Annotated in this window: 57 protein-coding genes (2 of these 57 cut by a window edge); 28 read left to right on the forward strand and 29 right to left on the reverse strand. The window is 65.1% G+C overall.

Annotated features, from left to right (window positions below; all coding sequences use genetic code 11):
* Together Q0105_RS19085 and otsB are read right to left on the reverse strand one after the other, a co-directional pair.
* Positions 1-1,664: the 5' portion of a glycoside hydrolase family 15 protein gene (locus tag Q0105_RS19085; RefSeq protein ID WP_298214022.1), read on the reverse strand. 142 nt of this gene lie to the left of the window's left edge; 1,664 of the gene's 1,806 nt are visible here — the first part of the coding sequence; it begins with the start codon at positions 1,662-1,664; its stop codon lies off the left edge, out of view.
* Positions 1,661-2,398, reverse strand: a complete 738-nt coding sequence (gene otsB / locus Q0105_RS19090) for a trehalose-phosphatase (RefSeq protein ID WP_298214024.1) — start codon at positions 2,396-2,398, stop codon at positions 1,661-1,663. The genes Q0105_RS19085 and otsB overlap by 4 nt, the downstream gene beginning before the upstream one ends.
* Before the next feature lie 157 nt (positions 2,399-2,555).
* On the opposite strand from otsB, the gene trxC reads away from it, so the two are divergent.
* Entirely contained in the window at positions 2,556-2,990 is a 435-nt protein-coding gene (gene trxC / locus Q0105_RS19095) for a thioredoxin TrxC (RefSeq protein WP_298214026.1), read from the forward strand.
* Between the two features lie 5 nt (positions 2,991-2,995).
* Here the strand turns inward: trxC and Q0105_RS19100 are convergent, their stop codons facing one another.
* From Q0105_RS19100 to Q0105_RS19115, 4 genes are read right to left on the reverse strand one after another with little or no spacing between them, the layout of a single operon-like run.
* Complete coding sequence (locus Q0105_RS19100; protein ID WP_298214028.1) at positions 2,996-3,472, reverse strand: DoxX family protein; 477 nt, start codon at positions 3,470-3,472, stop codon at positions 2,996-2,998.
* Complete coding sequence (locus Q0105_RS19105; RefSeq protein WP_298214030.1) at positions 3,469-4,251, reverse strand: putative DNA-binding domain-containing protein; 783 nt, start codon at positions 4,249-4,251, stop codon at positions 3,469-3,471. The genes Q0105_RS19100 and Q0105_RS19105 overlap by 4 nt, the downstream gene beginning before the upstream one ends.
* Positions 4,242-5,096 carry a DUF692 domain-containing protein gene (locus Q0105_RS19110; protein WP_298214032.1) on the reverse strand — a complete coding sequence of 285 codons (855 nt, stop codon included), beginning with the start codon at positions 5,094-5,096 and terminating at the stop codon, positions 4,242-4,244. Before Q0105_RS19110 ends, Q0105_RS19105 begins: the two co-directional genes overlap by 10 nt.
* A gap of 6 nt (positions 5,097-5,102) precedes the next feature.
* Positions 5,103-5,393 carry a DUF2282 domain-containing protein gene (locus Q0105_RS19115; protein WP_298214034.1) on the reverse strand — a complete coding sequence of 97 codons (291 nt, stop codon included), beginning with the start codon at positions 5,391-5,393 and terminating at the stop codon, positions 5,103-5,105.
* Between the two features lie 209 nt (positions 5,394-5,602).
* Here Q0105_RS19115 and Q0105_RS19120 point away from each other — a divergent pair, with 209 nt between their 5' ends.
* Positions 5,603-6,148 carry a sigma-70 family RNA polymerase sigma factor gene (locus Q0105_RS19120; protein WP_298214036.1) on the forward strand — a complete coding sequence of 182 codons (546 nt, stop codon included), beginning with the start codon at positions 5,603-5,605 and terminating at the stop codon, positions 6,146-6,148.
* Positions 6,145-6,786, forward strand: a complete 642-nt coding sequence (locus tag Q0105_RS19125) for a DUF1109 domain-containing protein (protein ID WP_298214038.1) — start codon at positions 6,145-6,147, stop codon at positions 6,784-6,786. The genes Q0105_RS19120 and Q0105_RS19125 overlap by 4 nt, the downstream gene beginning before the upstream one ends.
* A 37-nt stretch (positions 6,787-6,823) precedes the next feature.
* Here the strand turns inward: Q0105_RS19125 and Q0105_RS19130 are convergent, their stop codons facing one another.
* Positions 6,824-7,273 carry a GNAT family N-acetyltransferase gene (locus tag Q0105_RS19130; RefSeq protein ID WP_298214040.1) on the reverse strand — a complete coding sequence of 150 codons (450 nt, stop codon included), beginning with the start codon at positions 7,271-7,273 and terminating at the stop codon, positions 6,824-6,826.
* A gap of 105 nt (positions 7,274-7,378) precedes the next feature.
* The gene (locus tag Q0105_RS19135) at positions 7,379-8,629 is read right to left on the reverse strand and encodes a multifunctional CCA addition/repair protein (RefSeq protein ID WP_298214042.1); all 1,251 of its coding nucleotides are present in this window, start codon (positions 8,627-8,629) and stop codon (positions 7,379-7,381) included.
* Between the two features lie 40 nt (positions 8,630-8,669).
* On the opposite strand from Q0105_RS19135, the gene Q0105_RS19140 reads away from it, so the two are divergent.
* Positions 8,670-9,125 carry a hypothetical protein gene (locus Q0105_RS19140; protein ID WP_298214044.1) on the forward strand — a complete coding sequence of 152 codons (456 nt, stop codon included), beginning with the start codon at positions 8,670-8,672 and terminating at the stop codon, positions 9,123-9,125.
* Positions 9,126-9,171: 46 nt separating this feature from the next.
* Here the strand turns inward: Q0105_RS19140 and Q0105_RS19145 are convergent, their stop codons facing one another.
* The 3 genes from Q0105_RS19145 to Q0105_RS19155 all read right to left on the reverse strand — a co-directional run bounded on the left by Q0105_RS19145 (position 9,172) and on the right by Q0105_RS19155 (position 10,876).
* Positions 9,172-9,480 carry an NIPSNAP family protein gene (locus tag Q0105_RS19145; protein ID WP_298214046.1) on the reverse strand — a complete coding sequence of 103 codons (309 nt, stop codon included), beginning with the start codon at positions 9,478-9,480 and terminating at the stop codon, positions 9,172-9,174.
* 8 nt (positions 9,481-9,488) lie between these two features.
* Positions 9,489-10,181 (reverse strand): glutathione S-transferase family protein, encoded by a 693-nt coding sequence (locus tag Q0105_RS19150; protein ID WP_298214048.1) that lies wholly within the window; start codon positions 10,179-10,181, stop codon positions 9,489-9,491.
* 122 nt (positions 10,182-10,303) lie between these two features.
* Positions 10,304-10,876 (reverse strand): 5-formyltetrahydrofolate cyclo-ligase, encoded by a 573-nt coding sequence (locus tag Q0105_RS19155; protein WP_298214050.1) that lies wholly within the window; start codon positions 10,874-10,876, stop codon positions 10,304-10,306.
* A gap of 14 nt (positions 10,877-10,890) precedes the next feature.
* Here Q0105_RS19155 and Q0105_RS19160 point away from each other — a divergent pair, with 14 nt between their 5' ends.
* Together Q0105_RS19160 and Q0105_RS19165 are read left to right on the forward strand one after the other, a co-directional pair.
* Positions 10,891-12,876, forward strand: a complete 1,986-nt coding sequence (locus Q0105_RS19160) for a lytic transglycosylase domain-containing protein (protein WP_298214052.1) — start codon at positions 10,891-10,893, stop codon at positions 12,874-12,876.
* Positions 12,877-12,962: 86 nt separating this feature from the next.
* Positions 12,963-13,547: a DUF4124 domain-containing protein gene (locus tag Q0105_RS19165; protein WP_298214054.1), complete on the forward strand. Its 585-nt coding sequence runs from the start codon at positions 12,963-12,965 to the stop codon at positions 13,545-13,547.
* Positions 13,548-13,558: 11 nt separating this feature from the next.
* Here Q0105_RS19165 and Q0105_RS19170 read toward each other — a convergent pair whose 3' ends face one another.
* The 3 genes from Q0105_RS19170 to Q0105_RS19180 all read right to left on the reverse strand — a co-directional run bounded on the left by Q0105_RS19170 (position 13,559) and on the right by Q0105_RS19180 (position 17,033).
* Positions 13,559-14,494, reverse strand: coding sequence for an MBL fold metallo-hydrolase (locus tag Q0105_RS19170; protein ID WP_298214056.1), 936 nt, complete (start codon positions 14,492-14,494; stop codon positions 13,559-13,561).
* 15 nt (positions 14,495-14,509) lie between these two features.
* On the reverse strand, positions 14,510-16,198 hold the full coding sequence (locus tag Q0105_RS19175; RefSeq protein ID WP_298214058.1) for an AMP-binding protein: 1,689 nt from the start codon (positions 16,196-16,198) through the stop codon (positions 14,510-14,512).
* 79 nt (positions 16,199-16,277) lie between these two features.
* A complete protein-coding gene (locus Q0105_RS19180; RefSeq protein ID WP_298214060.1) occupies positions 16,278-17,033 on the reverse strand; it encodes a hypothetical protein in 756 nt (251 codons plus the stop codon).
* A gap of 64 nt (positions 17,034-17,097) precedes the next feature.
* Here Q0105_RS19180 and Q0105_RS19185 point away from each other — a divergent pair, with 64 nt between their 5' ends.
* Complete coding sequence (locus tag Q0105_RS19185; RefSeq protein ID WP_298214062.1) at positions 17,098-17,994, forward strand: alpha/beta fold hydrolase; 897 nt, start codon at positions 17,098-17,100, stop codon at positions 17,992-17,994.
* Positions 17,995-18,078: 84 nt separating this feature from the next.
* Here the strand turns inward: Q0105_RS19185 and Q0105_RS19190 are convergent, their stop codons facing one another.
* The 5 genes from Q0105_RS19190 to Q0105_RS19210 all read right to left on the reverse strand — a co-directional run bounded on the left by Q0105_RS19190 (position 18,079) and on the right by Q0105_RS19210 (position 23,165).
* The gene (locus Q0105_RS19190) at positions 18,079-18,798 is read right to left on the reverse strand and encodes a GntR family transcriptional regulator (RefSeq protein ID WP_298214064.1); all 720 of its coding nucleotides are present in this window, start codon (positions 18,796-18,798) and stop codon (positions 18,079-18,081) included.
* A gap of 27 nt (positions 18,799-18,825) precedes the next feature.
* A complete protein-coding gene (locus Q0105_RS19195; RefSeq protein ID WP_298214066.1) occupies positions 18,826-20,451 on the reverse strand; it encodes a GMC family oxidoreductase N-terminal domain-containing protein in 1,626 nt (541 codons plus the stop codon).
* On the reverse strand, positions 20,448-21,446 hold the full coding sequence (locus tag Q0105_RS19200) for an ABC transporter substrate-binding protein (RefSeq protein ID WP_298214068.1): 999 nt from the start codon (positions 21,444-21,446) through the stop codon (positions 20,448-20,450). The genes Q0105_RS19195 and Q0105_RS19200 overlap by 4 nt, the downstream gene beginning before the upstream one ends.
* 70 nt (positions 21,447-21,516) lie before the next feature.
* The gene (locus Q0105_RS19205; protein WP_298214070.1) at positions 21,517-22,380 is read right to left on the reverse strand and encodes an ABC transporter ATP-binding protein; all 864 of its coding nucleotides are present in this window, start codon (positions 22,378-22,380) and stop codon (positions 21,517-21,519) included.
* A 17-nt stretch (positions 22,381-22,397) separates the two neighbouring features.
* Complete coding sequence (locus Q0105_RS19210) at positions 22,398-23,165, reverse strand: ABC transporter permease (protein ID WP_298214072.1); 768 nt, start codon at positions 23,163-23,165, stop codon at positions 22,398-22,400.
* 90 nt (positions 23,166-23,255) lie between these two features.
* On the opposite strand from Q0105_RS19210, the gene Q0105_RS19215 reads away from it, so the two are divergent.
* Complete coding sequence (locus Q0105_RS19215) at positions 23,256-24,422, forward strand: mandelate racemase/muconate lactonizing enzyme family protein (protein WP_298214074.1); 1,167 nt, start codon at positions 23,256-23,258, stop codon at positions 24,420-24,422.
* A 23-nt stretch (positions 24,423-24,445) separates the two neighbouring features.
* Here the strand turns inward: Q0105_RS19215 and phhA are convergent, their stop codons facing one another.
* Positions 24,446-25,291: a phenylalanine 4-monooxygenase gene (phhA, locus tag Q0105_RS19220; RefSeq protein WP_298214076.1), complete on the reverse strand. Its 846-nt coding sequence runs from the start codon at positions 25,289-25,291 to the stop codon at positions 24,446-24,448.
* A 12-nt stretch (positions 25,292-25,303) separates the two neighbouring features.
* On the reverse strand, positions 25,304-26,425 hold the full coding sequence (gene hppD, locus Q0105_RS19225; RefSeq protein ID WP_298214078.1) for a 4-hydroxyphenylpyruvate dioxygenase: 1,122 nt from the start codon (positions 26,423-26,425) through the stop codon (positions 25,304-25,306).
* Between the two features lie 492 nt (positions 26,426-26,917).
* On the opposite strand from hppD, the gene Q0105_RS19230 reads away from it, so the two are divergent.
* From Q0105_RS19230 to Q0105_RS19240, 3 genes are all read left to right on the forward strand, one after another.
* Positions 26,918-27,205 (forward strand): DUF4148 domain-containing protein, encoded by a 288-nt coding sequence (locus tag Q0105_RS19230; RefSeq protein ID WP_298207743.1) that lies wholly within the window; start codon positions 26,918-26,920, stop codon positions 27,203-27,205.
* A gap of 64 nt (positions 27,206-27,269) precedes the next feature.
* Positions 27,270-27,566: a DUF4148 domain-containing protein gene (locus Q0105_RS19235; protein ID WP_298211681.1), complete on the forward strand. Its 297-nt coding sequence runs from the start codon at positions 27,270-27,272 to the stop codon at positions 27,564-27,566.
* A gap of 489 nt (positions 27,567-28,055) precedes the next feature.
* Positions 28,056-28,892, forward strand: a complete 837-nt coding sequence (locus Q0105_RS19240) for a pirin family protein (protein ID WP_298214080.1) — start codon at positions 28,056-28,058, stop codon at positions 28,890-28,892.
* Positions 28,893-29,101: 209 nt separating this feature from the next.
* Here the strand turns inward: Q0105_RS19240 and Q0105_RS19245 are convergent, their stop codons facing one another.
* A complete protein-coding gene (locus Q0105_RS19245) occupies positions 29,102-30,091 on the reverse strand; it encodes a lipase secretion chaperone (RefSeq protein ID WP_298214082.1) in 990 nt (329 codons plus the stop codon).
* Positions 30,092-30,094: 3 nt separating this feature from the next.
* Complete coding sequence (locus Q0105_RS19250; protein ID WP_298214084.1) at positions 30,095-31,036, reverse strand: triacylglycerol lipase; 942 nt, start codon at positions 31,034-31,036, stop codon at positions 30,095-30,097.
* Positions 31,037-31,233: 197 nt separating this feature from the next.
* Between Q0105_RS19250 and Q0105_RS19255 the strand changes: the two genes are divergently transcribed.
* The gene (locus Q0105_RS19255; protein WP_298214086.1) at positions 31,234-31,482 is read left to right on the forward strand and encodes a hypothetical protein; all 249 of its coding nucleotides are present in this window, start codon (positions 31,234-31,236) and stop codon (positions 31,480-31,482) included.
* A gap of 185 nt (positions 31,483-31,667) precedes the next feature.
* Here Q0105_RS19255 and Q0105_RS19260 read toward each other — a convergent pair whose 3' ends face one another.
* Together Q0105_RS19260 and Q0105_RS19265 are read right to left on the reverse strand one after the other, a co-directional pair.
* On the reverse strand, positions 31,668-32,675 hold the full coding sequence (locus Q0105_RS19260; protein ID WP_298214088.1) for a lipase secretion chaperone: 1,008 nt from the start codon (positions 32,673-32,675) through the stop codon (positions 31,668-31,670).
* Positions 32,676-32,678: 3 nt separating this feature from the next.
* Positions 32,679-33,617 carry a triacylglycerol lipase gene (locus Q0105_RS19265; protein ID WP_298214090.1) on the reverse strand — a complete coding sequence of 313 codons (939 nt, stop codon included), beginning with the start codon at positions 33,615-33,617 and terminating at the stop codon, positions 32,679-32,681.
* A 165-nt stretch (positions 33,618-33,782) separates the two neighbouring features.
* Between Q0105_RS19265 and Q0105_RS19270 the strand changes: the two genes are divergently transcribed.
* The 12 genes from Q0105_RS19270 to Q0105_RS19325 all read left to right on the forward strand — a co-directional run bounded on the left by Q0105_RS19270 (position 33,783) and on the right by Q0105_RS19325 (position 45,887).
* Entirely contained in the window at positions 33,783-34,265 is a 483-nt protein-coding gene (locus Q0105_RS19270) for an Lrp/AsnC family transcriptional regulator (protein ID WP_298214092.1), read from the forward strand.
* A 207-nt stretch (positions 34,266-34,472) separates the two neighbouring features.
* Entirely contained in the window at positions 34,473-35,213 is a 741-nt protein-coding gene (locus tag Q0105_RS19275) for a GNAT family N-acetyltransferase (protein WP_298214094.1), read from the forward strand.
* A 93-nt stretch (positions 35,214-35,306) separates the two neighbouring features.
* Positions 35,307-36,203 carry a transporter associated domain-containing protein gene (locus tag Q0105_RS19280; protein ID WP_298214096.1) on the forward strand — a complete coding sequence of 299 codons (897 nt, stop codon included), beginning with the start codon at positions 35,307-35,309 and terminating at the stop codon, positions 36,201-36,203.
* Positions 36,203-37,819, forward strand: a complete 1,617-nt coding sequence (lnt, locus tag Q0105_RS19285; RefSeq protein WP_298214098.1) for an apolipoprotein N-acyltransferase — start codon at positions 36,203-36,205, stop codon at positions 37,817-37,819. Before Q0105_RS19280 ends, lnt begins: the two co-directional genes overlap by 1 nt.
* Positions 37,820-37,978: 159 nt before the next feature.
* Positions 37,979-38,500, forward strand: a complete 522-nt coding sequence (fabA, locus tag Q0105_RS19290) for a 3-hydroxyacyl-[acyl-carrier-protein] dehydratase FabA (RefSeq protein ID WP_063459951.1) — start codon at positions 37,979-37,981, stop codon at positions 38,498-38,500.
* Entirely contained in the window at positions 38,497-39,723 is a 1,227-nt protein-coding gene (fabB, locus tag Q0105_RS19295; RefSeq protein ID WP_298214102.1) for a beta-ketoacyl-ACP synthase I, read from the forward strand. Before fabA ends, fabB begins: the two co-directional genes overlap by 4 nt.
* A gap of 186 nt (positions 39,724-39,909) precedes the next feature.
* The gene (glyQ, locus tag Q0105_RS19300; protein WP_010462637.1) at positions 39,910-40,815 is read left to right on the forward strand and encodes a glycine--tRNA ligase subunit alpha; all 906 of its coding nucleotides are present in this window, start codon (positions 39,910-39,912) and stop codon (positions 40,813-40,815) included.
* 11 nt (positions 40,816-40,826) lie between these two features.
* Positions 40,827-42,968, forward strand: coding sequence for a glycine--tRNA ligase subunit beta (glyS, locus tag Q0105_RS19305; RefSeq protein ID WP_298214104.1), 2,142 nt, complete (start codon positions 40,827-40,829; stop codon positions 42,966-42,968).
* A gap of 46 nt (positions 42,969-43,014) precedes the next feature.
* Positions 43,015-43,638 (forward strand): D-glycero-beta-D-manno-heptose 1,7-bisphosphate 7-phosphatase, encoded by a 624-nt coding sequence (gene gmhB, locus Q0105_RS19310; protein ID WP_298214106.1) that lies wholly within the window; start codon positions 43,015-43,017, stop codon positions 43,636-43,638.
* Positions 43,639-43,703: 65 nt separating this feature from the next.
* On the forward strand, positions 43,704-44,486 hold the full coding sequence (locus Q0105_RS19315; RefSeq protein WP_298214108.1) for a lysophospholipid acyltransferase family protein: 783 nt from the start codon (positions 43,704-43,706) through the stop codon (positions 44,484-44,486).
* An 11-nt stretch (positions 44,487-44,497) separates the two neighbouring features.
* Positions 44,498-45,457: a SprT family zinc-dependent metalloprotease gene (locus Q0105_RS19320; protein WP_298214110.1), complete on the forward strand. Its 960-nt coding sequence runs from the start codon at positions 44,498-44,500 to the stop codon at positions 45,455-45,457.
* 13 nt (positions 45,458-45,470) lie between these two features.
* Positions 45,471-45,887 carry a rhodanese-like domain-containing protein gene (locus tag Q0105_RS19325; protein ID WP_298214113.1) on the forward strand — a complete coding sequence of 139 codons (417 nt, stop codon included), beginning with the start codon at positions 45,471-45,473 and terminating at the stop codon, positions 45,885-45,887.
* Between the two features lie 207 nt (positions 45,888-46,094).
* Here Q0105_RS19325 and lysM read toward each other — a convergent pair whose 3' ends face one another.
* Positions 46,095-46,577 (reverse strand): peptidoglycan-binding protein LysM, encoded by a 483-nt coding sequence (gene lysM / locus Q0105_RS19330; protein ID WP_298214116.1) that lies wholly within the window; start codon positions 46,575-46,577, stop codon positions 46,095-46,097.
* Between the two features lie 175 nt (positions 46,578-46,752).
* Between lysM and Q0105_RS19335 the strand changes: the two genes are divergently transcribed.
* The gene (locus Q0105_RS19335; protein ID WP_298214118.1) at positions 46,753-47,520 is read left to right on the forward strand and encodes a type III pantothenate kinase; all 768 of its coding nucleotides are present in this window, start codon (positions 46,753-46,755) and stop codon (positions 47,518-47,520) included.
* Between the two features lie 133 nt (positions 47,521-47,653).
* Here the strand turns inward: Q0105_RS19335 and Q0105_RS19340 are convergent, their stop codons facing one another.
* The 3 genes from Q0105_RS19340 to Q0105_RS19350 form a co-directional block, all read right to left on the reverse strand.
* Positions 47,654-48,430 carry a hypothetical protein gene (locus tag Q0105_RS19340; RefSeq protein WP_298214121.1) on the reverse strand — a complete coding sequence of 259 codons (777 nt, stop codon included), beginning with the start codon at positions 48,428-48,430 and terminating at the stop codon, positions 47,654-47,656.
* An 86-nt stretch (positions 48,431-48,516) separates the two neighbouring features.
* Positions 48,517-49,182 carry a TetR/AcrR family transcriptional regulator gene (locus Q0105_RS19345; protein WP_298214123.1) on the reverse strand — a complete coding sequence of 222 codons (666 nt, stop codon included), beginning with the start codon at positions 49,180-49,182 and terminating at the stop codon, positions 48,517-48,519.
* 220 nt (positions 49,183-49,402) lie between these two features.
* On the reverse strand, positions 49,403-50,011 hold the full coding sequence (locus Q0105_RS19350) for a phasin family protein (protein WP_298214125.1): 609 nt from the start codon (positions 50,009-50,011) through the stop codon (positions 49,403-49,405).
* 227 nt (positions 50,012-50,238) lie between these two features.
* Here Q0105_RS19350 and Q0105_RS19355 point away from each other — a divergent pair, with 227 nt between their 5' ends.
* From Q0105_RS19355 to rfbD, 3 genes are all read left to right on the forward strand, one after another.
* Positions 50,239-52,224, forward strand: coding sequence for an SDR family oxidoreductase (locus Q0105_RS19355; protein WP_298214127.1), 1,986 nt, complete (start codon positions 50,239-50,241; stop codon positions 52,222-52,224).
* Positions 52,225-52,329: 105 nt separating this feature from the next.
* Complete coding sequence (gene rfbB / locus Q0105_RS19360; protein WP_298214129.1) at positions 52,330-53,418, forward strand: dTDP-glucose 4,6-dehydratase; 1,089 nt, start codon at positions 52,330-52,332, stop codon at positions 53,416-53,418.
* Positions 53,415-53,877: the 5' portion of a dTDP-4-dehydrorhamnose reductase gene (rfbD, locus tag Q0105_RS19365; protein ID WP_298214131.1), read on the forward strand. The gene runs 428 nt beyond the window's last position; only the first 463 of its 891 coding nucleotides appear in the window; the start codon lies at positions 53,415-53,417; its stop codon lies beyond the right edge, outside the window. The genes rfbB and rfbD overlap by 4 nt, the downstream gene beginning before the upstream one ends.

Genomic DNA, 53,877 nt, shown 5'->3' on the forward strand with positions numbered 1-53,877 from the left:
GCAGCCAGCATGGTTTCAAAAATCTCGCGGGCCTCGGCCTTGCGGCCGATGCGTGCGAGCGCGTCGATGCGCCAGAAGGTGCAGATGTTGAAGGCCGTCTCGGGCTTGCCGAAGTCGTCGGCGGCTTCGTAGCGGCGCATATAGGGGCCGTCGCAGAGGCTTTTTTCCATGGCCTCCACCGTGCTCACGAAGCGCGGGTCTTTGGGGTCGATCATGCCCACCTCGGCCATCAGCAGCACGCTCGCATCGAGCTCGTTGCCGCCAAAGCTCTCGGCAAAGGCCTGGCGGGATTCGCTCCACGACTTTTCGAGAATCTCGGCGCGCATGCGGTCGGCATGGCCGCCCCAGTAGGCCGCGCGGTCGGCCAGTTGCAGAGCGGCTGCGATCTTGGCCAGCCGGTCGCAGGCGGCCCAGCTCATGAGCGCGGACGAGGTGTGCACCCGGGCACGCGTGCGCAGCTCCCACATGCCAGCGTCGGGCTGGCCATATACGCGCACCGCGTTTTCGCCCACCCGCTCCAGCCGCATGAATTCGGCCTGGCCTGCGCGGTGCAGCAATCGGTGGTCGTGAAAGGCCTGCGCCGCGCCCAGCACGATGTTGCCGTACACGTCGTGCTGAAAATGCTCTGCCGCCTGGTTGCCCACGCGCACAGGCCCCATGCCTCGGTAGCCTGCGAGCTGCGGCACAAAGGACTCGGGCAGGTCTTTCTCCAGCCCGATGCCGTACAGCGGCTGGATGTGGCCGTCGCCGCCTTCCTCCACCACGTTGGCAAGCCAGCGCAGGTAGTCCTCCATGGTGCCCACTTCGGAGATGCTGTTGAGCGCACGCACCACAAAAAACGCATCGCGCAGCCAGCAGTAGCGGTAGTCCCAGTTGCGGCCGCTGTTCGCGGATTCGGGGATGCTGGTGGTCATGGCCGCGACGATCGCGCCTGTGTCCTCGTACAGCGACAGCTTGAGTGTGATGGCTGCGCGGATCACCGCGTCCTGCCAGTCCAGCGGCACGGCCAGGGCGCGGCTCCAGTTGCGCCAGTAGTGGGTGGTCTCCTGCTCGAACAGGCGCGCGGTGTCGGCGATGCCTTCGGTCAGGGTTTCGTCGGCGCCGAGCAGAAAGTTGTGTTCGCGCGTGAGCACGAACGACTGGCCCGAGAGCACGTGGGACACCGGTGCATCGGTGGACAGGCGCAGCGTCATGCCCTCGCCCACGTAGCGGATGTGGTTGCTGCCGCGCGTGATGTGCGGCGTGGTCTGCCCCCAGTCGTAGCGCACCTTGAGCGCCACGCGGATGCGCGGGGCGCCTTCGATGGGGCGCACGCGGCGCACCAGCGTCATGGGCCGAAAGAAGCGGGAGCGGCTGTGAAAGCGGGGCGCGAAGTCGGTGATCTCCACGCCATGTCCCGCCTTGTCGAACAACTGCGTGCGCAGGATGGCGGTGTTGGGCTCGTACCACTGGTGGGCCGAAGCCAGGTCTTCGATCTCGATCGCGAAATGGCTGCCTTCATCGCCCGGCTGCAGCAGGGCGTTGAACACCGGGTCGCCATCAAAGCGTGGCAGGCAGCACCAGACCATGCGGGCCTGGTTGTCGATCAGCGCGCTGATGGCGCAATTGCCGATCATTCCGAGGTTGAGCGAGCCCGCTTGCGGCTCGTTGGCGGCAGTGTTCATCGTTCGCGTTCCCGGTGGGTTCGTGCAGCGGACAGCCAGCCGCGCAGGGCGGCGGGCGTCATGCACCGGTGTTGTGCCAGTGTTGGGCCTTCGCCCACCTTGATGCCCCAGCCGCCCAGGGCCAGCACGGCGGCAAAACCTGCCTCGTCGGTGACGTCGTCACCCACAAAGACCGGAATGCGGCCCGCAAAGGGTGGTTGCGTCATGAAGTCCTTGATGGCCTGGCCTTTGTGGACGCCGCGTGGCTTCACTTCGAAAACACATTTCCCGCGCAGCAGCTCCACGCCATCCATGCCTTGCATGGCGCGCTCGATCGTTTCGAGGCAAAGGGCTTGCAGGTGCTGGGCCTGCCGGTAGTGCAGGGCGATGCTGGCGCGCTTGGTTTCTATCAGCAGCTCAGGGTGCTGCATGGCCAGGCCATTGACGGCCGCAAGCACATGGGACAGATCGGGCGGCGGCGTGGCGGGAAGAGAGGTGTCCGACAGGCGGTACTGGGCGCCATGTTCGCTGGCCAGTGGCAGGCGCAGGGGGGCGAGAAAACCGTCGATGTCGGACTCGGGGCGGCCTGTCACGATGGCCAGTGCGCCACCCAGGTGGGTGTGCAAGGCCAGCAAGGTCGGGACCAATCCAGACGCCACGCGCACTGCCTCTGGGCGCGGCGCCAGCTCGGTGAGCGTACCGTCGAAATCGAGAAAGAGTGCGTTGGCAGTTGTCAGTGTCGGGAGCAGCTGCATAGCCCTCGACCTTAGCAGATGCCATTTTGTTGACCCATGCGGAAGGATGTTGGGATGCTGGTATTCGGGCGCGCACGGCTTGAAAAGTTGCGCCTTGGCCGCACTGTGTAAAAACTATTCGCACTTCTTTCACCGTTGTCATCCAGCGGCCCGCCCTATGACCGAAGCCCTGCACATCGTCTGCCCCCACTGCCACACCACCAACCGCGTGCGCGCGGCAGATCTGGCCAGCGCGCCGGATTGCGGCAAGTGCCACCAGCCGCTTTTTGTGGGTGCGCCGCTGGAGCTGGACGCGCAATCGTTCGAGCGCCATGTGGGGCGCAGCCACATCCCCGTGCTGGTGGACTTTTGGGCGCCCTGGTGCGGCCCTTGTCGCCAGATGGCACCTGCGTTCGCTCAGGCCGCGCGCGAGCTGGAACCGCAGGTGCGCCTGGCCAAGCTCAACACCGAAGACCACCCGTCGATTGCGGGGCAGTTCGCGATCCGCAGCATCCCCACCATGGTTCTTTTCAAAGAGGGGCGCGAGGTGGCGCGCGTCTCAGGCGCCCTGGGTGCGGCAGACATCGTGCGCTGGGTGCGCACAGCGGGTTAAGAAGATCAGCGAATCCCCAGTGCCTGGTCCAGCGACACCTTGCCCGCACCACGCCCCACCAGGTACAGCGCCAACCCTGCCCAAGACAAGTGGGTGGGCCAGGCGTCGGGGTACACAAACACCTGGATGACCAGCGTCATGCCCAGCAGCGCCAGGGCCGAAAGGCGCGTGAAAAGGCCCAGCACCAGCAGGATGGGAAACACATGTTCGGCCACCGTGGCGAGCTGCGCCGCCAATTCGGGCGGCAACACGGGCAGCTTGTATTCCTCGCGGAACAGCATGTAGGCACTGTCGGACACGGTGAACCAGCCATCAACCTTGGTGCGCGCCGACAACCAAAAAATCCCGGCCAACGCCACGCGGTTCACCAGCGCCAGCAGGCTGTGCGGGGTGAGCCAGGCGGCGCCATCGGCCAGCCGCGCCAGCAGTGCTCGTGGGCCTGTAGATGGGGATTTGGTGGCAAGGGCGGTGGTGGTGTTCATGGGGCCTCCGGGGGCAAGGTAGTGGGTTGGGCGTGCGTCAGTGCGCCTGCATCCAGCAGGCTGGCAAGCAGCGCGGAGAAATCGGTGGCCGGGTCGGTGGCCAGGGCGTGGGTGGCGGCCGCCTCCAGCGGCTGACGGGTCGCGCAGGCGTCCAGAAACGCGCAGCCAGCGCGCGAGAGCGGGCGCCATACCACGGCGGCCTCGGGCCGGGTGAGCAGGCCGCCGTCGCCCGTCCAGGGAAGTGTGTCGGCCATGCCAAGGCCATCGCGGTGGCGTTGCCACAGTGCATAGGCTGGGTGGTCGTCGCACCAGGACCAGCGCGCGGCGGGGTGGGGGTGCAGGTGCAGCGTTGCCCAGGCCTCTGGCGGCTGCTGCGCCCACCAGATGCGGTCCACGGCGTGGGCATCGGCGGCCAGGTGGCACTCGGTCCAGCAGCGGTCCAGCCGGGCCACGGCGGCGAGGTAGGGTAGATCGGCTGCGGGTTCAAAGTGCTGTAAAAAATCACCAAAATCAGCGCCGTAGTCCACCAGCAAGCCATCGTGGGGTGGCTGTGCACGGGCGTACACGGCCGCTGCGGCGCGAAACCAGTCCTCGCCCACCAGTTGGCACACCGTGGGGTAGCTGGCCTGCAGGGCGTCGATACAGCCCTTGAGTACCGTGTTGCGGTACACCGCAAAGCCGGGCTGGTCGGCCAGGGCTGCGAGCCAGGGGGCGGGCGGCGTGTGGCCGGCGTGCAGCAACTCGGCCGAGAAGCCGTCCTGAAATTCGCTCAGGCGCATGGAGCGGCCTCCTTGGCCTCTGCTGCCGTGAGCGCGTGGTGCGCCTGGTTGCGTTCGTCCAGCAGTTCGCTGAAGTCGGGCAGGTTGTCGTCGCGCTCGATGAGGGTGGGGACGGGGCCGGTGTGTGCGATCACGTGCTCGTACAGCGCCCACACGGCGGGCGCCACCGGGGCGTCGTGGCTGTCGATAAGCAAGGCGTTGCCGTGAACCGGGTCGGCGTGGTGGCCCGCGAGGTGGATTTCGGCCACGGCGTGCAGGGGAAAGGCATCCAGGTAAGCCGGTGCACTGAAGCCCAGGTTGTTCGCGCTGACATGCACGTTGTTCACGTCCAGCAGCAGGGCGCAGCCGGTGCGGCGCACCAGCTCGGCCAGAAACTCGGTTTCGGCCCAGTCGTGGCCGTCGATGCGCAGGTAGTGCGTGGGGTTTTCGATGGCGATGGGGCGCTGCAGCGCATCCTGCGTGCGGCCGATGTTGCTGGCGATGCGCTGCAGCGCCGCCTGCGTGCGCGGAAACGGCAGCAAATCGGGCAGATACTGCCCACGCCAGGTGGACCAGGCGAGGTGCTCGGAGATGATGGCGGGCTCCACACGCCGCGCCAGGCTTGCCAGGCGGGCCAGGTGGGCTTCGTCGGGCGGCGCATCGGCCGCGAGGGACAGCGACACGCCGTGCAGCGCCACGGGGTGGCGTGCGCGGATGGCGTCCAGCCAGGCCAGGCGCGGGCCGCCAGCGGCCAGGTAGTTTTCAGGGTGCACCTCCCACCACAGGCCGGGGGCGGCGCAATGCAGCGCATCGCTGTAGTGCTGGGGCTTGAGGCCCAGACCGGCGGTGAGGAGGGGCAAGGTCATCGCGGCTTAGGACTTGACGGGCATCAGCGAGCCCATGCCTTTGGGCGTCTTGATGGAAGCGCAGGTGCCTGCGGGTACGAACTTCCAGGCGTTGGCCTGGTAGTCCATCTTGGACGAGCCTGCGCAGGTGGTGCCAGGGCCTGCGGCGCAGTCGTTTTTGCCAGCCATCGAGACGCCGTAGCATTTTTCCATGGCGGGCTTGGCGTTTTTTTCCATGGGGGCGGTTTGGGCCATGGTGGCGCCAGAGGCCAGGGCTGCAAGGGCAAGGGCGCCGAGGCTGAGGGTGCGTGAGGTCATGACAGTTTTCTCCAGAGGTTGAGGGTTGAAACCGACCGGGGGGCCGCGTTGTTGCGACGCCAAACTGCCCGATCTGCGTTGTAATTCGTGCAGTGCACTGGGCCGGTTACAGCACTGTTCCAAAAAATTGCGGAATTGGGTGATTTATTTTTTTGCTACATCTGTAACCGGCAGCCCCCTGACTCCGAATTTCCTGCAGGGAGACATTGATGGAGATTGTTGAGAAGCGCTTGCGCAGTTTGCTGCTGCAGGGGCTGGACGCTGATGCAGCCGCCTACCAGCGCTTTCTGAAAGAGCTGAGCGCGCACCTGCGCGCGTTTTTACGCCGCCGCCTTGCGCAGCGGCCCGATGAAGTGGAGGACCTGGTGCAGGAAACCCTGCTCGCTGTGCACAACCAGCGCCACACCTACCGGCCCGAGATGCCGGTGACGGCCTGGGTGCATGCGATTGCGCGCTACAAGCTGATCGACTGGCTGCGTTCGCACGCCGTGAAAGAGGGGCGCAACGACCCGCTGGACGATGCGGACGAGTTGTTTGCCAGCAGCGACAGCGAAGCCGCCGAGGCCCGGCGTGATCTGGGCCAATTGCTGCGGATGTTGCCTGACAAGCAGCGCCTGCCTATTGAGTACGTGAAATTGGAAGGTTTGTCGGTGGTCGAGACTGCGCGCCTCACGGGGCTGTCGGAATCGGCCGTCAAAGTCGGCGTGCACCGGGGGCTCAAGGCCCTGGCCGCCAAGATCAGGGGAATGGCATGAAAACCGATGAGTTGATCTACCTGCTGGCCGCCGATGACCGGCCGGTGCAAAGCGCGGCGATCGAGCAGCGTTTTGCCAAGGCCACGCTGGCGGGCATTGCAGGCGCCGGGTTGTTGATGCTGGCGATGTTCGGCCTGCGCCCCGGCCTGCTGGCCACCATGGCGCTGCCCATGTTCTGGGGCAAGCTGGTGTTTGCGGCGGCGCTGGCCGCTGCCGGGCTGGTGCTGCTGCTGCGCCTGGCCCGTCCCGGCATGGCGGTGGGCCAGGCTGCGCTGTGGCTGGCCGTGCCGCCGCTGGTGTTGTGGGCGTTGGCCGGGGTGGCGCTGTGGCAGGTGTCTCCCGACGAGCGCATGCCGCTCATTCTGGGCAGCACCTGGCGCACTTGCCCCATCAGCATCGCAGCGTTGTCGGTGCCAGCGTTTGTGGCGGGTTTCTGGGCGCTCAAGGGCGCGGCGCCCACACGCCTGGCCTGGGCAGGCGCGGGTGCGGGCCTGCTGGCGGGCGCACTGGGGGCGCTGGTGTATGCGTTGCATTGCCCCGAGATGGCGGCGCCGTTTCTGGCCGTCTGGTATCTGGCGGGCATGGCCATCCCGACAGCGCTGGGGGCCGTGCTGGGGCCGCGCCTGCTGCGCTGGTAGCTGCTGCTATCGGCGCAGAGGCGCGCTGGTGGTCAGATCAGGCCGCCACCCGCTTGTTGTAGGCGCGAAAAACCGTATCCAGCGTCCACCCCAGCGATTCATAGAGCGACTGCGCGGCGGTGTTGGTGTGTGCTGTGGTCAGGTCCATGCGCACCTTGCCGTTGGCGCGGGCTGTGGCCTCGGCGGCCAACAACAGGCCGCGCCCGGCGCCCGTCTTGCGCGCCGTTGGGTCCACGAACAGGTCATACAGCGTGTAGATGGGCACAGCCTCTACCGAGCAGAACGTGGGGTAGAGCTGGCAAAAGCCCACCGCGGCTTGTGACGTATCCAGTGCCAGCAGCACCACGGACTCCTGTCGCTCCAGCCGTTGTGCAATGAATGCCCGCGCTGTGGCGAGATCAGGCGCCTGCTCGTAAAACTGCCGGTAGGCGTCAAACAGCGGGGCAAGAATGTCGGCGTCGGCAGGGGTGGCAAGGCGGATGTGCACAGCGGGCGTGGAGGCGGTTGGATGGCAGCAGGCGCACTCCGGGTGGGTGCGGACGGACGCGGATTGTAGGTAGTTCTGCCAGCACCTGCGGGTGCTGTCGCAAGGTTATGCAGCGCCGTTGTCGCTGAGCCACCGTGCCACGGCCTCCACCCGCGCCTGGTGGATCAGCATACCCACCTGCGGCCCGGTCACCCCCTTGGCTGCCGCCCGTGCGGCGATGTCGCTGGTGACCACCGATTGCACAGCGGCCAGCACCGCCGCCAGGCGCGGGCGTTGTGGGTAGGCCGATTCTTCCAACCCCAGCCGCCCGCGTGCATCACACTCGCAGGCCAGCAGGATGTCGGCAAAACGCGCGGGCTTGCGGATGGCGTCGCAGCGCTCCAGCAGGCGCACCAGGGCTGAGGCCGAAAAATCCCCGCTGCGGTGGATGTTGCCGTGCTCGCGGGCCACCACGTCGGCCGTCTCGCGGCAGTCCACCGGCACGCGCAGGCGCTCGGCCACGTCTTTCAGCAGCTCGGCGCTGCGCTCCTCGTGCCCGATGTGGCGCGGCAGCAGGTCGGCGGGGGTGGTGCCCTTGCCCAGGTCGTGCGCCAGGCAGGCAAACCGTACCGAGAGCGGGGCTTGCAACCGGGCGGCCATGTCCAGCACCATCATCAGGTGCACGCCGGTGTCTACCTCGGGGTGGTACTCTGCGCGCTGGGGCACGCCCCACAGGCGCGCCACCTCGGGCAGCAGCACGGCCAGCGCGCCACATTCGCGCAGCACCTCGAACATGCGCGAGGGTTGTTCCTCCATCAGCCCACGCGCCAGCTCCTGCCACACGCGCTCGGCCACCAGATGGTCCACCTCGCCGTGCGCCACCATCTCGCGCATCAGTTGCATCGTCTCGGGCGCTACGGTGAAGTCGGTAAAGCGTGCCGCAAACCGCGCCACACGCAGGATGCGCACCGGGTCTTCGCGAAAGGCGTCGGTCACATGGCGCAGCACACGGGCTTCAATGTCCTTGGCGCCAGAATAAGGATCAAAAATGCCACCGGCGCTTGATTCATAAGCGCTGGCAGCTATTGAATTGATAGTTAGATCGCGGCGCGAGAGATCTTCTTCGAGCGTCACATCGGGCGCGCTGTGCACCACAAAACCCCGGTAGCCCCGGCCGCTCTTGCGCTCGGTGCGGGCCAGTGCGTATTCCTCGCGCGTTTCGGGGTGCAGAAACACGGGGAAGTCTCGCCCCACTGGCAGGTAGCCCAGCGCCAGCATCTGCTCGGGCGTGGCGCCCACCACCACCCAGTCGCGGTCATTCACGGGCCGTCCCAGCAGCTTGTCGCGGACGGCGCCGCCTACCATGTAGATTTCCATCCGCCTAGTTTAGGGCGAGGGTCGTATAGTCCCGCCCACCATGTCCTTATCGTCTGACCTCACCATTGCCCAGCTCAACCCCGATGGCAGCGTGCCCGTGCCCACGGCGCCCGACGCAGCGGCCAACGCCGCCGCCGAAGCGCTGCAGAGGGAGGCGCAGTTGGAAGCGCTGAAGGCCAAGGTGGACGATCTGCAGGAAATCCTGGCCAAGCCGCTCAGCGAAATTTTGTCCGACCGCGACAAGTTCAAAGAGGCCGCCGCCGCGTGGGATGCCTTTGGCGCCATGTGGATGCTGTCGCAGCGCGCCATGCGCCGCGTGGCGCTGGACTTGGCCGCGCAGCAGGGCGTGAGCGATGAGGATGTGGTGGCACGCGCGCTGGCCTATGCCAATCAGGTGCTCAATACCGAGGACGAAGACCTGGGCGGCTCCATTGCACCCGCCCAGCTAGCGCACATCGCGCGGCACAAGCCGTTTTTGCGCAAGCAGTTCCGGTAGGCCTCCTCCCACCCGCACAGGCTTGATGATTCAACGCGGATTCGCGTCAGCCAAACACCGGCCTGAAAAAGCTCCGCTCATAACTCACGATGCACCCCGTCTCTTCGGCATACCGAAACGCGGCCTGGCAGTCCGTATCCTGCATCGACTGCTGGCGGTACACCTCGTAGGCCGCGAGGCTGTCAAACGTGAACAGCGCCAGCGCGATGTTGTTGGCGCCCTCGCTGGGCATGAAGTAGCCGTGGTGCTGGCCGCCGAATTTTTCGACCAGCGGAATCCACAGTTTTCCGTAGTGCTCAAACTCCTTCAACTTGCTGGTGTTGAGCACGTAACGCAGGTAGATGGTGACGGCCATGGCACGCCTCAGCCTTGTGTGGGGCGCAGGCGGTAGGGCTCTTCGAAGTCCAGAAAGTCCTTCTCGACCAGGGCTTCGTCGATCCATGCCTTCACACCAGGCAGGGCGCGCACGCGGTCCACGTAGGCGGCGATATGGGGCGGCACGGGCAGGGCATAGCTGTGCAGGCGCATGCACACGGGGGCAAAGTAGGCGTCGGCCACCGAGAACTGGCCAAACAGCATCGGGCCGCCATGCTCTTGCAGCAGGGCACTCCACATGTCCACCAGGCGGGCCACATCGGCGCGCACGCCGGGCTGGTCGCGCCAGACCAGCGCGCCAGCGTGGGCCAGGTTGGCCTCGATGTTCATGGGGCAGTTGCCGCGCAGGGATGTGAAGCCGCTGTGCATTTCGGCGCAGACACTGCGGGCGCGCGCGCGGGCTTTGGGGTTGGCGGGCCAGAGCTGCTTGTCGGGCCAGGTTTCGGCCACGTATTCGGCGATGGCCAGGGTGTCCCACACGGCCAGATCGCCATCGACCAGCACCGGCACCTTGCCTGCGGGGCTCACCGGGCCCATGGTGCGCTTGAATTCGGAGTCGGCCTCGAAGCTGTCGAAGCGCACCAGCACTTCGTCAAACGCAATGCCAGCCTGGCGCAGCAGCACCCAGGGGCGCATGGACCAGGACGAGTAGTTCTTGTTGCCGATGTAGAGCGTTGGCATGGTGCACCTGTGGATGAAGGCTGGTAGGAAGTTGGCCCGCCATGCTAGCGGCAGTTGTGCGCATCAGCAATGCCAAAAAATGGCCTGAATGATGCGCAGAACGCAATACCGGCCGCCGCAGATCACACCGGCCAGACCACCCCGTTGTCGTTCAGGATGGCGTCGAGCGGCAGGTCGTATTCCTCGGGTTCGAAGTCGTCGAGGTAGCCGTTGGTGAAGCCCAGGCCCACGGTGAAGGGCTTGGGCTGCAGGGTGGCCAGCGTGCGGTCGTAAAACCCGCCGCCGTAACCCAGCCGGTAGCCGCCAGCGGCGTAGCCCACGCAGGGCACGAACAGCAGCGTGGGCACGATGACCTCGGTGTCCTTGGGCTTGGGGATGCCGTAGGCGTCTTCTTCCATGGGGCAGCCGGGGTACCAGGCGTGGAAGGTGAGCGTTTTGTGCTGCTTGTTGACCACCGGCAGGCCGATGCGTCGGCGCAGGGGCTCGTCCAGCAGCTCGCCGTCTTCCTTCCAGCGGTGCAGGGCTGGCAGAGGGTCGAACTCGCCCTTGATGGGCCAGTAGGCGCCGATCACAGTGTCGGGCCGGTTCACCAGCCAGATGCGCATCACCTGTTGTAACAGGTCGGCCCGCTGTAGGCGATCGGGCAGATTGAGGCGTTCTTCTATCAACGCGCGCCGAAGGGCTGCTTTGTCCATCAGATAATTCCCCCATGCAATTTCTCAGAGCGATTCTGACACCCCTTGTCGCCGCCACCCTGTTGGCTGGCGCCGCGCCCCTTGTCATGGCGCAAAACCGTGGTGACGATACCTTGCTGGAGATGCAGCAGGCCTTTCGCAAGGGCGACCGCAAAAAGCTGGAGCAATTGCTGCCCGCAGCACGCGGCCATGCGCTGGAGCCCTGGGCCGCGTACTGGGAGTTGAAAGCGCGGTTGAACGACGCTTCGCCGCAAGAGATCCAGTCCTTCATGCAGCGCTATGCGGGCAGCTACCAGGAAGACCGCCTGCGCAACGACTGGCTGCTGCTGCTGGGCCAGCGGCGCGACTGGGGGCAGTTTGCCGCGCAGCACCCCGGCTACCGCATGTCCGACGACCGCGAGGTGCGCTGCTACGCGCTTTTGATCGACCAGATCAAGGGCACGGCGGCCCCCACGGTGGCCGACGAGGTGCGCAGCAACTGGTACGCGCAGCGCGATGGCGACGACGGCTGCACCCATGCCGCGCGCGAACTGCATGGCTACAAGAAGCTGTCGGCGCTGGATGTGTGGCGCAAGGCCCGCCTGGGGGTGGAAGCCAACCGCTCCCGCGTGGTGCGCGCGGCGGTCGAGATCGTCTCGCCCGAGTCGCTGCCGCAGGTCAAGGACGTGCTGGACGCGCCCAGCAAATACCTGCTCTCGCGCGCCACGGCCAGTGGCAAGGCCCGGCAGGAGATGGTGCTGCTGGCGCTCTTGAAGCTGGCCACCAGCGACCCGGACAGCGCGGCCCACCAGCTCGACACCAAGTGGGGCGTGCACCTTTCGTCCGAAGAGCGCAACTGGGCCTGGGGCGTGATCGGCAAGACGGCGGCGCTCAAGCTGTCCAGCGAAGCAGCGGGCTACTTTGCCAACGTGACCAAGGACAGCGACCTGAACGATGACCTGCTGGGCTGGAAGGTGCGTGCCGCCTTGCGTGCAGGCCAGTGGAAGGCCGTGGGCAAGGCCGTGGACGCCATGGGCCCCGAAGCCCGCGAGGACAGCACCTGGGCGTATTGGAAGGCGCGCTCGCTGCTTGCGGGCCGCCCGAGCGACGCCCAACGCGCCGAGGCGCGCCAGTTGCTCGAAGGCATTGCCAGTACGCGGGGCTTTTATGAGCAACTGGCGCTGGAGGAGCTGGGTCAGCGCATCACCGTGCCGCCCGCGCCCGCGCCGCTGACGGCCGAGGAAAAAGCCGCCGCCCGCGCCAATCCGGGGCTCAACCGGGGCCTGTACGCCATCTTGCTGGGCTTGCGCAGCGAAGGCGTGCGCGAGTGGAACTACACCACCAACCTGCACCAGAGCGGCGGCATGCCCGACCGCGAACTGCTGGCCGCTGCCGACTTCGCCTGCGAGCGCGAGGTGTGGGACCGCTGCATCAACACCAGCGAGCGCACCAAAAGCGTGGTCGAGTCCAATCAACGTTTTCCCATGCCGTTTCGCAACGCCGTGGTGGAGCGCGCCCAGGGCATTGGTTTGGACCCGGCCTATGTCTATGGCCTGATCCGCCAGGAAAGCCGCTTCATCATGGACGCTCGCTCGCATGTGGGCGCCTCTGGCCTCATGCAGGTGATGCCCGCCACGGCCCGCTGGACGGCCAAGAAGATCGGCTTGACCGGCTTCACCACCGACCAGCTCAATGACCGCGACACCAACATCACCATCGGCACGGCCTACCTCAAGCTGGCACTGGACGACTTTGCGGGCTCCATGCCCATGGCGGCCGCAGCCTACAACGCAGGCCCCGGCCGCCCCCGCAACTGGCGCAACGGCCCCGTGCTGGACGCCGCCATTTGGGCCGAGAACGTGCCGTTCACCGAAACGCGCGACTACGTGAAGAAGGTGCTGGCCAACACCACCAACTACGCCGCCATGCTCACGGGCACGCCCCAGTCGCTCAAGAGCCGCCTGGGCACCATCGGCCCGCGCGACGCGGCAGCGCCCGAGGTGAACAAGGACTTGCCTTGAGAGAAATTTGCTATCAATAAATGAGCTTTTTGCGCTTATCAATTGGGCGATAGAGCCATATTTATTTAAAAAAATTGGAGGATGTCATGGGGAAGCATGCGTGGGTGGCCTGTGTGGCTGCGGTCGCTTCGGTGGTAGTGGTGTGGGGCGCTGACGCCCAGGCACAGCCGGTGTACAAATGGGTGGATGCCGAGGGCAAAACCCACTACGGATCGCAGCCTCCGGCAGCCACGCAAGGCGCCGAGCCGCTCAAGCTGCAGAGCAACAACGGCACCAGCGGTGGCGGTAGCGGGGCATCTGGCAGCAAGACCCAGCAGTACAACCCCGACGGCACCAAGAAGGTCCCCAAGGAAGTCCAGGAGTTTGGTCAAGGCGTGGTGAAAGCCTTGGGCACGGTGGACAAGAAACAGGTGTCGCTCAATTGCGGTGCGGCCGTGGGCAACATTCACGGTCAGGCAGACACCATGCTGGAAGTGGGGGAGAAAAACGTGCGCGATGGCTACATGGCACGGGCCGACTTCGACAAACTGGCCCCCAAGATCCGCGAGTCGCGGGGGCAGTACAGCGTGGGGGACTGCCAAGGGGCTTCGGGCAACAAAAAGTCGTTCTACCAATGCATGTCCAATAGCCGCAACCATCTGACAGGTTGCGCCAGCCAGTTCAAACACTGAGCAAACACCCATCAGGCGTTGTGCAGCACGTCCCCCTCGCGGGTGGCCGCACCCGAGCGCACCAGCTCGTCGGCCAGGCTGGCCAGCCATTCGGCTTCGGTCCGGTCGCCAAAGTGGCGCGCCTGCAGCATGCCGAAATAAGGCGTGGCCTGCGCCCAGGCGGCCAGGTCTGCCAGGCTGATCTGCTGCCACTCCAGCAGCTTGTACTTGAGTAGCACCTTGGCCGCATAGAGCGCGTGTTTGGACGGGTTGCGCACAAAACCATCGAGGCGGCGGCGTGCGCCCTCTATGGCGCGGGACGCATCGGCAAACACCGGTCCATGGCCGGGGATCACCACCTGTGGGGCGAGCTTTTCGATCACGTCCAGCGTGGCGGCCACATCGGCAAAGGCGTCTTCCCCCTCCAGCTCGGGGAACACCACACCAAAGCCGTGTTCCCACAGCGCGTCGGCCGAGATCAGCACACGGCCCTGGGGCTCGAACAACACCACCGAATGCGGGTCATGGCCCGGCGCTGCGTGCACCTGCCAGGGCTTGTCGCCCAGCAGCACGCTGGAGCCAGGCATGAGCAGGCTGTCAAAGCGGAACTGCGGGCATTCCTGGCCGGTGGGCGTGTAGCTCAGGGCATACGGGTCCCAGTGGCGCACGTGGGGGGCTTGCCCTGGCGGGATGGCCGTGAGCACGGTGGGCCAGGCGCGCTGCAGCGCCGCGTTGCCGCCGCAGTGGTCGCTGTGCAAGTGGGTGTTGAGCACATGGTCCAGCGGCCGGCCTTGCAGGCAGCCGGCCACCAGGTCCACGGTTTGCGCGGCATGGCTGCAGTAGCCCGTGTCCACCAGGGCCGTGTCATGGCGGCCCATGAACAGGATGTTGTTGGCAGACAACCAGCCGCGCTCAAGGACGGTGATTTCTGGCGGCAGAAGGTCGTGGGGCGCGGGCTCTGTGGACATCGGCACGTCGGGTTGTCAGGCGGTGGGCGAGCGAAGCTCGCGCCGCAGGATCTTGCCCACGTTGCTCTTGGGCAGCTCGTCGCGGAACTCGATGTACTTGGGGCGCTTGTAGCCGGTGAGGTTTTCTTGGCAGTACCGGGCCACGTCGTCCTCGCTGAGGGCGGGGTCGCTCTTGATGATGAACACCTTGATCGTCTCGCCCTGCTTTTCGTCGGGGATGCCGATGGCCGCGCATTCCACCACACCAGGGCACAGGCTGATGACCTGCTCCAGCTCGTTGGGGAACACGTTGAAGCCGCTCACCAGGATCATGTCCTTCTTGCGGTCAATGATGCGGGTGTAGCCCTGCGCGTCCATGATGCCGATGTCGCCCGTGCGCATGAAGCCGTCGGCGGTGAAGGCCTTGGCGTTTTCTTCGGGTTGGTTGTAGTAGCCCGCCATCACGTTGGGGCCGCGGATGCAGATCTCGCCCGACTCGCCCTGGGCCAGGCTGTTGCCTTCGTCGTCCTTGATGGCGATGTCGATACTCGGCAGCGGCAGGCCGATGTTGCCGCTGAACGCGGTGTTGGTCACCGGGTTGTTGGTGCCGATGGCGCAGGTCTCGCTCATGCCCCAGCCTTCGATCATGGTGCTGCCCGTCACCTTCTGCCATTGCTGGGCCGTGCCTTCGCTCGCAGCCATGCCGCCCGCTTGCGATACGCACAGGTGCGAGAAGTCAAGCGCCTTGAACTGCGGGTTCTGCAGCAGTGCGTTGAACAAGGTGTTCACGGCGGGCAGCATGTGGAAGGGGCGTTTCTTGAGCTCGGCCACGAACTTCGGAATGTCGCGCGGGTTGGGGATCAGCGTCATGCTGGAGCCCTGGCGGATGGCCAGCAGGCACAGCGTGAGCGCGAAGATGTGGTACAGCGGCAGCGCTGCGATGCTGTTGGCTTTGCTCAGGTCGCCCACCTTGGCCAGCGCCGGCGTGAACCAGGCCTCGGCCTGCAGCGTGGCAGCCACGATGTTGCGGTGGGTGAGCACCGCGCCCTTCGACAGCCCCGTGGTGCCGCCCGTGTACTGCAAAAAGGCAATGGAGTCGAGCGTGGCCTGGCTGGGCGCCAGCGACTTGTGCTCGCCCAGCGACAGGGCCTTTTTGAAGGTGACGACCTTGCGGCCATCAGACAGTGGCAGATCGTAGGCGGGCACCATCTTGGCGAGGTGGCGCACCGCGAAGGTGATCCATTTGCCGAACCAGAAGCCCAGCAGGTCGCCCATGGATGCCATCACCACATGCTTGACGGCCGTGTGCTCGATCACGTCGGCCAGCGTGTGCGCAAAGTTCTCCAGGATCACGATGGCCGTGGCGCCCGAGTCCTTGAGCTGGTGCTCCAGCTCGCGGGCGGTGTACAGCGGGTTCACGTTCACGCAGGTGTAGCCCGCGCGCAGCACGGCGGCCATGGTCACGCCAAACTGCGGGACGTTGGGCAGCATGATGGCCACGCGCGCGCCGGGGGCCAGGCCCAGGCTTTGCAGATAGGCGCCCAGGGCGGCCGAGCGGCGTTCCAGCTCGCCATATGTCATCCACTGGTCCATGCAGACCGAAAACGGGCTCTTTGCGTGCTTGCGGAACGATTCTTCCAGCAAGTGGGCCACAGAGCGATATTGCTCGGGCTGCACGTCGTGCGGTACGCCCGGGGGGTAGCTCTTGAGCCAGATCTTTTCCATGCGCGTGTTTCCTTAGCTTGGCGTGTGTTTGCCAGTTGATGGGTGGGCACAGATTGTGGAAGCAGCGGGGCGTGTGGGGCTATCGGGCTTGTCCTAGGGTGTGGGCCAGTTGGGTCCCGCAGGTGACATTGTCGGCATCAAACAACAGATCGATCAGGGCCTGCTCGCGCTGTTCGATGACCCCCAGGAACTGCTCCACCCCGCCGCGCTGGCGCGCAAGCTGGCCGAAGGTGTCGAACCCGGCCTCCAGAAACTTCTGCAGCGCCCCCATGCCGGCGGCGTGGGCGGGGCTACGCATCATGCGCAGCATCATCCGCAGGCCGGGCGTGCGGGTCAGGCGCGCCAGGTCGGTGCCCATGGCCAGCACCCGCTCCAGTTGCTGCTGGCGCGCGCTGCGCTGGCCCACCGCGCGCCAGGTGGCGGCGTAGCGGGTGGCGTCGTCAGTCTGCGTGCCCTGTTGTTGCTGGTGCAGTTGCAGCCAGGCGCGGCCCATGGCCTGGTCCAGCCCTTCGGTTTGTGCATGCAGCACGGCAAGGGCCACGGCGGTGGCCACCACGGACTCGGGAAACACGGTTTGCAGCGTGCCCGCGATGCGGCCAAACTGTTGGTCGCGCTCGGTGTAGTCAGAGGCGCTGTACAGCTCTTCCAGAAAGAACCGGGCGGCGGGGCCGAACGCTGGCGAGCCCAGCAGGTCGGCGTAGGTGCCCCGAAAGCGCTGTGCCTGCAAGGCCTTGACGCTGCCCACAGCCGCGCCCAGCGCGGCGTCGCCCGTGCGGTGCAGGCGCAGGGCTGTCACGTCGGCGATGCAGTCGCGGATGGTCTGGGCGGCATCCATGGGCAGTTTCCTTTCGGGCCGCACAATGCGGCTTGCTGAATTACAACATCTGCACTCCACCACCATGATTGCGCGCTGGCAACGAATCTCTGTTCTCTTGATCTTGCTGGCCATGGCTGTCTGGCTGGCCTGGCAATGGCCGCAGTCCCCCGTGTGTGCCGTGCTGGGGGCGCTGCTGCCGCTGGCCCTCTACCTGCTGGTGATGGCTGTGCAGTTCGGGCTCATGCACACCGTCAACCGCGCGGACCCTGCGCCCCGCGCCCGCCTTGCACAGGTGCTGGCCGCCTGGTGGGCCGAGGTGAGCACGGGGCTGGCCGTGTTCTGCTGGCGCCAGCCGTTTCTCAGCCGCTCAGTGCCCGACTGGCTGCCCGCCCAGCCCACCGGCCAGCGCGGCGTGGTGCTGGTGCATGGTTTCATGTGCAACCGGGGGCTCTGGCTGCCCTGGTTTGCGCGCCTGCAGGGCGCGGGCCATGCCTATGTGGCGGTGAACCTGGAGCCGGTGCTGGGCTCCATCGACGCCTATGCCAGCACTGTTGAAGACGCGGTGCAGCGCGTGACGGCCGCCACGGGCATGGCCCCCGTGCTGCTGTGCCACAGCATGGGCGGGCTGGCGGCGCGGGCCTGGCTGCGGGCTTATCAGGCGGATGGGCGGGTGCACCGGGTGCTGACGCTGGGCACGCCGCACGCAGGCACCTGGCCGGGGCGTTTCAGCAGTGCGGTGAATGGGCAGCAGATGAGCCTGGCGGGGGAGTGGGTGCTGACGCTGCGGCGGGACGAGCCCGCAGGGCGGGCCGCGCTGTTCACCTGCTGGTATTCCAACTGCGACAACATCGTTTTTCCCACCAGCACGGCGGCCTTGCTTGGGGCGGACAACCGCCTGGTGCAAGGTGTGGCGCATGTGGAGATGGCGTTTGACCCCCAAGTGATGGAGGCATGTATGCGGGAGATAGGGCGGGACTGATTTTTGATAAAAAGTGCCGGTGGCGCTTATATATCAAGCGCTAGAAGCTATTGTTTTGATAGCAATTGCTGCCGCCGCTGAGGATCACGGCTTCAGGTCGATTTCCATGCGCACGAAATCGCCCCGGTAGGTGACTTCGCCCAGATAGATCACCCGCTGCTCTGGGCCGGTGAAGACGCGCCGCACTTCCGCCACCGGCGCGTTCACCTTGACTCCAAGGTGCCTGGCCACCTCGACATCGGCGGTCGAGATCGTCAGCACCTGGCGGGCCGAGACGATGTCGACCGAGGGCATGCCCATCAGGATGGGAATGACGGTCTCCTTGCGAAAGCGCGCAGGGTGCTTGGCGAAGATGGCGGCGTCCAGGTAGATGTTGATGATGCAGTAAGGCTGGCCGTTGCGGCTGTGAATGCGGCGCATGAAGACATACTTGTCGGCCGCAACGCCGTCGTCTTCCGTCAGCAGGGGGCTGCGCGTCGATTCGTCGATGTTGAGAATCGCCGGGTGCGTGTCGCGATAGACGCTGGCCAGGTTCTCGAGCGAGGTCTCGACCCGCAGCCACCGGTTGTCCTGCGGAGCGCCCGTCACGAAGGTGCCACGGCCCCGTTGTGGCGACACCAAACCGTCCCGCGTGAGCCTGTCGATCGCCTGGCGCACGGTGACCTTGGCCACGTGGAACTCGTCCACCAGCTCGTCCAGCGACGGCAGCTTGTCTCCGTTTTTCCAGACGCCCTTCAGAATCCGCTGGCGAAAGAGATCCGAGAGCTGGACGTACAGCGGAGCGTGGGCGGTATCGAAGATCATGGGGCCGGAGTATCCGTCAAGCGACGTCTAGCGGGTGGAGGATGCATCCTCCAGAATCAGCGCCGCGCCCTTCTCGCCGATCATGATTGAGGCGGCATTGGTGTTGGTGGACACCATGCGGGGCATGACTGAAGCGTCCACCACCCTCAGCCGCTCGATGCCACGCACGCGCAGCCGTTCATCGACCACCGACCCGGCGTCGCCGCCCATGCGGCAGGTGCCGACCGGGTGGAACACCGTTCCGCCCTTTTCGCGCGCGAACCGCTCCAGCGCGGCGGCGGTCGTCACATCGTTGCCGGGCAGGTATTCCTCGCCGGTCACCAGGTCGCGAAACGAGGGCTGTGCGTAGATATCACGCAGCATGCGCAGCCCCGCGACCAGAACCTTCGCATCGAGGGGCGCAGTCAGGTAGTTGGAAACGATGCGCGGCGCGGCCAACGGGTCGCTGCCCGTGATCTCCACGGTGCCGCGCGATTCGGGGCGGCATTGTGTGGCCGATGCCGAGAAACCGGAGAACCGGTGCAGGGGGTCGCCGGGCTTGTCGACCGACAAGGGCATGACGTTGAAGAGCACATCGGCACGGCCGCCGACCGCATGTTCGGTGCACGCCAGTCCGCCCACCTGCCCGGCGCCCACCGTGAGCGGCCCCTCGCCCTGGAACAGCCACTGCGCCCCCATCTTCGCCAGGCTGAACGGATTGCGCACCTCGTCGTTGAGCGACATGCGCCGCTTGAGCTTGACGATGACACGCGCCTGGTAGTGGTCCTGAAGGTTGTGGCCCACCTCGGGGGAGTGCGCTGCAACGGGAATGCCGTGTTTGGCAAGAAGAGCAGCATCGCCGATGCCGGAGAGTTGCAGCACCTGGGGCGACTGCAGCGCCCCGGCAGCAAGCACCACTTCGGCGTCGGCGCGCGTGCTCATCGGCTGGCCGTTTTGTACCCACTCGGCGCCCACGGCCCGGCCATTCTCCACAAGAATGCGCGTGACATGGCAGCCGGTTGCAATGGTCAGGTTGGGTCGTGACTGCACCGGGCGCAGAAAAGCGGTGGCAGCGTCGGACCGCCACCGGCGGCCCAGCGTCAATTGGTAGGCGCCGACGCCTTCCGACTCTGCACCGTTGAAGTCGTCGTTGCGCTTGCAGCCGGATTCGACGGCGGCTTCCACCCACGCGGCGGTGTAGGGGTGTGCGTTGCGCAGGGGGGAGACATCCAGCTCACCGCTGGTGCCGTGGTAGGGTGAAGCCCCCCCGGCAAACCGCTCGGACTTCTTGAAGTAGGGCAGGACATCGTTGTACGCCCAGCCCGTGGCGCCGAGGCTCGCCCAGTCGTCAAAATCCTCGTGCTGGCCACGGATGTACAGCAGGCCGTTGATGATGCTCGACCCCCCCAGCGCCCGGCCACGCGGCCATTGGATGAGGCGGTTGCCCGTTTCGGCCTGGGCCTCTACTGGAAACTGGCGCGAAAAGCGCGGGTCGTAGATGGTTCTGAAGTAGCCCACGGGCAGCTTCAACCAGAAGTTGCGCGCCGCCGCTCCCGCTTCGAGCAGCAACACGCGCGCGGCGGGGTTGGTGCTGAGTCGGTTTGCAAGCACGCACCCGGCAGAGCCGCCGCCGATGACGATGTAGTCGAAGCCGGTGGCAGTGGCCTCGCTCATGCCTTGATCGCTTCGAGATAGATCTTGGGGTCGAAGTAACGCTCGGCGGGCACGGGGCTGGCGATGTTCCCGCTTTGGGCAAAAAAGTCGCTCACCTGCTGCAGCCACCGGGTCACCGAACCGTCGGCGTACTTGGTGCGCCATTCGGCGGTAGAGAAATATTTGGCCTGCTTGAACTGGGCCTTGAACTCGGCCAGCGGAACATCTTTGTACTGGGTTTTCTGCAGCGTCTCGGCCGCCGCGTCGGGGTTGCCCACGATGGTGTCGTTGGCCTCTGCCCAGGCCGAAACCAGGCTACGGATGGCAGGTTTTTCGGCGTCATAGAAATCGCTTCTTGTGGCCCACCCGCCCATGATCGCCGCTTGCGGATAGAACGCTGAGGCGTCGATCAGCATCCGCGCGTTCGGCACCTTGGATCGGATGATCGTGTCGAAGGGAACCCAGAGCGCAACCGCGTTCACCGCGCCCGACACAAAAGACGTGACGGCATCGGCCATGCGCTGGTTGACGATCTGCACGTCCTTGGCTGGGTCCAGGTTGGCGGCCCGCAGGGCACGGTCCAGAAAGACATGTGCGGTTGTCCCTGTGGTCGTGGAGATCTGCTTGCCCTTCAGGTCGGCGGTGGTCTTGATCGCGCTGTCGCGCACCCAGAGCTGGGCGGTTCCGTATTCGATGTTGTTCATCAAAAACACCTTGCCCTGGCCTCGCGCCGGAAAGTTCGACACCACCGCGCCGGTCGTCAGCACATCGAGGCTGCCGCCAATCATGGCCTGGAAGATTTCGAGGCCCGTGGTGAAGACGATCGGCTCGATGTCGAGCCCGTGTTTGGCGAAACTGCCCGCCTGCATGCCCAGCCACAGATGCCCGTCAACGGCCGGGGTGTGGAGGTAGCCGACCCGCAATTTCTTGCGTGACTGCGCAAAAGCGGGCGCGGCAAGGCCCGCGATGGACGCGGCGGCGCCTGCCTTGAGAAGGGTTCTGCGGCTGGTGGTCATGGTGTCTCCTTGCAGTGGGTAATGCGGAATCGCGTTCTATATTTCTGAAGGCATACGGGTGTAAGTGGACTCAATCGGTCGAACGCACGGACTGCCGGGCCTGGGCTGCGTACTCAAACATCACCAGCTCCCGGATTTCGCGGCTCATCTCGATGAAGCGGGGGTCTTCGTGGATCCGCTCCGACCGGGGGTAGCCAAAAGGCACGTCAAACACCTTGCGCACCTTCGAGGGGCGGGCAGTGACCACAACGATCTTGGACGAGAGGTAGATGGCTTCGTCCACCGAGTGGGTGATCAGCATCACCGTTTTGCCTTCGGTCTGCAGCACTTCAAGCAGCAGGTCTTGCATGGCGGTGCGGGTTTGCGCATCCAGGGCGCCGAAGGGCTCGTCCATCAGCAGAAACTGCGGCTTGACGGCGTAGGCGCGTGCAATCGCCAGCCGCTGGCGCATGCCGCCAGACAGGTGCTTCGGAAAGTGGTCGGCAAAGTCGCTCAGGCCCATCAGTTGCATGTAGCGCTGGCAGATCTCGGCCCGCTCGCGCTGGCCCAGCCGGTTGGCCCCAAGCTTCAGGCCGAACTCGATGTTGGCGCGCACCGTGAGCCAGGGGAACACGCCGTACTCCTGAAAGATCACACCGCGATCGGGCCCTGGCTCCTTCACGAGCTGGCCGTCCAGCGTCACGGTGCCCGAGGTGGGCTTCACAAAGCCTCCGACGATGTTCATCAGCGTCGTTTTGCCGCAGCCCGAGGGGCCGATGATCGACACGAACTCGCCGTCCCGGATGTCCAGCGTCACGCCATCGACCACCCGCATCGGCCCCGTTGCCGTGGGGAAGTCCACCGTGACGTTTTCGAACCGGATCCTGACCTTCTGGTCTGCGTTGGGCGGGGGCGCTGCGGTGTCTGGTCCGCGCAGTTCGGTAGAAGTGGTCATGGGGGGTGCGATGCGTTTCAGGCGATGCGGTCTTGCCAGGCGACCAGGCGGCGGCTGGCGGCCCTGAGCGCAAGGTCCATGAGCATCGCGATGAGGCCGATGCAGATGATTCCGACATAGATCACGTCCAGCTGGAAGAACGAGGAGGCGTTCTGGATGAGCGCGCCCAGGCCCTGCTGGGCGGCGATCAGCTCAGAGGCCACCAGGGTGGCCCAGGCCACGCCGAGCGCCACCCGGATGGCGGTCAGGATGTGCGGCACCGTCAGCGGAATGATGACCTTGGCAAAAATCTCCAGGTCGGTGGCGCCCAGCGTGCGGGCCACGCGCACGAAGATCGGATTGATCTGCGCGATGCCCTCGTACATCACGATCACACCGGCGAAGAACGATGCATAAAAAAGGATCACGGTCTTGGCCGATTCGCCGATCCCGAAATAAACAATGACCAGCGGTATCAGCGCGATGGGTGGGAGTGCGCGAAAGAAGTTGATGACGGGATCGATGAAGAGCCGAAGGCCGCGGTACCAGCCCAGGCAAAAACCAACCGGCACGGCCACGGCGATGCCCAGGGCCACGCCGGTGAACACGCGGCGTGTGGACATCCAGATGTCCAGCCACAGGCGGTCTTTGGAAAGCTCGATGAACTTGTGGAACACCGCAGCGGGCGAGGGCACGAGGGCCGGACTCACGAGCCCGCTGGCCCGCACCCCAAGCCACAGCGCAAGAATGCACAGCCAGGGCGCCGCAATGAGCAGCGGCCGCGAGATGACGGAGGGAAGACGCATGGTGGCTTGCTGGGTGGATGGCAGGGAAAAATGGGGTTGCACGCTTGAAGTGATAAACATACTATAGACCATCACTTCAAATGTATTTCCATGGAAAACCCGGATGCCTCGACCTCCTTGGTCACCCAGCCTTTCACCTTGGCGCGTGTGGAGGCCTTCGTCCTGCGCTGGCCCGTCGTGCGCCCTGTCCAGACCTCGTTTGGCACCATGCACGACCGGCCGGCCGTGCTGGTGCGGGCCGAGGATGCAGATGGCGCCGTGGGCTGGGGCGAGATCTGGTGCAACTTTCCGGGCTGCGGCGCGGAACACCGTGCCCGCCTTCTCGAAACCGTCGTGGCGCCGTTGGTAGTGGGGCAAGCATTTGGTTCGGCGCAGGCCGCTTTTGAGCGAATGAGCGCGCGCACGGCGGTGCTGGCCATCCAGTCTGGCGAGCCGGGGCCCCTCGCGCAGGTGGTCGCGGGTGTGGATCTGGCGGTGTGGGATCTGCTGTCGCGCCGGGCGGGTGTGCCGCTGTGGCGGTTTTTGGGCGGTGTGTCAGGGGTGGTCGATGTTTACGCAAGCGGCATCAACCCCGACCGCCCGCAAGACACGGTGCTGGCCAAACAGGCCGAGGGGTACCGCGCGTTCAAGCTCAAGATCGGGTTTGGTGACGACAGGGACATTGCCAACGTCACGGCGGTGCACTCAAGCCTGCCTGCGGGCACCCCATTCATGCTGGATGCCAACCAGGCCTGGGACCTGGAGGGCGCGCTGCGGATGACAGATCGCCTGCGCGACTTCGCACCCACATGGCTGGAGGAGCCGCTGCGCGCCGACCGCCCCGTGGCGGAATGGACCCGGCTGGCGGAGAGCACCCACATCCCGCTTGCAGGCGGCGAGAACCTGATCGGCCCGGAGGCCTTCAACACCATGATCGCCAGTTGGGCGCTGGCGGTGGTGCAGCCGGACCTGGCCAAGTGGGGCGGGGTGTCGGGCTGCTTGCCGGTGATCGACAGGATTCATGATGCAGCGCTGTGCTACTGCCCGCATTTTCTGGGCGCAGGCATCGGCCAACTCGCTTCGGCGCATGTGCTGGCGGCCCGGGGGCGTGCCGGGGGCATGCTCGAAATCGACTCCAACGAGAACCCGCTGCGCACCGTGCTCAGCCCGGCCCTGAATACGATCGTTGACGGCAAGGCCAGCCTTGGGGACGCAGCAGGCCTGGGCGTGGAGCCCGACCTGGCACAACTGCGCGATCTGTGCCGGTCAGGCCGGTGATTCGCCTATATCGCCTACGCTGCCTACGCCGTCTGCGCCTCGGGCGTGCGCTGGTCGGCCGCGAATTCGGGCTGGTTGCGCAGCCGCTCGTAGATGGGCGCAAAGTCCGCTGCCGTCATGTCGAAGAGCTGCTCGAAGCTGTCGATCACGAAATAGGTCTGCTGGTAGGTGTCGATCTTGTAGCGGGTGCGCATGGTGCGCTCCAACTGCAGCGGCAGGCGCTGGGGCTCAGGGCTTTGCACCGAATAGGCCAACTCGCCCGATGAGCTCAAGATGCCCGCACCATAGGCCCGCAGGCCCTGCGCTTCGCGGATCAGGCCGAACTCGATGGTGTACCAGTACAGGCGGCTCAGCATCTCGCAGGAGCCCAGGCCCTGGGCCTTGAGTCCGCCCTGGCCGTAGCGCTGCACGTAGTCGGCAAACACCGGGTTGAACAGCAGCGGCACATGGCCAAACAGGTCATGAAAAATGTCCGGCTCGACGATGTACTCGAACTCCTCGGGCTTGCGGATCCAGTCCGTCACCGGGAACTTGCGGTTGGCCAGCAGCGTGAAGAACGGCACCTCGGGGATCAGGCCCGGCACGCCCACCAGCTCCCAGCCGGTGGCTTTGTACAGGCGCTCATTCACCTCTTCGAAGCGCGGAATGCGGTCGCTCTCGCCCAGCGAGGGCAGGGCGGCGATGAAGGCATCGCTGGCAAGACCGGGCAGCAGGGCCACCTGGCGCTCGTACAGGCGCCGGTAGGTGTCGTGGTCTGCCTCGGTGTAGGCCGCAAAGTTCTGCGGGCAGGTGTAGTCGGCGGATGCGCGGCTGTAATCGCCGCGCGGAGGGCGCTCGCTGGCGCCATAGACAACGGGTTCGACGGCCATGGCGTGCTCCGCTCAGGGCTTTTTGGTGTCGATCACGCCGCGCTGGATCTGGTCGCGCTCCAGCGACTCGAACAGCGCCTTGAAGTTGCCTTCGCCAAAACCGTCGCGGTAGTCGCCCTCGCGCTGGATGAACTCGAAGAACACCGGGCCCAGCATGGGGGTGGAGAAGATTTGCAGCAGCAGGCGCGGTGTGCCGTCGGCGGTGGTGCCGTCCAGCAAAATGCCGCGCGACTGCAGCTCGGGCACGGGCTGGCCGTGGCCGGGCAGGCGGGTGTCCAGATTGCCGTAATAGACATCGTTGGGCGCGGTGGCCAGCGGCACGCCAGCCAGGCCCAGCTTGTCCACCACTTCGAGCAGGTTGTCGCAGATCAGCGCGATGTGCTGGATGCCTTCGCCGTTGAACTGCATGAGGAACTCTTCGATCTGGCCGCCACCTTGCTTGGCTTCTTCGTTCAGCGGGATGCGGATCTTGCCGTCCGGCGCGGTCATGGCCTTGGAGGTGAGGCCCGTGTATTCGCCCTGGATGTCGAAGTAGCGGATTTCGCGGAAGCCGAACAGCTTCTCGTAGAAATTGGCCCAGAAGCCCATGCGACCCCGGTACACGTTGTGCGTGAGGTGGTCGATGAGGTTCAGGCCGTGGCCTGCAGGGCGGCGGTCCACACCGTCGATGAACTCGAAGTCGATGTCGTAGATGGACTTGCCGTCTTCAAAACGGTCGATCAGGTACAGCGGCGCGCCGCCAATGCCCTTGATGGCGGGCAGGCGCAGCTCCATGGGGCCGGTGGGGATTTCGATGGGCTGAGCGCCCAACTCCAGCGCGCGGTTGTAGGCCTTGTGTGCATCCTTCACGCGAAACGCCAGGCCGCAGGCCGAGGGGCCGTGCTCGGCGCCGAAATAGGCGGCCTGGCTGTGGGGTTCGCGGTTGAGGATGAAGTTGATGCCGTTCTGGCGGTACAGCACCACGTCCTTGGAGCGGTGCTTGGCCACGAGCGTGAAACCCAGCTTTTCAAACACCGCCTCCAGCACGCCGGGCGTGGGCGAGGTGAATTCGACGAACTCGAAGCCCATCAGGCCCATGGGGTTGTCCCAGGCTTCGAGTTGGGCGGTGGTTTGTTGCGGCAGTGCTGCGGTCATGGGGTGTCTCCGGCATTCGTTGTTGATGAATGTCATGAACTGTAGGCGCGTACTGCCTCATGTTTCTGGCGAAATCAAGTGTCATGAGGCATTGATTTGCAGGAATTTTGTGAATGATCAAATTTTGGCGCAAGTTGAAAGCGCGCTGCGACTGTTTTGATCCCGGCCAATAGCGTGCTGGCAGCACCTTCAATGCAAAAAGCGCCGCCAATCACGCCGAGCTTCGTGCGCCCCTAAAAGCAGACCGTGCCATCCACAACCGCCGCGCCGCACTGAGCGCTGACCCATCCCCTTGCCGCGGATTGTTTCGATATCCAGAACAGTCAGTTCGTGACTGAATGGTTTTTCTCTGAACTCCATCGGCGTACAGTTCAACCCATCGATGAGCCGAACCCGCAAGGCGACTCACCGAACCCAGGGTTGAGGCAGTTTTCTTAGTTGGTTTGCCCCTGGTTTTTTTGAGACGCTTTTTTAACTTTAAGGACTTTGATCATGAACACGACCGCACGTTTCCTCTCCATCGCCGCTGTTGCCGCTTTCGCTTCTTTCGGTGCCTACGCTGACGAAGCCGATGGCTCGCAATTCGCTACCCAGTTTGAAACCAACCGCACCCGCGCTGAAGTGGCTGCCGAAGCTTCTACCGTCGCCCAGACCCGCTCCATCGAGCCAGCCGGTTCGCGTGTGACGACATACCAATCCACGGCTGACCGCTCTGCCGTGCGTGCCCAGGCTGCCGAAGCCGTGCGCACGGGCCAGATTCCTTCGGGTGAGCTGGGCTAAGCCCTTTGCCCTCTGACTGTTGAGTTGAAGAACCCTATTTTTTGAATTTCACTGGAGTATCACCATGAACAAGACCGCACGTTTCCTCTCGCTCGCCGCTGTGGCTGCTTTCGCTTCTTTTGGCGCTATGGCCGATGAAGCCGATGGCTCGCAATTTGCCCTGCAGTTCGACACCAACCGCACCCGCGCTGAAGTGGCTGCCGAAGCCTCTACCGTGGCCCAGACCCGCAGCCAAGAACCTGCTGGTTCGCGTGTGGTGACTTATTCGTCCACGGCTGACCGCTCTGCCGTGCGTGCACTGGCTGCTGAGGCTGTGCGCACAGGCCAGATTCCTTCGGGCGAAATCGGCACCATCATGTAATTGAGGAATTGACGCAGTTGCGGGCCTTCCCATGGTGGTGGCATTTCACGGTCGTGGGTGCTGCTGCCATGGGGAGTGTTTTTAGCCCCCCGCACTGATGCCAAGCAGACTGGGCTTCCTTTGGGGAGCCCTTTTTGTTTGGGGGGATGGCCTCAGTGGCGCATGCTTCTATGGATGAATCTATTGCTATAGTATTGATAGCTGTTTGCGCTTGATAAATAAGCGGTAGAGCCCATTTTGATCACTAAACCCCAGAGCAACGCCATGGCGGGCTTCCGAGAGGCCGAAGACAAGCCTTGACTTCTGCATGTGCGCTCATGACCAAGCGGCTGCCGCGCGCGCCTTCATCGAGAAGAGAAGCGGGCGCCGAAGTTTCCGTGAATGGACGGCGCTGGCCGGGGACATGCCGCCTTCAGTAAGATCATCATCAGCATCGGTGGCTGCTGGCTGTCCACGCAGCCCTGTCCACGAACACGAACGAGGTACAGCATGACCCAACGCCACATCGACACCATCATCCCCGCCGACAGCGTGATCGACGACGGCGACATGCGTTTGTGGCGTGCGCTGCCCTTGCAGGAGCGCCCCTCGCTCGGCCCCTTCGTGTTCGCCGATCACTACCGGCACCAGAGCCGGCGCGGCATCGGTGACAAGCCGCATCCGCATGCCGGCATCGAGGTCATCAGTTACCTGCTGGACGGTGAGGTCGAGCACCGCGACAGCCTTGGCTTTCGCGACCACCTGGGCCCGCGCGACGCGCAGTTGATCCGCGCTGGTCGCGGCATGCTGCATGCCGAACAACCCGGCGGCGGGCGCCACGGCCTGCAGTTGTGGACCAGCCTGCCACCGGCGATGAAGTTTGTGGACCCCGCGTACACCTCGTTCCGGGCCGCGGACATTCCTGAAATCGAGCTGCCAGGCGCCGTCGTGCGTGTCATTGCGGGCACGGTCAACGCCGTGACGGGGCCGATGGTCACCGCAACGCCGACCGTGTTTGCGCATGTGCACCTGCAGGCGGGTGCGCGGGTCGAACTGGAGATCAGCGCCAGGGAGCTCGGTGCCTATGTGCTGGACGGCGCTATCGAAGGCCTGGGCGGCAAGGCCCTGAGACCGGGCGCGCTGGCAGTGTTTGGCCCTGGGGACCGGATCACCCTCACGGCGACACCAGAGCGCCCTGCCGATGTGGCGGTGCTCGGCGGCGTGCCGGTGGAGGGGGCGTTGGTGTTTGCAGGCCCGTTCGTGATGGACACGCCCGAACATGCCGAGCAGGCCCGGCGGGACTTCCTCAGCGGCAAGATGGGGCAGTTGGAAGGCGTTCCTTTTTGAGCCAGGTGGCCGTGCACCGGATACCGGGGGTAGAGGCGAGGTTCCGGTCTTGCTTTTCTCGCCCCTGGATTCACCGCGATGCGCTGAAGTTTTGTGCCAAAAATGGCCTCTAGCGCTTATCTATCAAGCGCAAATAGCTATCAATATAGTAGCATTGGGCTTGCGGCTACCTATTCACCTGCGCGCACGTCCAGGCCACGGCTCCGCCACTAGGACCCCGAGCCGCGGCTAGAGCCCGCGTTGAGTTTGCGCAAAGCCAAAGCCGCGTCGATGCGCTGCTGCTCTTCGGGTGAGAAGAGCTGCTGGCGCAGTTGCCGCAACGCGGGGCTTTGTTCGCCTTGTTGGGCGCGGGCCTCGCTGTACAGGTCCAGGCGCCGTTGCCAGTTTTGCTCTTCGCGGTCGAGCTGGGCCAGCGCGCGTGCGGCGGGCTCGCCATATTGCGCGCTGCGGGCAGCGTGGCGCGTGTAGTCGTCGGCGTTCTGGGCGTTGAAGGCGGCGGTCTGTGCGGCGGCGGCCATGTGTTCGGTAGCGGCACGGCGTTCGGCGCGGCGCTCTTGGGGCATCTCACTGTCAGCGGCCTGCAGCGCCTCGGCCCGCTGCGCGGGGGTGAGGCTTGGGTTGCGGGCGATCTCCAGGCGCGCCAGGGTGTAGCGGTCCAGCTCCGCCTCGCGGGCAAAAAGGGCGTCGTATTCGGCGTCGTCAAAAAACTGCAAACGCACCTTGTGGCGGGCCTCCATGGCATCGCGCAGAGCGCGCGGATCGGTCAAATCCTTCGGCGCACGCAATTGGCCCAGGGCCACGCGGTAGTCCACATAACGCTCGGCCATGGCCAGCGCACGCGTGGCCAGGTCTGGCGGAAAGTGCTTGCCGATCAGCCCGGCCAGGCGCTGCTTGAGCGTGGCCGGGTCGTCAGCGTCGCCCGCTTCGAACAGCAGGGCTTCAATCTTGTCGCGCAGGCCGGTGACCAGCAGCGGGTCGGTGGTGCCGCCTGCATTGCTGAGGTGGCGGCGCGCCAAAGTGTCGGCATCGACGTCGCGTTCGGACAATGACAGGCCTTGGGAGTCGGCCTGCACACCGGTCGGCCCCGCAGGCCGTCCACCCGCTCCGGGCCACGCCGCCGTGCCCATCAGCCACCAGACGATGGCCGCCGCAGCGGCCGCCAGGGCCGCTGCGGCGGCGGCGCGGGAACGGGGCGCCATTTTTTACAGGCCTTGTTGCTTGAGGCGGTTGGCGTGCTGGCGGTACAGCGTCACGGGGTCCGTGGCGAGCCAGTCGCGCAGGCCCAGCAGCTGATTGACTTCGTCCAGATGGTTCTGGCGGTAGTCGCCCAGGTGCTCGCCCAGACGCGATGAGCAGGCCGGCACCAGGCCGTCGTTGGGTTCGCCGAACACCAGGCCCAATACGCCGAGCAGGGCATCGCTGGGGTCCAGCACGTTGGTCACGGGCTGGATGCCTGTCCACGAGTAGTAGCGCACGCCGTTCACCAACGCAGGCCCGTTTCCGCAGTCGCTGGGGACGGCTTGTGGAAAGCGGCTGTTGAATTCAGCCAGGCCAGCCGTGGTGAGCGAGTTCAGCGCTCCTGCAGGCAGCTGAGGCAGGCCCGTGCCGCCAGAGACCAGGTTGATGAGCGCCGCAAGAGCGTAGTTTGCGCTGGTGGCAATGGCTGAGGCCACGGAGCCTTCTGGTGTGGCCTCGGCCACGAGATCGGCCACACGCGAGCCCCTGTTGTTGCCACCCACGGAGGTGACGGACGCCACCAATTCGGGTGCCACGCCTGCCACGTAGCGGACGGTGGTGGCGCCTTGTGAATGCCCGATCAGGTTGACTTTGGTTGCACCGGTCATGGCGATGATGGTCTTGACCTGGGTGAGTAGCTGCTCGCCCCGCACCTCGGAGCTGTTGACGGCCGACACTTGTGCCACATGGACCGTTGCGCCGCCTTGGCGCAGGGCATCGGGGATGCCGTAGAAATAGTCGATGCCCAAGGCGGAATCAAAACCGTAGATGCCGTGCACGAGCACGATGGGGTAGCGGGTCTGGGTGTAGTCGTTGCTTTGCGCTTGTGCAGGGGTGCCAATAAGCAGCACTGCGGCCGTGGTCGCGAGCGCAAGCCGCCGCAGCAGGCGGCTGAAAAATCCGATCATGTCTTTTCTCCGGTGATGTTGTGAATCGTTGTGACCGCAAAAAAATGGACGCGCGTTCTTTTTGCGGGGCCGATCTTGTTGTTTTGCCCGTAGAGCCACTACTAAGGTAAACCCTTGCTCGCGGAGAGGGCCATGAAGTGCGCCTGATTTCGTGAAATTTCGTGCTAGGGGCGGTATTGACGCACCAGGAAAAAACCATGCGAATCGCCGCGCCGTTTGCGTTTTCAACCTCGGGAGGCCTTGCAGTCCATCCCGATTCGCAGCGCACACTTGGCCTGCTCGGTTCGTGCAGCGACTCCCTGGACAATTTCAACCTGTACAAAACCACCCTGCGTCGCCTGCAGGGCATGGGCCGGGGGATGGCGACCTGCTGCGCGTTGCACGGCTGCTTCATCATGGGCACGCCGCTCAGGCCCCCGAGCGTGCGTGGCTGCAAGGCGCCTTGATCTTTTTTCAGGGTTTTCAGGGCTGCGTTGGGGCGCCATCGGGGATCAATGGATGCGCCGGAGCCGCAACGGGGGGTTAAGCGGGGGGTGATTTACGTACGCTGATCGCTATCGATGACTTGCTGCTTCGGGATGCGGGGGCAAGTTTTGCCCCTTTCCATCTCCTGCAAACCCATCGCTCCGCTCTAGGAGCCCGAGCTGTTGCCGGTGCCCGCGTTGAGCCTGCGCAATGCCAGGGCGGCGTCGATGCGCTGCTGCTCTTCGGGTGAGAAGAGCTGCTGGCGCAGTTGCCGCAACGCGGGGCTTTGTTCGCCTTGTTGGGCGCGGGCCTCGCTGTACAGGTCCAGGCGCCGTTGCCAGTTTTGCTCTTCGCGGTCGAGCTGGGCCAGCGCGCGTGCGGCGGGCTCGCCATATTGCGCGCTGCGGGCAGCGTGGCGCGTGTAGTCGTCGGCGTTCTGGGCGTTGAAGGCGGCGGTCTGTGCGGCGGCGGCCATGTGTTCGGTAGCGGCACGGCGTTCGGCGCGGCGCTCTTGGGGCATCTCACTGTCAGCGGCCTGCAGCGCCTCGGCCCGCTGCGCGGGGGTGAGGCTTGGGTTGCGGGCGATCTCCAGGCGCGCCAGGGTGTAGCGGTCCAGCTCCGCCTCGCGGGCAAAAAGGGCGTCGTATTCGGCGTCGTCAAAAAACTGCAAACGCACCTTGTGGCGGGCCTCCATGGCATCGCGCAGAGCGCGCGGATCGGTCAAATCCTTCGGCGCACGCAATTGGCCCAGGGCCACGCGGTAGTCCACATAACGCTCGGCCATGGCCAGCGCACGCGTGGCCAGGTCTGGCGGAAAGTGCTTGCCGATCAGCCCGGCCAGGCGCTGCTTGAGCGTGGCCGGGTCGTCAGCGTCGCCCGCTTCGAACAGCAGGGCTTCAATCTTGTCGCGCAGGCCGGTGACCAGCAGCGGGTCGGCTGTGGTGCCGCCTGCGTTGGCGGTGCGGCGGGCGAAGGTGCCCGTATCCGCACCCTGCGCAGGTGTTTGCAAGCCTTGGGTGCCGGTCGGCGCGGTGGCCGCGCCGACCGGTCCCTCGGACCGCTCCCCCGCTCCGGGCCATGCCCCCGAGCCCGCCAGCCACCAGACCACGGCGGCCGAGGCGATGGTGAGGGCCACGGCGGCTGCCGCCCAGGCGCGAGAGCGTATTACTGCCATGGCTTACAGGCCTTGTTGCTTGAGGCGGTTGGCGTGCTGGCGATACAGCGTCACGGGGTCGGTCGAGAACCAGTCACGCAGGCCGAGCAACTGGTTCACCTCGTCCAGATGGTTCTGGCGGTAGTCGCCCAGGTGTTTGCCCAGGCGTGACGAGCAGGCCGACACCAGGCCGTCATTGGCCTCGCCGAACACCAGGCTCAGCACGCTGAGCAGGCCGTCGCTGGCGTCGAGCACGTTGGTCAGGGGCTTGGTGCCCGTCCACGAGTAGTAGCGCACGCCGTTGACCAGCTCGGCCCCGCTGCCACAGCCGCTGGGCACGGCCTGCGGAAAGCGGCTATTGAAGGCCGCCGAACCCGCAGTGGTGAGCGAGTTCATGGCCGCCGTGGGCGCCTGGGGCAGGCCCGAGCCGCCAGAGACCAGGTTGATGAGTGTCACCAGCGCCGTTGCCGCGCCATTGGCCAGGGTCTCCGACACGGAGCCCGCAGGCGCCACGCCGCGCACGATGTCGGCCACGCGCGAACCCTTGTTCACGCCGCCGATGGAGGTGACGGACGCAACCAGTTGCGGTGCCACGCCCGCCACATAGCGGGTGGTGGGGCCGCCGTGCGAGTGCCCGATCAGGTTGACCTTGGGCGCGCCGGTCATGGCCATGATGGTCTTGACCTGGGCCAACAGTTGTTCGCCCCGCACCTCGGTGCTGTTGGCCGCCGACACCTGGGCCACATAGACCTTTGCGCCGCTCTGGCGCAGGGCATCGGGGATGCCGTAGAAGTAGTCGATGCCCAGGGCAGAATCAAAGCCGAAAAGCCCGTGCACGAGCACGATGGGGTAGCGGGTCTGGGTGTAGCCGCTTTGTGCCTGCGCAGGGGCGCCCACAAGCAGCAGTGCGGCCGTGCCCGCCAGCGCGAGTCGCCGCAGCAGGCGGCTGAAAAATCCGTTCATGTGTTTGTCTCCGTTGATGTGGTTTTTTATGTGCGCAAAAACGAACGGTCGTTCTATTTTGCGAGATCAATTTTTGTATTGCACCCGCCGAGCCACTATCGGGACATACCCGTGCCCGCGCCAAAGGCTGCACCAAGTGCGCGTAGTTCCGTAAAATCCTGCGTCATGACCGGTATCAACGCACTCGACAAGCTGGACAGGGCCATCCTGCGCCGCCTGCAAGACAACGGGCGCGAAACCTATGACGTCATCGGTGAGCAGGTAGGCCTGTCGCCCAGCGCCGTGCTGCGCCGCGTCAAGCGGTTGGAAGACAGCGGCGTGATTCACCGCTACGTGGCCCTGGTGCAGCCCGAAGCCGTGGGCCTGGGCCTTACGGCCTACCTCAACGTGCGGCTCGAAAAGCACACCGAAAGCCACAAGCGCAACCCCATGGACCTGTTCCGCGCCAGCGTGCAGACCTGGCCCGAGGTGGTGGAGTGCGCGTCGCTCACGGGCGAGATGGATTACCTGCTGCGTGTGGTGGTGGCCGACATGGCGCACTACAGCCGTTTCATCATGGACACACTGCTCAAGCACCCCAGCGTGCAGGACTGCAAGACCAGTTTTGTGCTCGACCGCGTGAAGGCGACCACGGCGGTACCGGTGTGAGTGGGTGGCTGCACGGGGCTGAACTGCAGCGCACCTGGTGTGGGAGGGCTGGCGGGGCTGTGAAATGCTCTGATATTGAGAGCAAAAAAGCCAATTACCACCAGCGCTATGCCCTATTTTCTTTGGTTTTTGAGGAGGGTCACTATTTTGTTGCAGCGCAACAAAATAGGCTGGAAATGACCAGGGAAAACCCTTACAGTACATGCCATGTTAGCAACCAAAGACTGGCTCAAGGCATCCTGGTACGCCGGCCGGGACATGCTGCGCCCGATGACGGGCAGCCCTTCCTCTACCGGTGACGTCCGTACCAAGCAGGAGGTGCCCGTGATGGTTCCTATCCGCGCCCTGGGGCCCACGTACCGTGAGCGGATTGCCCTGCATCTGCTTCAGCTGGAGCCCGAAGACCGCTATCTGCGTTTTGGCTACGCCGCCAATGACGATCAGATCCGCCGCTACGCCGAGCACCTTGATTTCGATCGCGACGAGATCTTTGGCATCTACAACCGCCGCCTCGAGCTGATTGCCATGGCGCATCTGGCTTTTTCCGAGCACCCCGAGCACAAACACTGCGCCGAGTTCGGTGTGTCGGTGCTCAAGCAAGCCCGTGGCCGTGGCTTTGGCGCCCGCTTGTTCGAGCGTGCCGTGATGCATGCCCGCAACGAAGGCGTGAACATGGTGTTCATCCATGCGCTGTCTGAAAACACGGCCATGCTCAAGATCGCCCGCAACGCCGGTGCCACGGTGCGCCGCGACGGCTCGGAGTCCGAGGCCTATCTGCAGTTGCCGCCCGCCAGCTTCGATACGCGCATGGCCGAGATCGTGGAGCAGCAGTACGCCGAGGTGGATTACCAGCTCAAGAAGCAGGCCAAGCAGTTCTGGGACTTTCTGGCTGGCGTGCAGGAAGTACGCAGCGGCGTGCAGAAAGCGCGCCACCAGTCGGCCGAGTAAGGGCTCGGGCCTGCGCCTGCGTGCAGGCCCGTGTCACCACAATCCGCTATCCTAGGGGCTTGATCCACTACCGCACGTCCTGCCTCCACGACAGTGTCTGATCCGCACCCCGGGCGACCGCCCGAAAAGGAAGACAAGCGCACCTTTCTGCAGAAAGTGGCCGAGTTCATTCACCCTGGGCCAGATTCCACGGAAGAACTCATTGGTACCCTGGCCGAGGCCGAAGACAACGAGGTCATTGGCGCCGAGTCGCGTGTGATGCTGGAGCGCGTCATCCGCATGGCTGACATGACGGCGGGCGACGTGATGGTGGCCGCGCCCCGCATGGACCTCGTCAACATCGACGCGCCTTACGACGAGATGCTGAACCTGGTCATCAACACCGCGCATTCGCGGTTTCCGGTGTACCAGGGCGAGCGCGAGAACATCATTGGCATCCTCATGGCCAAAGACCTGCTCAAGCTGCAGCGGGCGCCCGAGCTGAACATCCGCGCGCTGCTGCGCCCGGCGGTGTTTGTGCCCGAGAGCAAGGGCCTGAACGACCTGCTGCGCGAGTTCCGGGGCAACCGCAACCACCTGGCCATCGTGATCGACGAGTTCGGCCGCATGGCCGGGATCGTCACCATCGAGGACGTGCTCGAACAGATCGTGGGCGAGATCGAGGACGAGTTCGACATCCCCGAGGACGACGGCGACATCTTCGGCCTGGCCGACCGCACCTACCGCGTGAGCGGCGACACCTCCGTCGAGCGGGTCTGCGAAGCCTTCGACACCGTGATCCACTGCAGCGACCCCGACGAGGACTTCGACACCATCGGTGGCCTGATCGCCCACGAAATGGGCCATGTGCCCAAGCGTGGCGAGCACCTGCAACTGGGCGGCCTGCACTTCGTGGTGCTGCACACCAAGGGCGGCGCCGTGCGCTGGTTCAAGGTGTCCAAGGTCGAAGACAGCGGCAGCAGCGGCAACCACCACAGCGCTGGCGGTTGATGTCGCGGGCCGCTTTGTTGACGATGCGCTGGCCGCTGCAGGTGCTGCTTGCGCTGGCTGCTGGGCTGGCGCAGGCGGCGTCGCTGGCCTGGCCCTGGAGCGGCGAGCCCCTGTGGTGGCTGCAACTGGCCTCAATGGCCGTGTTGGCCTGGCTGGTGCGGCCAGGGGCGGGCGTGGCGATCCCTTGGCGGCGCGGTGCGCTCATCGGCGGGGTGTTTGCCGTGGCATGGCTATCAGGCACTTTCTGGTGGCTGTTTATTTCGATGCATACCTACGGCGGCCTGCCCGCGCCGCTGGCGGTGGCCGCGGTGTTGGGGCTGGCGGCCTTTCTGGGCAGCTACTATGCCGCTGCCTTGGCATTGTTTTGCCGCTTTGCGACCGTCCATAAAGCGGGAGCAGCTATTCTTTTCGGAGCGCTCTGGCTGTCGGCGGAGCTGGCGCGGGGCATCTGGTGGACGGGCTTCCCCTGGGGCGCTGGCGGCTATGCGCATGTTGATGGCCCCCTGGCGGCGCTGGCGCGCTATGTGGGCGTGTATGGCATCGGGGCGGTGGCTGCCGTGCTGGCAATGTGGGCGGTGCAGGTGCGCAGCCCCGACCTGCGCCGTGGGCGCCTGTGGGCGCTGCTGCTGGTGTTGGGCGCGGCGCTGGCCCTGGCCACGGCAGACCGTTTTTGCGCCGTGAACCTTTGCTACACCCCCCTGCAGCACCCGCCACCGGCCCTGAGCCTGGAGCTGCTGCAGGGCAATATTCCGCAAGACGAAAAGTTCCAGTCCGGCAGCGGCGTGCCGTTGGCGCTGAAGTGGTACGCAGAGGCGCTGCACAGCGCCAAGGCCGACCTGGTGGTGGCGCCCGAAACCGCCATTCCGCTGCTGCCCCAGCAGCTTATTCCGGGTTACCTGGAAGGCATCCAGCAGCGCTATGCGCAAGGTAAACAGGCGGCGCTGGTGGGTATTCCGCTGGGCGATGAAGCGGTGGGCTACACCAACTCGGTGCTGGGCATGAGCACCGCCACGCAAGCTGGCCCCTACCGCTACGACAAGCACCACCTGGTGCCGTTTGGCGAGTTCATTCCGCCGTTTTTCAGGTGGTTCACGGCCATGATGAACATCCCGCTGGGCGACTTCAACCGGGGCGCCGTGGGGCAGCCATCGTTTGCGTGGGCGGGCCAGCGCATTGCGCCCAACATCTGCTACGAGGATTTGTTTGGCGAAGAACTGGGCGCGCGTTTCATCGACCCGGCCCAGGCGCCCACGGTGTTCGTCAATTTCAGCAACATCGGCTGGTTTGGCGACTCGCTGGCCATCGACCAGCACCTGCACATCAGCCGCATGCGGGCGCTGGAGTTCGAGCGCCCCATGGTGCGCGCGACCAACACCGGCGCCACCGCCATCATCGACCACCGGGGCGTGGTCACGCACCAGCTGGCGCGCCACACGCGGGGCGTGCTCAAGGGCGAGGTGCAGGGCCGGGGGCTCAGCGCGGACAGCGGCTGGGCGATCACACCCTATGCATGGTGGGTGGCCCGCTGGGGGCTGTGGCCGCTGTGGGCGCTGGGGGGGCTGGCGCTGGTGTGGGCCATGGTGGCGCGCAGGGTCCGCACGGTGCGCGGCCATTGATCCAGGTCAGGCGCCGCCGGGCTGCGCGAAGGGCTTGGCAAATGCTTCTTTAGAGCTGGCTCTCTATGCCTTGATAATAGAGCCCTGCAAGCGGGGGCTTGTTTTTGCGTACACGATGATTTGAGGCGGGGCACCCGCCGTTCTGGAGCACGACTGAAAATGGCAGATTCCTTTTCCTACGAACAACTGATCGCCTCGGGCGAGGGCCGGCTGTTCGGCGCTGACAGCGGGCGTCTGCCGCTGCCACCCATGCTGATGTTTGACCGCATCACGCACATCGACAGCGATGGCGGCGCGCATGGTTTGGGAAAGATCGTCGCCGAACTCGACGTCAAGCCCGATCTGTGGTTTTTTGCCTGCCACTTCCAGGGCGACCCCGTCATGCCGGGTTGCCTGGGCCTGGACGCCATGTGGCAGCTCATTGGTTTCTACCTCACCTGGCTGCAACTGCCCGGCCGTGGCCGCGCCTTGGGTGCGGGCGAGGTCAAATTCACCGGCGAAGTCGGCCCGGACGTGAAACGCGTCACGTATGAGATCGACATCAAGCGTGTGATCAAGCGCAAGCTGGTCATGGCCATTGGCGATGCCCGCCTGCTGGCCGATGGCAAGGAAATCTACGTGGCCAATGACCTGCGCGTGGGCTTGTTCAAGCGCGAGGGTGACGACAAGGACGCAGCATGACCAGCAGCAAAAAGCGTGTAGTCATCACGGGCGCGGGCATCGTCTCGTGCATCGGCAACGACCTGGCCACCGTCGAAGCCTCGCTGCGTGCGGGCAAGAGCGGCATCAAGGCCATCGAGAAATTCACCGAGCTGGGCCTGCGCAGCCAGGTAGGCGGCGCCCCTGATATCGATATCGAAGCGCGCATCGACCGCAAGCAACTGCGCTTCATGGGCGACGCGGCAGCCTATGCCCAGATTGCGCTCGAAGACGCCATCAAGCAGGCGGGCCTCACGCCCGAACAGGTCAGCCACCCACGCACCGGCCTCATCATGGGCTCGGGCGGCGGCTCGCCCGCCAACCAGATCGAAGCGGCCGACACGCTGCGCGAAAAAGGCATCCGCCGCGTGGGGCCGTACCAGGTCACGCGCTGCATGAGCTCCACCGTGTCCGCCTGCCTGGCGACCAACTTCAAGGTCAAGGGCATCAACTACTCCATCACCTCGGCCTGCTCCACCTCGGCCCACTGCATCGGCGCTGCGGCGCAGCAGATCGCCTGGGGCATGCAGGACGTGATGTTTGCGGGCGGCGGCGAAGAGCTCTCCTGGGGCATGTCGCTGCTGTTCGACGGCATGGGCGCCATGTCCAGCAAGTACAACGCCACGCCCGAGAAAGCCTCGCGCGCCTACGACGCCAACCGCGACGGTTTCGTGATCGCGGGCGGCGGCGGCGCCGTGGTGCTGGAGAGCCTGGAGCACGCCCAGGCACGCGGCGCCACCATCCTGGCCGAAGTGATCGGCTTTGGCGCCACCAGCGACGGCGAAGACATGGTGGCCCCCTCGGGCGACGGCGCCATTGCCTGCATGCAGCAGGCCATGGAAGGGCTCGACGCCCCCATCGACTACATCAACACCCACGGTACCTCCACGCCCGTGGGCGACATGCAGGAAGTGCGCGCCATGCAGGCGCTGTTTGGCGACAAGGTGCCCCCGTTTTCGTCCACCAAGTCGCTCACCGGCCACTCGCTGGGCGCCACGGGCGTGCAAGAGACCATCTACTGCATGATCATGCTCAACAAGGGCTTTATCGCGGGCTCGGCCAACGTCGAAACGCCCGACCCCGCGCTGGGCACCATGCCGCTGGTGACACAAACGCGCGACGCACAGCTCACCACCGTGCTCTCCAACAGCTTCGGCTTTGGCGGCACCAACGCCAGCCTGGTGCTGCGCCGCTGGGAGCCATGACAACCTGAGCAATTCTGGTTGCTATCAAAACGGGAGCTGCTTGCGCTTTATGGATAAGCGCTAGCAGCTCTTTTTGTTGATAGATATCGAAGACGGGCGCGGCTCGTAAAATGAAGGGTTCGCGCGCAGCATTGGGCGCACCCATTACCTACCGCGCATGGCCTTGCTGCCATGCCAGACACACGCATGTTGACCTTCCAGCAAATCATTCTCAAGCTGCAGTCCTACTGGGATGCCCAGGGCTGCGCCCTTTTGCAACCCTATGACATGGAAGTGGGCGCGGGCACCTCGCACACCGCCACCTTCCTGCGCGCCATCGGCCCCGAGCCCTGGAAGGCCGCCTACGTGCAGCCCAGCCGCCGCCCCAAGGACGGCCGTTACGGCGAGAACCCCAACCGCCTGCAGCACTACTACCAATACCAGGTGGTCTTGAAGCCCGCACCGGCCAACATTCTGGAGCTGTACCTGGGCAGCCTCGAAGCCCTGGGCTTCGATCTCAAGAAAAACGACATCCGCTTTGTGGAAGACGACTGGGAGAACCCCACGCTGGGCGCCTGGGGTCTGGGCTGGGAGGTCTGGCTCAACGGTATGGAAGTGACGCAGTTCACCTACTTCCAGCAGGTGGGTGGCATCGACTGCAAGCCCGCCACGGGCGAGATCACCTACGGCCTGGAGCGCTTGGCCATGTACCTGCAGGGCGTGGACAACGTCTACAACCTGAAGTGGACCGACACCCTGAGCTACGGCGACGTGTACAAACAAAACGAGGTGGAGCAGTCCACCTACAACTTCGAGCACAGCGACGCCGACTTCTTGTTCACCGCCTTCAACGCGCACGAAAAGCAGGCCAAGTACCTGATGGAGCAGCAGCTCGCGCTGCCCGCCTACGAGCAGGTGCTCAAGGCCGCGCACAGCTTCAACCTGCTGGATGCCCGCGGCGCCATCAGCGTGACCGAACGCGCCGCCTACATCGGCCGCATCCGCAACCTGGCCCGTGCCGTGGCACAAAGCTACTACGAGAGCCGCGAGCGCCTGGGTTTCCCCATGGCGCCGCGTGAGTGGGTGGAACAGATGACGAAGAAGGCTGCGTGAGAGAAATGACGATGACGACCCAAAACCTCCTCGTAGAACTGTTTGTGGAAGAGCTGCCCCCCAAGGCGCTCCAGAAGCTGGGCGATGCCTTCGCCAACGTGCTGGGCGACCAGCTCAAGGCCCTGGGCCTCGCATCCGCCGCGTCCGTGGTCACGCCTTTCGCCTCGCCCCGCCGCCTGGCCGCGCATGTGACGGCCGTGGCCGACAAGGCGGCAGACAAGGCCGTGCAGCAAAAGCTCATGCCCGTGGCCGTGGGCCTGAACGCCGAAGGACAGGCCACGCCCGCGCTGCTGAAAAAGCTGCAGGCGCTGGGCGCCGATGTGTCCAACCCCGCCGCCGCCGTGGCGGCCTTGAAGCGCGCGCAGGATGGCAAGGCCGAAGCCCTGTTCTACGACAGCGTGGTGCCCGGCGCCACGCTGCAGGACGGCCTGCAGAAAGCGCTGCTCGAGTCCATCGCCAAACTGCCCATCCCCAAGGTGATGAGCTACCAGTTGGAGACCGACTGCGAGCTGCCCGGCTGGACCAGCGTGAACTTCGTGCGCCCTGCACACGGCCTGGTGGCGCTGCATGGCAGCACGGTGGTGCCGGTGAAGGCGCTGGGCCTCACGGCGGGCAACAGCACGCAAGGCCACCGCTTTGAAGCCGCCGTGTCGCCCGTGGTGCTGGCCGATGCCGACAGCTACGCCGCCACGCTGAAAAAAGACGGCGCCGTGATTGCATCCTTTGCCGAGCGCAAGGCCGAGATCGCCCGCCAGCTCGCCGCTGCCGCCGCAAAGGTGGGCAATGGCGCCCGCCCCATCGAAGACGAGGCCCTGCTCGACGAAGTGACCGCCCTGGTCGAGCGGCCCAATGTGGTCACCTGCTCATTCGAGACGGAGTTTCTCGACGTACCGCAGGAATGCCTCATCCTCACGATGAAGGCCAACCAGAAGTACTTTCCGCTGCTCGACGCCGCAGGCAAGCTGACCAACAAGTTCTTGGTGGTGAGCAACATCAGCCCCGAAGACACCAGCTTTGTGACCGGCGGCAACGAGCGCGTGGTGCGCCCGCGCCTGGCCGATGCGAAATTCTTCTTCGACCAGGACCGCAAGAAGACCCTGGCCTCGCGCGTCGAAGGCCTCGGCAAAGTGGTTTATCACAACAAGCTGGGCACGCAGGGCGAGCGCGTGGAGCGCGTGCGCGCCATTGCCAAGGCCATTGCAACGCAGCTGGGCGATGCCCAATTGGTGGCCGACGCCGACCTGGCCGCACAACTGGCCAAGACCGACCTCGTGACCGACATGGTGGGCGAGTTTCCTGAGCTGCAGGGCATCATGGGCGGCTATTACGCGCTCAATGACGGCCTGGGCGAGACGGTGGCGCACGCGATTGAAGACCACTACAAGCCGCGCTTTGCGGGCGATGCCCTGCCGCGCAACACCGCCGGTGTGGTGGTGGCGCTGGCCGACAAACTCGAAACCCTGGTGGGCATGTTCGGCATTGGCAACCTGCCCACAGGCGACCGCGACCCGTTTGCACTGCGCCGCCATGCGCTGGGCGTGATCCGCATGCTGGTCGAAAAAGACCTGCCGCTGGACTTGAGCGCGTTGCTGGCCGGTGCAGTGCCCGCGTTTGGCGACAAGATCACCGACGCCTCGGCGCAGCTTGCCGACTTCATCTATGACCGCCTCGCAGGCAGCCTGCGCGAGCAGGGCTACAGCGCGCAAGAGGTGGACGCCGTTTTGGCCCTGCGCCCGCAGCGCCTGGCCCTGGTCGAAAAACAACTCGCGGCAGTGCGCGCCTTTGCCGCGCTGCCCGAAAGCCCGGCCCTGGCCGCAGCCAACAAGCGCGTAGGCAATATCCTCAAGAAGGCCGAAGCCGAAGGCCCGGTAGATGCCCACGTCAACCCCGATCTGCTGCAAGAAAAGGCCGAGCAAGACCTCTACGCCGCGCTGCAGCGCTTTGTGCCCGAGGCCAATGCGCAGTTCGACGCGGGCGACTACACCGCCAGCCTGCAGACCCTGGCCGTGTTGCGCGCGCCGGTGGATGCGTTTTTTGACGACGTGATGGTCAATGCCGAGCAGATGGACCTGCGCCTCAATCGCCAGGGCCTGCTGAAAAGCCTGCACGAGGCCATGAACCGCGTGGCCGATCTGTCGCGTCTGGCGGTCTGACCCTGGTGCTGATAGGCTGGCGGTTCTCCCAAGGCAAAACCACCCTATGAAACTCGTCATCCTGGACCGCGACGGCACCCTCAATCCGCTGGGGGATGACTACGTCACCTCGGCCGACGAGTGGACGGCCCTGCCCGGTGCGCTCGAAGCCGTTGCGCGGCTCAACCATGCGGGCTGGCATGTGGTGGTGGCCACCAACCAGCCGGGGCTGGGCCGGGGCTTGTTCGACGTGGTGGCGCTCAACGCCATCCACACCAAGATGCACCGCCAGGTGGCCGCCGTGGGCGGGCGCATCGACGCCGTGTTCTATTGCCCCCACGCGGCCGACGAGGGCTGTGCCTGCCGCAAGCCCGCGCCCGGCCTGCTGGAGCAGATTGGCGACCGCTACGGCGTGGAGTGGAACGACATGCACGTGGTGGGCAGTTGCGAAGCCCATCTGCAAGCCGGTGCCGCGTTGGGCGCCCAGGTGCACCTGGTGTGCACGGGGCGCTCGGCCCTGGTGGTGCCGGGCGGGCCCCTGCCTGCCGGGCTGCCGCCAAGCACGCTGGTGCACGCCAGCCTGGACGATTTCGTGAACCAGTTGCTGCCCGTGGTGCAGGTGGCCGCAGCAGCGCCCGTGGCGCCCTTGCCGCTGGCGGGGCAGGGGCCTGGCGGAATCGTTCAGATTTAATGCTATATATTTAATAGCTGCCAGCGCTTGATTAATAAGCGCTAGTGGCCAAAAAGACTACAAAGATGGCTTTTCTCCGCTCTGTTCTTCACCTTCTCTGGATGTGCATCACCGTGGTGCCTTACGCGCTGACCATCATGCTCGGCACGCTGCTGGGGGTGCGGGGCCTGCCGCTGTACCGCATTGCGCGGGCGTGGCTGTCGCTGTGTATCAGCGGGGCGCGCGTGATCCTGGGCATCCGCGCCAACGTGATGGGCATGGAGAACCTGCCGCAGGGCGAAAACGCTGGGGCAGTGCTGTTGGTCAAGCACCAGTCTACGTACGAAACCTTTTTGATGCCTGCGATCATGCCGCACCCCCTGGCCTACGTGTTCAAGAAGGAGCTGCTGCACGTGCCGTTCTTCGGCTGGGCCATTGGTCGGCTGGACATGATCCACATCGACCGCAACCAGCGCACGCAGGCCTTCAACAAGGTGGTGCAGCAGGGCAAGGACCTGCTGGCCAAGGGCATCTGGATCATCATGTTCCCCGAGGGCACGCGCATCGAGCGCGGGCAAAAAGGCAACTACAAGACCGGCGGCACGCGCCTGGCCATCGACACCGGCGCGCCCGTGGTGCCCATCGCCGTCACGTCCGCCAAGGTCTGGCCGCGCAAGGCCTTCATCAAACGCCCCGGTGTGGTGGATGTGTCCATCGGCAAGCCCATTCCCACCGCAGGCCGCCAGCCCGACGAGCTGATGCGCGAGGTGGAGGCCTGGATCGAAGCCGAAATGCGCCGCCTGGACCCCGAGGCCTACCCTGCCGGGGCCGCAACCCAGGCTGTTTCCGAGCCTGCCTCTGACGAGTAGGCGCCTTCGTGATGCAGCGGCTTGTGCAACTGGCGCTGGACCTGTTCGACGCGCCAGCCGCGCCGCCCACAGCTCCCGTCCCCCTGGGCGGAGAATTCAAGCAAAAAGTGCCTCCAGCGCTGGAAGATAAAGCGCTAGAAGCTCCTAAAAAGATAGTGATTGAGCGGCCTGCAGCGCCTGCTGTGCCCCTGCCATCCCTGCTGTCCCCCGCCGAATTCCGCCACCCGCAGGCCAGCCGCGAATTGCTGCTGGGCGATGCCGTGGTGGCCTACGCGCTGCAGCGCGTGCGGCGCCGCAGCATCGGGTTCACTGTGGGTGCGGACGGCCTTTCGGTGCGTGCGCCGAGCTGGGTCACGCTGTCTGCGGTGGATGCCGCGCTGCGCGAAAAATCTGACTGGATCCTGCGCAAACTCAGCGAGACGCGCGAGCGCCAGCAGCGCATGGAGGGCGGCCGCATCGTCTGGGCCGACGGCGCCGTGTTGCCCTACCTGGGCGAACCCCTGACGGTGGTGCTGGACCCAAGCCACGGCTTCGCGGGCAAGGGCGGGGCGCTGGTGGCAGCGGCAGGACAGGAGCAGGGGCCCAGCCTGCACATTGGCCTGCCCCACAGCGCCAGCCCCGCGCAGATCCGCGACGCCGTGCAGGCCTGGCTGATGCGCGATGCGCGCCGCCACTTCACGGCCCGGCTCGACCATTTCGCACCGCTCTTGGGCGTGCGCTGGGCCAGCCTGCGCCTGTCGAGCGCCCAGACCCGCTGGGGCAGCGCCAAGGCCGACGGCTCCATCCGCCTGAACTGGCGCCTGCTGCACTACCGCCCGGCCATCATCGACTACGTGGTGGCCCACGAACTCGCCCACCTGCGCGTGATGGACCACAGCCCCCGCTTCTGGGACACCGTGGCCACGGTGGTGCCCGACTATGCGCAGTTGCGTAACCACTTGCGCGACGAACCGGCCCCTTTGTGGGACTGAAAGGACCTTGACGATGACCGAACCAACGATTTCCGCCGCCGAAGGCTACGCTGGCGACATCACGCCCCAGCAGGCCTGGCAATGGGTGCAGGCCGGCCAGGCCGTGCTGGTGGATGTGCGCACTGACGCCGAGCGCGACTGGGTGGGCCAGGTGCCGGGCGCCACGCCCGTGGCCTGGAAGCAGTGGCCGGGCATGGCCATGAATGCGGACTTTGATGCGCAGATGCGCGCCGCCGTGCCCGAAGGTGGGCGGGCCGTGCTGCTGTGCCGCAGCGGCGTGCGCTCCATCGCCGCCGCGCGCCGCGCCACCGAACTGGGCATCACCGCCTACAACATCCTCGAAGGCTTCGAAGGCGATGCCGATGCGCAGGGCCAGCGCGGCAAACGGGCCGGCTGGCGCTTTCATGGCCTGCCGTGGAAGCAGGGTTGAACTTAGATTGCTATTAAAAAAAGAGCTGTTAGCGCTTTATGGGTAAGCGCTAACAGCTCTTTTGTTGGAAGATCGCATTCTCATGCGTCTCATCAACCCGGACGCTTGAGCGGAGCCGCCCTTCGCCAGTGCACCCGTGGAACCGGCTTTGCCGGGCCACGGGGTGCGTCCCCCTGAGAGGGACGGCGCCGAAGGCGACTCAGGGGGCTACAGTGCAGGGATACGCAGCTTCTGGCCGGGGTAGATCTTGTCGGGGTGGCTCAGCATGGGCTTGTTGGCCTCGAAGATCACGGGGTACTTGTTGGCGTCGCCGTAGAACTTCTTGGCGATGGCGCTGAGCGTGTCGCCGCGCACCACGTCGTGGTACTGGGCTTCGGGTTCGGGGTTGGTGACGTCCATCAGGTTGTCGACGCTGGTGACGCTGGCCACATTGCCGCAGCACAGGGTGACTTTTTCTTTGGCGGCCTGCGTGGGCGCGGTGCCTCGCACGGTGACCTTGCCTTCGGGGCCTTCAAAAGCCACCTGCACGTTGGTGGCGCCCAGGTTCTGGGCGGTGATGTAGGTCTCGATGGCCTTGCCCGCCTTGGCGTTGAGTTCGTCTTGCGTGGGGGCTGCTGCCGAGCCGGCATGCGCATCCTTGCCGCCAAACAATTTTTCACCGGCTTCCTTGATGAAACTGAAAAGACCCATGTGGTACTCCTAATGTTGCAAAAACGGGAGCGGCCACTGTAGCGGCAAGGGGATGCCATGGCGTGTCAGACAGATACGCGAAAAGATTTTTCACATTGTTGCGGGGCGAAAGCCCTGACGCAGGTTGTCGCCGTGGGTGCAGAGCCGGGAGACAAAACTCGGGATAATCCGGCGCATGACTTTTCTGGCCATCGACGTCGGTAACACCCGTCTCAAATGGGCGTTGTACGACGCTCCCCGCCCTGGGGCCGCACTGCTGGCGCATGGCGCCGAGTTTCTGGAGCACATCGAGCGACTGGCCGAAGGCAGTTGGGCGTCGCTGCCCCACCCCGAGCGCATGCTGGGCTGCGTGGTGGCGGGCGACGCTGCCAAGCGCCGGGTGCAGGAGCAGATGGAGCTTTGGGATGTGGCGCCCTCGTGGGTGGTGTCTTCGGCGCAGGAGGCCGGGCTGGCCAACGGCTACGACCATCCCTCGCGCCTGGGCTCGGACCGCTGGGTGGCCATGATCGGCGCGCGCCACCATGTGCTGGCCCAAGGCCCCGCGCGGCCGCTGATCGTGGTGATGGTGGGCACGGCGGTTACGGTGGAATGCATCGACGCCGAGGGCCGCTTCATGGGCGGGCTCATCCTGCCCGGCCACGGCATCATGCTGCGTGCGCTGGAGACCGGCACCGCCGGCCTGCATGTGCCCACGGGCGAAGTGCGCCTGTTTCCTACCAACACCAGCGATGCGCTGACCAGCGGCGGCACCTACGCTATCGCGGGCGCGGTGGAGCGCATGTTCCAGCACCTGCTGCAGCACTGCGGCCAGGAGCCCGCCTGCATCATGACCGGCGGCGCAGGCTGGAAGATGGCGCCCAGCATGACGCGGCCTTTCGAGCTGGTGGACAACCTGATTTTTGACGGCCTGCTGGAGATTGCCTCGCGGCGCTTTGGCGGCTGAGGGTATGAGAGCGCTGCCGCTATGTCAGTGCGGCGCGGCTATCGAAGGCCACCGATCCGCAAAAACTGGCGCTGCCCAAACCAGGGACACCAAGCAAGGTCGCCCCGCAGCGCCTCAGGGGGATGAACCGAATTTATTCCTCTTCTAGCTCAGCCCGTGCCGTCTCCACATCCAGCCGCTCCATGGCATCCATGGGCTCGGCGGCGGCGGCTTTTTCATACAGCGCGGTGGCTTCCTTCATCTTCTTGTCGCCCTCCAGCATGACCAGGGCGTTGGCATGTTCGATCATGCCGATGGCCGAGCCGGGGTTGAGCTTGAGCGCTTCCTGAAACAGCTTGAGGCCCGTGTCCTTCTTGGCGCCGTAGGTCATGCCGCCGATCAGTGAGCCCACCTTGTCGATCACCTCGGCGTGGAATGCGCCCAGCGCAATGCGCGCGTCAGCGTGTTTGGGCGACAGGGCGATCGCCTTCTCCAGCGACTCTTTCACTCTGCCACCCAGCCCTTGGGCCAAGGCCTTCGCCACGCTGATGCCCTGGCTGTAGCGGCCCAGCGCGTAGGCGTGCCAGTACCAGGCGTTGGCGTTGTCAGGCTCGGTCGCCGCCTGGGCCTCGGCACGCTCGGCCACCTGGGTGAACAGGTCCAGGCGCGTCTTTTCCTTGGGTTCCAGGTAGTTGGCGTAGATGGAGGTGGCCTTGTTGGCCACGGTGATGCCCGCGCCGCCAGCCGCCAGGCCCGCTGCGGTGGCTTTCTCAAAATCGCCGTTGTGAAACAGTGCCCAGGCTTGCAGCACGGCAGCATCTTTGGGGCAGGGCTCGGCGTCACCGCCATGCAATCGCGCCCATTGCTTCTTGACGCTCGCGGCATCGAATTGGTAGTCGCCTGCGTGGGGGAAGGGGGTCCATTTGGCCATGGTGTGTGTCTCCGAAAGGTCTTGTGAGCGAGTGATGTTGTTGTGGCCTGGTCGTTGGCGGTGCGCAGTGGGTTGGGCGGGCGTCGTCAGCCTGGTGTGGTGGTTGCGTAGGCCCCCACCAACTGCAGCAGGTGGGCCCGCTGGCTGCTTTCGAGGTAAGGCATGAGCAAATTCAGCACATGGTGGGCGCCGCGCATCAGGGCGGCCTGGGCGCTTTCGGGCTCCAGCGCGCGGCGTGGGTCGCGCACGTATTCGAAGCTGAGCCAGTAGGTCAGCACCACGACCATGCTGGTGGCGGTGGCCTCCAGCTCGCGCGAGTCGATGTGCAGGGTTTCCGCGCGGCCCATGCCGTCAAGCATGGCGCGCACTGCGCGGGTCTTGTTCTTGAGGATGGCCTGGAAGTGCGTCTCCAGGCGCCGGTTCTTGGACAGCAGATCGTTGAGATCGCGGTACAGAAAACGGTACTGCCAGATCAGCTCGAACAGCGTGTGCATGAAGAACCACGCATCTTCCACGTTACGCACGCCATCGGCGGCGGCGAGCAGTTCGGTGAGCGAGTGCTCGTAGCGGTCGAACAGCGCGTTGATCAGCTCGTCTTTGGCGGGGTAGTGGTAGTAGAGATTGCCGGGGCTGATGCGCAGCTCGGCCGAAATCAGGGTGGTGGAGACGTTGGGTTCGCCGAACCGGTTGAACAGGTCCAGTGTCACTTCCAGAATGCGTTCTGCAGTGCGGCGTGGCGCTTTCTTCACCATGTGTGCAGGCCCTTCGCGTCGTTGTGCGTCGTTGTTTCGATGTCTCTGATGGCTACTCTAACCCACGCCGCGATGCTGCATTGCAGCATCGCGGCGGAATGCCCATGCCGCTGTGTACGGCGCTGGGCGCGGGTTTCACCAAAAAAAAGGAAAAGCGGCCGACGCGCAACTGCGCGTCGGCCGCTTTTGTCATGAGGGCAGAGAGCTACCCCTTGCGTGATCAGTCGGCCGAAGGAGTGCTGGCGCTGGTGTCAGCCGCTGGACGGGCTGCGGGCTTCTTGGCGGCTGCCTTCTTGGCAGGAGCCTTTGCAGAGGCCTTGGCGGCTGGCTTGGACGCGGCCTTGGCAGGGGCGGCCTTCTTGGCAACAGCCTTTTTCGCTGGAGCCTTGGCGGCGGGCTTGGCTGCAGCGGCTTTGGCGGGGGCTGCCTTGGCGCCCTTGGCCAGGGCGTCCACGCGGGCGCTCAGGGCTTCGAGGTCGCGGGCCGATGGAACACCCAGCTTGGACAGGGCCTTGGCCACGCGGTCTTCAAAGATGTTTTCGAGCTTGTCCCACTGGCCCTGGGCCTTGGAGCCGATGTCGCTGGCCATGGTGGTCACGCGGCTGGTGGCTTCGGTGATCTTTTCTTCGGCCACGGCCTGGGTCTTGCGCTGGATGGTCAGGCCTTCCTTGACCAGGGCTTCAAACACGCGGCCGCCTTCTTCTTGTGCCTTGGAGAAGGCGCCCAGGCCCGCCAGCCAGATTTGCTGGGCGGAGTCCTTGACGGTGCTGGACAGTTGGGCGTTGCTCTTCTTCTTGTCGGCGCTGAGTTTCTGCAGTTTCTTGACCATGGGGCCTCCGTTGTGCGGTTGGTTGGGTTTGCCGGGGCAGATTGCCTTCGACGCATGACCGCACTGTACGCCGCGCCGGGCGTAAGGTGTAGGCACGCGCTCCTAAAAATGTAGAGCGTGCCATCTAGCCGCCACAGGGTTCTGGCGCCTAGCATCTGCACGGGTTTCTGCTGAATCGGTGCGTGCAGGGCTTGGGCAAGAATGAAGATATCTCACAGGAGTTTTCCATGCAGTATTTCGTGACAGGGGCGACGGGGTTCATTGGCAAGCGGTTGGTCAAGAAGTTGCTCGAACGCAAGGGCACGGTGGTGCATTTCCTCATCCGCAAGGAGAGCGCGGACAAGGTGGCTGATCTGCGCAGCTATTGGGGCGTGGGTGCCACGCGCGCCGTTCCCGTGTTTGGCGATCTCACTGCGAAAAAGCTCGGTGTGGCGGCAGAAGACATCAAGAAGCTCAAGGGCCAGATCGACCACTTCTATCACCTGGCGGCGGTGTACGACCTGGGGGCCGACGAAGAGACCCAGGTGGCCGTGAACATCGAGGGCACGCGCAACACGGTGGACCTGGCCAAAGCCGTCGACGCCGGGCACTTCCACCACGTTTCGTCCATCGCGGCGGCAGGCCTGTATGAAGGCGTGTTCCGCGAGGACATGTTCGAGGAGGCCGAGGGCCTGGACCACCCCTACTTTCAGACCAAGCACGAAAGCGAAAAAATCGTGCGCCAGGACTGCAAGGTGCCTTGGACGGTGTACCGCCCCGCCATGGTGGTGGGCGACAGCACGACGGGCGAGATGGACAAGATCGACGGTCCTTACTATTTCTTCAAGCTCATCCAGCGCCTGCGCCAGCTGCTGCCGCCCTGGATGCCCACGGTGGGCCTGGAAGGCGGGCGCGTGAACATCGTGCCGGTGGACTTCGTGGTGAACGCGCTTAACGTGATCAGCCACCAGAAGGACATCAGCAAGAAGTGCTTCCATCTGGTGGACCCGGTGGGCTACCGCGTGGGCGACGTGCTGGACATCTTCAGCCGCGCAGCCCATGCGCCGCGCATGAACCTGTTCGTCAACGCCGCGCTGCTGGGCTTCATCCCCAAGGGCATCAAGAAGAGCCTGATGGCCATGGCGCCGGTGCGCCGTGTGCGCAACGCCATCATGAAGGACCTGGGCCTGCCCGAGGACATGCTGACCTTCGTGAACTACCCCACGCGCTTCGATTGCCGCGAGACGCTGGCGGCGCTCAAGGGCTCGGGTGTGGCCTGCCCCAACCTCAAGGACTACGCTTGGCGCCTGTGGGATTATTGGGAACGCAACCTGGACCCTGAGTTGTTCATCGACCGCAGCCTCAAGGGCACGGTAACGGGCAAGGTGGTGCTGATCACCGGGGGCTCGTCCGGCATCGGCCTGGCGGCCGCCCACAAGTTTGCAGAGGCGGGTGCCACCACCATCATCTGCGGGCGTGACCAGGACAAGCTGGACGAGGCCTGTGCTGAGGCCAAGGCCAAGGGCTATGCGTTCATCGCGTATTCGGCCGACATTGCCGACATGGCCGATTGCGACCGCTTCGTGCAACTGCTCATCGACAACCATGGCGGCGTGGATTTCCTCATCAACAACGCAGGCCGCTCCATCCGTCGCGCCATCGAGTCGAGCTACGACCGCTTCCACGACTACGAGCGCACCATGCAGCTCAACTACTTTGGCTGCCTGCGCGTGACCATGGGCTTTTTGCCCGGCATGGTGGAAAAGCGCAAGGGCCATGTGGTCAACATCAGCTCCATCGGCGTGCTGACCAACGCGCCGCGCTTTTCGGCCTATGTGGCCAGCAAAGCGGCGCTGGACGCCTGGACGCGCTGTGCATCGAGCGAGTTCGCCGACCAGGGCATCACCTTCACCACCATCAACATGCCGCTGGTGCGCACGCCGATGATTGCGCCCACCAAGATCTACAACAACGTGCCCACATTGAGCCCCGAGGAGGCTGCCGACATGATCGCGCAGGCCTGCATCTTCAAGCCCGTGCGCATCGCCACGCGCCTGGGCATCACCGGCCAGTTGTTGCATGCGCTGGTGCCGCGCGTGGCGCAGATCACGATGAACACCAGCTTTCGCATGTTCCCGGATTCCACCGCCGCCAAGGGGGACAAGAGTGGCAAGCCGCAGTTGTCGGCCGAGGCGGTGGCGCTGCAGCAGATGATGCGCGGCATCCACTTCTGATGAGACAGGGGCGCGCCTGGCTGTTGAAAACGGCCAGGACGCCGTGACCGGGGCGGGTGGGATAATCGCAAGCTTTGCCGCAAGGCATTTCTAACGGCCCACCCTATGATTCTGGTTACTGGCGGCGCGGGTTTCATCGGCGCCAACTTTGTTCTTGACTGGCTTGCTGCGTCCAGCGAGCCCGTCATCAACCTCGACAAGCTCACCTACGCGGGCAATCTGCACAACCTGGACGGCATCCAGGGTGATGCACGGCACACCTTTGTGCAGGGCGATATTGGCGACACCGCTCTGATCGCCCGTCTGCTGGCCGAGCACCAACCCCGTGCGGTGGTCAACTTCGCGGCCGAATCGCATGTGGACCGCTCTATCCACGGGCCCGAGGACTTCATCCAGACCAACATCGTCGGCTCCTTTCGGCTGTTGGAGGCTGTGCGCGCCTACTGGACTGCGCTGCCCGATGGGGATCGCGAAGCCTTCCGCTTCCTGCACGTGTCTACCGACGAGGTGTATGGCTCGCTTTCGCCCACCGACCCGGCCTTCGTCGAGACCCGCAGCTTTGAGCCCAACAGCCCCTACAGCGCCAGCAAGGCCGCCAGCGACCACCTGGTGCGCGCCTGGCACCACACCTATGGCCTGCCGGTGCTCACCACCAACTGCAGCAACAACTACGGGCCTTACCACTTCCCCGAGAAGTTGATCCCGCTGATGATCGTCAACGCACTGGCCGGGAAGAATTTGCCTGTATATGGCGACGGCATGCAGGTACGCGACTGGCTCTACGTGAAGGACCACTGCAGCGCCATCCGCCGCGTGCTGGAGGCGGGTGCCCCCGGCCAGACCTACAACGTGGGCGGCTGGAACGAAAAGCCCAACATCGAGATCGTCAGCATGGTCTGCAGCCTGCTCGACGAACTGCGCCCGCGCGCCGACGGCCAGAGCTACCGCACCCAGATCACCTACGTGAAAGACCGGCCGGGCCACGACCGCCGCTACGCGATCGACGCTCGCAAGATCGAACGCGAGCTGGGCTGGAAGCCTGCCGAAACCTTCGACACCGGCATCCGCAAGACCGTGCAGTGGTACCTGGACCATGCCGACTGGGTGGCCAGCGTGCAGACGGGTGCTTACCGGGATTGGGTGCAGACCCAGTACGCGCAAGAGCCTGCAGCCACTGCGAGCGCCAGCGCATGAACATCTTGCTCTTCGGCAAGGGCGGCCAGGTTGGCTGGGAGCTGCAGCGCAGCCTGTCGGTGCTTGGCTCCGTGACGGCGCTGGACTTTGACAGCACCGAGCATTGTGGTGATTTCTCTAACCCGGCTGGCGTGGCCGAAACCGTGCGCACCCTGCGCCCCGACGTCATCGTCAATGCCGCAGCCCACACCGCCGTGGATAAGGCCGAGAGCGAAGCCGACTTCGCGCGCACCCTGAACGCCACCACCCCCGGCGCCATCGCGCAAGAGGCGGCGCGGCTGGGCGCCTGGCTGGTGCACTACAGCACCGACTACGTGTTCGACGGCAGCGGTAGCCGCCCCTGGGTGGAGACCGACACGCCCGCGCCGCTGAGCGTGTATGGCCGCACCAAACTCGAAGGCGAGCAGCTCATTGCACAGTCCGGCGCCAAGCACCTGATCTTGCGCACGAGCTGGGTCT

The sequence above is a fragment of the Acidovorax sp. genome, from assembly GCF_027492855.1.
GTDB lineage: Bacteria > Pseudomonadota > Gammaproteobacteria > Burkholderiales > Burkholderiaceae_C > Acidovorax.

Coding starts and splice junctions, on each gene's coding strand:
- otsB (WP_298214024.1), bottom strand. CDS start 2,398: ATGCAGCTGCTCCCGACACTGACAACTGCCAACGCACTCTTTCTCGAT.
- trxC (WP_298214026.1), top strand. CDS start 2,556: ATGACCGAAGCCCTGCACATCGTCTGCCCCCACTGCCACACCACCAAC.
- Q0105_RS19100 (WP_298214028.1), bottom strand. CDS start 3,472: ATGAACACCACCACCGCCCTTGCCACCAAATCCCCATCTACAGGCCCA.
- Q0105_RS19105 (WP_298214030.1), bottom strand. CDS start 4,251: ATGCGCCTGAGCGAATTTCAGGACGGCTTCTCGGCCGAGTTGCTGCAC.
- Q0105_RS19110 (WP_298214032.1), bottom strand. CDS start 5,096: ATGACCTTGCCCCTCCTCACCGCCGGTCTGGGCCTCAAGCCCCAGCAC.
- Q0105_RS19115 (WP_298214034.1), bottom strand. CDS start 5,393: ATGACCTCACGCACCCTCAGCCTCGGCGCCCTTGCCCTTGCAGCCCTG.
- Q0105_RS19120 (WP_298214036.1), top strand. CDS start 5,603: ATGGAGATTGTTGAGAAGCGCTTGCGCAGTTTGCTGCTGCAGGGGCTG.
- Q0105_RS19125 (WP_298214038.1), top strand. CDS start 6,145: ATGAAAACCGATGAGTTGATCTACCTGCTGGCCGCCGATGACCGGCCG.
- Q0105_RS19135 (WP_298214042.1), bottom strand. CDS start 8,629: ATGGAAATCTACATGGTAGGCGGCGCCGTCCGCGACAAGCTGCTGGGA.
- Q0105_RS19140 (WP_298214044.1), top strand. CDS start 8,670: ATGTCCTTATCGTCTGACCTCACCATTGCCCAGCTCAACCCCGATGGC.
- Q0105_RS19145 (WP_298214046.1), bottom strand. CDS start 9,480: ATGGCCGTCACCATCTACCTGCGTTACGTGCTCAACACCAGCAAGTTG.
- Q0105_RS19150 (WP_298214048.1), bottom strand. CDS start 10,181: ATGCCAACGCTCTACATCGGCAACAAGAACTACTCGTCCTGGTCCATG.
- Q0105_RS19155 (WP_298214050.1), bottom strand. CDS start 10,876: ATGGACAAAGCAGCCCTTCGGCGCGCGTTGATAGAAGAACGCCTCAAT.
- Q0105_RS19160 (WP_298214052.1), top strand. CDS start 10,891: ATGCAATTTCTCAGAGCGATTCTGACACCCCTTGTCGCCGCCACCCTG.
- Q0105_RS19165 (WP_298214054.1), top strand. CDS start 12,963: ATGGGGAAGCATGCGTGGGTGGCCTGTGTGGCTGCGGTCGCTTCGGTG.
- Q0105_RS19170 (WP_298214056.1), bottom strand. CDS start 14,494: ATGTCCACAGAGCCCGCGCCCCACGACCTTCTGCCGCCAGAAATCACC.
- Q0105_RS19175 (WP_298214058.1), bottom strand. CDS start 16,198: ATGGAAAAGATCTGGCTCAAGAGCTACCCCCCGGGCGTACCGCACGAC.
- Q0105_RS19180 (WP_298214060.1), bottom strand. CDS start 17,033: ATGGATGCCGCCCAGACCATCCGCGACTGCATCGCCGACGTGACAGCC.
- Q0105_RS19185 (WP_298214062.1), top strand. CDS start 17,098: ATGATTGCGCGCTGGCAACGAATCTCTGTTCTCTTGATCTTGCTGGCC.
- Q0105_RS19190 (WP_298214064.1), bottom strand. CDS start 18,798: ATGATCTTCGATACCGCCCACGCTCCGCTGTACGTCCAGCTCTCGGAT.
- Q0105_RS19195 (WP_298214066.1), bottom strand. CDS start 20,451: ATGAGCGAGGCCACTGCCACCGGCTTCGACTACATCGTCATCGGCGGC.
- Q0105_RS19200 (WP_298214068.1), bottom strand. CDS start 21,446: ATGACCACCAGCCGCAGAACCCTTCTCAAGGCAGGCGCCGCCGCGTCC.
- Q0105_RS19205 (WP_298214070.1), bottom strand. CDS start 22,380: ATGACCACTTCTACCGAACTGCGCGGACCAGACACCGCAGCGCCCCCG.
- Q0105_RS19210 (WP_298214072.1), bottom strand. CDS start 23,165: ATGCGTCTTCCCTCCGTCATCTCGCGGCCGCTGCTCATTGCGGCGCCC.
- Q0105_RS19215 (WP_298214074.1), top strand. CDS start 23,256: ATGGAAAACCCGGATGCCTCGACCTCCTTGGTCACCCAGCCTTTCACC.
- phhA (WP_298214076.1), bottom strand. CDS start 25,291: ATGGCCGTCGAACCCGTTGTCTATGGCGCCAGCGAGCGCCCTCCGCGC.
- hppD (WP_298214078.1), bottom strand. CDS start 26,425: ATGACCGCAGCACTGCCGCAACAAACCACCGCCCAACTCGAAGCCTGG.
- Q0105_RS19230 (WP_298207743.1), top strand. CDS start 26,918: ATGAACACGACCGCACGTTTCCTCTCCATCGCCGCTGTTGCCGCTTTC.
- Q0105_RS19235 (WP_298211681.1), top strand. CDS start 27,270: ATGAACAAGACCGCACGTTTCCTCTCGCTCGCCGCTGTGGCTGCTTTC.
- Q0105_RS19240 (WP_298214080.1), top strand. CDS start 28,056: ATGACCCAACGCCACATCGACACCATCATCCCCGCCGACAGCGTGATC.
- Q0105_RS19245 (WP_298214082.1), bottom strand. CDS start 30,091: ATGGCGCCCCGTTCCCGCGCCGCCGCCGCAGCGGCCCTGGCGGCCGCT.
- Q0105_RS19250 (WP_298214084.1), bottom strand. CDS start 31,036: ATGATCGGATTTTTCAGCCGCCTGCTGCGGCGGCTTGCGCTCGCGACC.
- Q0105_RS19255 (WP_298214086.1), top strand. CDS start 31,234: ATGCGAATCGCCGCGCCGTTTGCGTTTTCAACCTCGGGAGGCCTTGCA.
- Q0105_RS19260 (WP_298214088.1), bottom strand. CDS start 32,675: ATGGCAGTAATACGCTCTCGCGCCTGGGCGGCAGCCGCCGTGGCCCTC.
- Q0105_RS19265 (WP_298214090.1), bottom strand. CDS start 33,617: ATGAACGGATTTTTCAGCCGCCTGCTGCGGCGACTCGCGCTGGCGGGC.
- Q0105_RS19270 (WP_298214092.1), top strand. CDS start 33,783: ATGACCGGTATCAACGCACTCGACAAGCTGGACAGGGCCATCCTGCGC.
- Q0105_RS19275 (WP_298214094.1), top strand. CDS start 34,473: ATGTTAGCAACCAAAGACTGGCTCAAGGCATCCTGGTACGCCGGCCGG.
- lnt (WP_298214098.1), top strand. CDS start 36,203: ATGTCGCGGGCCGCTTTGTTGACGATGCGCTGGCCGCTGCAGGTGCTG.
- fabA (WP_063459951.1), top strand. CDS start 37,979: ATGGCAGATTCCTTTTCCTACGAACAACTGATCGCCTCGGGCGAGGGC.
- fabB (WP_298214102.1), top strand. CDS start 38,497: ATGACCAGCAGCAAAAAGCGTGTAGTCATCACGGGCGCGGGCATCGTC.
- glyQ (WP_010462637.1), top strand. CDS start 39,910: ATGTTGACCTTCCAGCAAATCATTCTCAAGCTGCAGTCCTACTGGGAT.
- glyS (WP_298214104.1), top strand. CDS start 40,827: ATGACGACCCAAAACCTCCTCGTAGAACTGTTTGTGGAAGAGCTGCCC.
- gmhB (WP_298214106.1), top strand. CDS start 43,015: ATGAAACTCGTCATCCTGGACCGCGACGGCACCCTCAATCCGCTGGGG.
- Q0105_RS19315 (WP_298214108.1), top strand. CDS start 43,704: ATGGCTTTTCTCCGCTCTGTTCTTCACCTTCTCTGGATGTGCATCACC.
- Q0105_RS19320 (WP_298214110.1), top strand. CDS start 44,498: ATGCAGCGGCTTGTGCAACTGGCGCTGGACCTGTTCGACGCGCCAGCC.
- Q0105_RS19325 (WP_298214113.1), top strand. CDS start 45,471: ATGACCGAACCAACGATTTCCGCCGCCGAAGGCTACGCTGGCGACATC.
- lysM (WP_298214116.1), bottom strand. CDS start 46,577: ATGGGTCTTTTCAGTTTCATCAAGGAAGCCGGTGAAAAATTGTTTGGC.
- Q0105_RS19335 (WP_298214118.1), top strand. CDS start 46,753: ATGACTTTTCTGGCCATCGACGTCGGTAACACCCGTCTCAAATGGGCG.
- Q0105_RS19340 (WP_298214121.1), bottom strand. CDS start 48,430: ATGGCCAAATGGACCCCCTTCCCCCACGCAGGCGACTACCAATTCGAT.
- Q0105_RS19345 (WP_298214123.1), bottom strand. CDS start 49,182: ATGGTGAAGAAAGCGCCACGCCGCACTGCAGAACGCATTCTGGAAGTG.
- Q0105_RS19350 (WP_298214125.1), bottom strand. CDS start 50,011: ATGGTCAAGAAACTGCAGAAACTCAGCGCCGACAAGAAGAAGAGCAAC.
- Q0105_RS19355 (WP_298214127.1), top strand. CDS start 50,239: ATGCAGTATTTCGTGACAGGGGCGACGGGGTTCATTGGCAAGCGGTTG.
- rfbB (WP_298214129.1), top strand. CDS start 52,330: ATGATTCTGGTTACTGGCGGCGCGGGTTTCATCGGCGCCAACTTTGTT.